This window comes from Fundidesulfovibrio putealis DSM 16056, assembly GCF_000429325.1.
GTDB classification, from domain to species: domain Bacteria; phylum Desulfobacterota; class Desulfovibrionia; order Desulfovibrionales; family Desulfovibrionaceae; genus Fundidesulfovibrio; species Fundidesulfovibrio putealis.
Genome location: NZ_AUBQ01000012.1, coordinates 227,912 through 283,178, shown reverse-complemented (window position 1 = coordinate 283,178; position 55,267 = coordinate 227,912). Strand labels below are relative to the sequence as shown.

Below are 55,267 nucleotides of genomic sequence, written 5' to 3'. Positions count from 1 at the left end.
CGGAACCGGAAAGAGGCAGGAACCGGCTTTTCTGGATTATTGCTGGCTAGCACCAGCCCTGAATGCCGTCAAGAGTCGCACGATTGGGTCCGTGAGGGCGACATGCGTAGGGATATACAAATAAAGCCGCGCAGTGGCGGCTGTATGGAGGACGCGATCTGTTCCGGCGAGGAGTCCGGACTGAATGGCTCAGGCGGACAACGAGCGCATTGACGAACTACGAAGATATTGCACGGGATGTTACCGGCAGGGTCGCGAGCCTGAACGAATATCCTGGGGCCAGTGCCAACCGGCCCATCGGCTGCCGGAGGCTGATGAACGACTGGTCAACGCCTGAATCATGACCGTCCTGTTTCATCTTCTTCAAAGCGGGACTTGTTGTTTTCTCTTACTCCCCGTCCGCACCTTTGCGCCGCTTGGTCAGAAGCCGCCTGTTCAGGGCCTGTCGCGTGATCCCAAGCATCTTGGCGGCGGCGCTCTGGCTGCCTCCGGCGCGTTTCAGCGCCTCCTGGATGATGCGCTCCTCGGCCTGCTTGAGGGTGGGGACTTCCTCGTCTCCGTGTTCGGACAGCACCGCCGGGAACAACCCAGGCCCCGCTCCCTGCCCGGCTTCGCCCCGCATCGATCCAACCCAGGCCCGGAAGGGCTCCACGGACACCGTGCGCCCCTCGCACAGGGCCACGGCGTTGAAGACCATGGCTTCAAGCTCCCGGATGTTGCCGGGGAAGGAGTGCGCGCGCAGAAGCTCCAGCACTTCTGGCGGAGCCTGCGGCACAGGCTTGCCCAGGCGCTCGGCGGCCTTCTCCAGAAAGTGCGACAGCAGGAGCGGCAGGTCGTCCATGCGCTCGCGCAGCGGCGGTATGGACACGCAGTGGGTGCGCAGCCGGAAAAAGAGATCGCGCCGGAACTTGTCCTGTTCGATGAGCTCTTCCAAGGGCTGGTTGGTGGCCACGATGATGCGCGCGTCCATGGGTTTGAGCGTATCCGAGCCCAGAGGATAATACTCCCGCTCCTGGATCAGGCGCAAAAGCTTCAGCTGCGAGGCCTTGGCCAGGTCGCCGATCTCGTCCAGGAACAGGCTGCCCCCGGAGGCTTCCTCTATCAGGCCCCGCCTGCCCAGGTTGGCGCCGGTGAAGGCTCCTTTCTTGTGGCCGAACAGGGTGTCCGAGAACATGGCGTCGTCCAGGCCCGCCACGTTCACGGCCACGAATTTTCCAGGCAGCCCGCTGGCGTCATGGATGGCGCGAGCCACCATCTCCTTGCCGACCCCCGTTTCGCCCGACACCAGCACCGGCTCGTCGGACGAAGCCACAGCCTGCACGTAGGCGGTCATGGCCTTCATGCGCGGATTGTCCGTGACGATCCTGGCCAGACCGCTTTGGGGCCTGTCCGCGTCGCTGCCCTGGCTCTGCGCGTCCTGCGTCGGCTTGTGGTCCAATTGGCGGGAGAGTTCCTGGCCAACCTCCAGGGCGTGGCGCACGGCGGAGAGCAGGTGCGCGCGGTCCACGGGCTTCACCAGGTAGTCGACGGACCCGGCCCGCATGCAGCGCACGGCGGATTCCACTTCGTTGTAGCCGGTGACGATGATCACCGGGATATGCGGGTACTCGGCCTTGATGAAGCTCAGGACGTCCTCGCCCTTCACTTCGGGCATGCACAGGTCCAGCATGACCAGCGACACCACCTGGCGGCGCAGGATGTTTTTCACCTCGCGCGGGTCTGAACAGCGTATGGTGTTGGTCAGGCCGGAGTAGCGCAGGTTCAGGTCGTAGCTTTGCAGGGCCTGTTCCTCGTCGTCCACCAGGAGGATGGGGTGCAGGGGGATTCGGGCGGCGGAACTCATTACAGCGGACCCTCATGCGGGGCTTGCGCGGCGGGAAGGGCCACGATGGCCGAGGTCCCCTGGCCGGGCGTGGATTCTATCAACAGCTGGCCCCCGTGCTCGCGGGCGATGGACAGCGAGATGGACAGGCCAAGGCCGGTGCCGCCCTGTTCGCGCTTGGTGGAGTAGAACGGTTCGGTGACGCGGGGCAGGTCATCCGGGCGGATGCCCACGCCCTCGTCGCGCACTGCAATGCGCACGCTGCCCGTGGCATCGTGATGGAAGGTCTCGATCTCGATGCCCTGGTGCGCGCCGGTGAGGGCGTGGCAGGCGTTCTGCACCAGGTTCACCACGATCTGCTCCAGGCGCTGCCTGCGCCCGCGCACCAGGGGCAGGCCCGCCCCGTAGCGTACGGAAAAACGGCTGGTGTGCAGGCCGATGGTCTTGCTCATGAGCAGCACCGCCGACTGCACCACGTCGTTGACCGGGAGCATCTCGAAGCCGCCTTCGATGTCCTGGCGGGCGAAATTCTTGAGCTCGCGCACGAAGTCCCGGATGCGCACCGAGCCCTCGATGATGCCTTGCAGGAGTTGCGGCACGTGCTGGGACACCTCGGCCAGGGGCAGCCCCCCGAAGGCGTCCGGGCCGACCTTCACGGCTTCTCCGGATTCCTGGGCGCGGGCCAGCGCCTCGACCCCCGGTGACACCCCCCGCCACAGGTCCAGCACCAGGGGGGCATTCAACATGATGAAGTTGTTGGGATTGCTTATCTCGTGGGCCACCTCGGACACCAGGGTGCCCAAAGACACCAGCCGGTCCGCGTGCATGAACTGGGACTCGGTGACCTTCTGTCCGGTGACGTCCAGCCCGGTGGCCTGGTAGTCGCGTATGTGTCCGGTCTTGTAGAAGAATCCCTGGATGATCCAGCGCATCCACAGGGGCGGGTCGTCCGGATCGCTGCTTGGAGCCTTGTATTCGAGTTCCGCCATGGGGTTGTCCAGGGTGATGCCGGTCACGGCCTGGGCGAAGCTCTCGCGCAGGGTGGGGTCGAGCATCCACAGGAAGTCCTCGCCCACGATGTCCTCGCGCGTGGTTCCGAAGAAGCGCGCGCTGGCGGTATTGGCGTAGGTGATGCTCCAATCGGGCAGGAAACAGCAGATGAGGTCCGGGCGGGTCTCCACGATGGACTGGTAGAGGTTCTTGCGGTTCAGCAGGCCCTCTATGGCCACCTTGTAGCGGGTGACGTTCTCCACCAGCAGTACGAAGCCGTCCTCGCCCCAGGGCAGGGCGGCCCTGTCCACTCGCACGCGCGTCCAGGCCAGGCCGCCGTCGGCCATGGCGATGGGCTTGTCCATGTCGTGCCAGATGCCGGGATGCGTCAGATAGTCGTCCAGGTTCTCGCAGGCGCCCAGGCAGAAGATGCTCAGAACGTCCTGGAAGTTCATCAGGGCCAGGTCGGCGGGGGAGCATTCGGTGAGCCTGAAGAATTCCCGGTTGGCGTAGCGGACGGCGTAATCCGGCCCAGCCAGGAGCACGGCCAGAGGGAGCGCGCCGTACAGGCTGTCCAGCGTGGCTGCGTGGGATGGGGGGAGGGGTTCGCGCATGGGGGCTGCCGTGTGTTGTCCGCAAGCTGCGCTTTCCCGGACCAAACCGGGGGCAGGTGCGGCTCTCTGGACGAAAATCCCGCCTGTGCGGGTATGGCCTGCTCCTATATCCTCGCAGGGCGCTTGGCAAGGCGCTATGCGGAGCGTGATTGCTTGCCAGTACAGGATAATTTTCTTACCAAGGCCGTTCTGATCGACAGCGCACCATGACAGGAGGCCACGCGTGAATCTCTCCCGACTGCTGACCAGCCTTACTGGCCGCAAATGCCTGCCCGGCCTCCTTGAGCACTACGACCCGGTCTCCAAGGGCGTCAAAGTCGTGGAGGCCGCCCTCAAGGAATATTCCGCAGGCGGGCACGGCCTGGCCTTCCAGACTCTGACCGTGGAGATCGACACCCTGGAGGGCCAGGCGGACAAGATCAAGCGGCGCATCAGGAACCATCTGCCGCGCGACATCTTCCTGGAGGTCGATAAGACCCTGTTCCTGAACTACACCCGCAGCCAGGACAACATCCTGGACGAGGCCCAGGAGGCGCTCAACTGGCTGGGCATGCGCCGCATGGACCTGCCAGCCTCCCTGTTCGTCTCGGCGCGCGCCGTCGGGCGGGAAGCCTGCCGCACGGTGGAGCTCCTGAAGCCCGCCCTGCAGGGGACCATGGACCTCATCTACGGCAAGACCAAGGACCGCTCCGCAGTCAAAGACAGTTACCACGAAGTGCGCGTGCAGCATCACAAGGCGTCCAAGGCGGCACGCAAGCTCATCAAGGATGCCTTCGAGACCGAGGGCGAGTGCCGCGACATCTACCAGTTCGTGACCTTCGTCGAGCACCTGCACGACATGGGGCACAACGCCGAGGGCTCGGCCGACGTCCTGCGGGCCATGATCGCGCGCTAGCGTTGTTTCTTCATGAGTCGTTCATACTTTTAAGAACTTAGCCAAAGAGAACCAGTAGTATTGTTTTGAAAAGCATGAGTGAAATGCAAAATTCGCAGTAGGAGAACGCCTCCGCAGGCCTTAGGGCTGCGCCCTTTGGAATCCGCAATTATCCATCATGCTGCCCCCTCGTACTTTTGCTCGGGTTGCAGCTGCGATGAACTTTGCAAGAAACTCACGTTTTTCAAAATTACGACCCTGTCGTTGCGTTATTAAGAGCCGTATCATGATGAAAGTATTCAGGTTGGCTGCCCAGACGGCCTTGTTGTGGGGCATTTACTGGGTCTGCAACCGGTTTGTGCAGGCGACGGGGCTGCCGATTCCCGGAAACGTGATCGGCGTGGCGGTGCTGTTTTCGCTGCTGTGCTTCGGCGTGGTGAAGCTCGAACACGTGCAGGAGGCGGCGGATTTCCTGCTCAAGCACCTGGTGTTCTTTTTCATCCCCATCGCCGTGGGCCTCATGGATTGGGGGCCGGTCTTCTATGATTACGGGCTGGTGCTGCTGGCGGCCATCGTGGCCAGCTCCCTGATTCCGTTCTGGGCCGTGGGCTTCATAACCCAGCGGCTGCACCGCAAGGAGAAGCCGTGTACTCCCTGACGGTCACCTTCACCATCGTCATCACCGTGTGCGCCTACGTGGCCTGCCGCGCCCTGTACCTGCGCTACGGGCACCCGCTTTTGAACATCGTGGTGCTGAGCGCCGGGGTGGTCATCGCCATCCTGGCCCTGTGCCGCATGCCGTATGCGACCTATGTTCCGGGCCGCGACATCATGACCTTGCTGCTGGGCCCGGCCACAGTGGGGCTGGCTGTGCCGCTCTACCGCAACCGGCATCTGCTGCGAAAGTACGCCCTGGCCATCGTGCTGAGCGTCGCTGCAGGCGCGTTCTCGGCCATGGTGACGGCGGGGCTCATCGCCAGATTCGGCGGGCTTCCGCAGGAAGTGGTGATGTCCATCGTGCCCAAGGGGGTGTCCATACCCTTCGCCATCGAGATAGCCCGGCTCTACGACGGCATCCCGGCCCTGGCGGCGGCCTTCGTGGTGGCCACGGGCACGCTTGGCTCGCTCATGGGGGCCACGTTCCTGACGCGCCTTGGCATCACCAACCCAGTGGCGCGCGGGCTGGCCCTGGGCACAGTGTCGCACGCCCAGGGGACCGCCGCCGCGCTGATGGAAGGGCAGGAGCAGGGCTCCATGGCCGGGCTGGCCATGATCCTGGCGGGAATCCTGACGGCGCTGTTCGCGCCCATGGTGATGCTGCTCCTGAACTGACCGCTGTGCCTAGGCGCAGCCGCGATGCCCAAGCCGTCGACAATCAGCCGGACATCCCGGCTGCCGCACATCACCGCGCCATGAGCGCGAACACACCCCATCCAAGGTATTCCCGCGTGTACGCGGCATAGCGTTTTGGTTCCGCAGTCAGTCTGGCTCTGACATCCGTCGCGATGTCGTCGTCGGGATTCGCTTCGAGCCATCGGCGCATGGTAAGCCACTTGGCCGCTTCGTACCTATCCCAGCCTTCCTGGTCAGCCAGGACCATTTCCACGACGTCGTAGCCGAGGTCGCCGAAGGACTCGAGAAGCTCCGGAAGCATGAGAAAGTCGGAGATGGAATTGGCAAGGCATCCCTTGGCGACGTCTTGCGTGGGCGGCAACTGCCGCCAGTAGGGCTCGCCGATGAGGATCATTCCTCCGGAGCGGAGGCTTTTCGCCAGAAGCTCGATGGTGCCGGTGACTCCTCCACCGATCCACGTGGCGCCGAGACAGGCTGCCACGCTGACTTTTTCGTCGGCGACGAAGCCGGCAGCGTCGCCATGAATGAACTCGACCCGATCGGCGACTCCGAGCTCTTCAGCGCGGAGTATCGCCTGCGCGGAGAACAACCGGCTCATGTCGATGCCGACGCCGGTGATTCCGAAATCGCGTGCCCAGGTGCACAGCATCTCGCCCGAACCGCTGCCGAGGTCGAGCACACGGGCCCCTGATTCCAGGCGCAAGGCTGCGCCGAGAGTGGCGAGCTTTTCTGGTGTAAACGGATTATGGATGCGGTGAGCGCTTTCTGTGATGTTGAAAATACGTGGAATGTCCAATGCAATACCTCCTTTTACTCAGTTGTGTGACAACTTGAGTATGCCCATGGTGACGGTTGTCCCTGGTTTTTTAATGCCACGCCGCAGCCACAAAGTTCTGAGTTATTGCTTGGTGTTTCGTTCACGCACTGCAACCAGGCAGCCTGTTGCGTCCTTCCCGGCAGCCAAGTCGCCTTCTGTTCCTCTCCCTCGATCATCACCTGACGCTGCCGACAACCCCTTCGATGATCTCCGCATGCCGCGCGGCCACGCTCTCCAGCGAGTGCTCTTCAACAGCGATGCGCCGTCCTTCCTCGCCGAAACGCTGGCGCAGCTCCGGGTTCTCCAGCAGGTGCGCCAACGCATCGGCCAGCGCGTCCGGACTTTTGCTCGGCACAACGAACCCGGTACGTCCGTGCCTGATGACCTCGGGCACGCCACCCACGGCGGTCCCCACGCAGGGCAGCCCCATGGCCATGGCCTCCAGGAACACGTTGGGCATGCCCTCGTTGGCGGAGCTCAGCACGGCGATGCTGGCGCGGGCGAACTCCCCGGCGGGGTCGCCGGTTCCGGGAAGAAGCTCCATGCGCTCGCGGGCGGGGCTTGCGGCCATGCGCCGGGAAAGCTGGTCGCGCAGCTCGCCGTCGCCCACCAGCCGCAGGCGCGCCCTGGGATGAACGGCGTGCGCCAGCTCGAAGGCCCGGATAAGCGTCTCGTGGTCCTTGATGGCGGCCAGACGGGCAAGGCACAGGATCACCGGATCCTCTTCGCGCAGCTCGGGCCGGGGTGTGAAGTGTGCGGTGTCCACGCCGGTCGGGATCACGTCGATGCGGCTTTCCGGAAGCCCGTAGCGCTCCATGAGCGAATTCCTGAGGGCTCTTGCGTTGCAGATGTGATGGTGGGCCAGATTCTTGAGCACGGCCTCGTGCTGGCGGTGCAGGTCGTCGCCGCCCCGGCAGTTGGCGATGATGGCCGGAACGCGGGCCAGCCTGCCAAGTACCCGGCCCCAGATGTTGGGGACCACGGTCAGGGCCAGCAGGGCGTCCGGGCGCGTCTGGCCCAGCGCCCGCCACAGTCCCCAGAGCCCGGCGGGACCCACGGCGGGGCCGGTCGCCAGTTGGCGCACGCTCAGGCCGTAGTCGCGGGCCGTGGGCAGGAAGTCGTCCCCGCCCATGAGGGTCCAGACCTGGGCGTCGAAGCGCGCGGGGTCAAGGCGTTTGGCCAGCTCCAGCGCGTGGCGCTGGGTGCCTCCCAGGAGCAAATCCTGGAGCAGAAGGACGGTCTTGATGCGGGGCATGATTGTATGAAATGACTCCGGTTTGCGGCAGACCCGCAGGATAGGGAAATTCCGTCCGGCTTTCCATGAAAAACACATGAGCACGCAGCACTCCATATTCCGCAAGTTCGCCCACCTGGTCACGGCCCAGTGGGTGCGAGACGGCCTGCACACGGCGCTGATCGTGGTGCTGGCGCGCGCCAGCGCGTCCACCTACGGCGAGTTCGTGCTGGCCTTCTCGTTGGCGCAGTTTATTCTCTTCCTGGGGGAATTCGGCTTGAATCAGCCCATGGTGGTGGCCTTGAGCCGCACCTGGGGCGACAAGGGGCAGGTGCTTGCCCAGTACGGGCTCATCAAGGCCGCGCTTTTGGGAGCGGGGATGCTTGGGGTCACGGGGTTCTGCCTGATCCAGGGCTACTCGGGCGGGCTCTTGTGGATGTCCTTGGGCATCTGCGCAGGATGCGGGCTGGAGCCGCTGGCCGGATCCTTCTTCGTGGCGCTTCGGGTGCGCCACCGCCAGGATCTTGAGGCCTACGTGCGCTCTGGTTCGGCCATGCTGGGCTACGGGTACGCCCTGACGGCGGTGTACCTGGGCTGGCCAGCGTGGAGCTTCGGCCTGTTCAAGGTGGTGGAGAACCTGTGCAACCTGTGCGGCAGCGCCTGGCTGTGCCTGCGTGACGACGGCGAGGGCGCGACCCGCCTGACGCTTGGCAGGCGGGGGCTGGAGCGGGCCTGGAGGACCGCCGTGGGCGGGCTTCTTTTCGTGGTCATGGCCCTGGCCGCCATCGGCTACAACAAGGCCAACGTCTTTTTCCTGCAACAACACGGCGGCTCTGAAGCCGTGGGCGCGTATGGCGTGGCCTGGGAGTTGGTGGACGGGGCTTCCAATCTTGTGGCCTCGATTCTGCTCTCCGGGGTCATTTATCCGCTGCTGGTGAAGCTTTGGCGCACGGACAAGGCCGCGTTCGCGACGCTGGGACGAAACTCCGCGCGCTCGCTCACGGCGGTCAGCCTGCCGGTGATGGCCGCCATCGCCATGGAGGCCGACCGCATCCTGCCGCTGATCTTCGGGGAGGCCTACGCGCCGCACGCCTGGGTGGCGGCATGGCTTGCGCCCTCCATCCTCATCGCCTTCCTGCACAACCTGGCTGCGTACATGATGCTGGCCCTGGGGCGCGAGCGCCTGCTGCTGTGGATCTACGTCGGCGGGCTGTGCGCGGGCCTCATTCTCTGTCAGCTGCTCATTCCCGGCGCGCCGCTGTGGGGAGCGGCCCTGACCATCGTTTTGACCAAGGCCCTGGTGGCGGTGTGCACGGTGGGCTATTGCCAGAGGCGGGTGGGGCTGTTGGGATTTAAGCAGCTGGCGCTGTGCGCGGGAAGCGTGGCGATGGCCGGTGTTCTCTGGCTGGGGCTCGGACGCGTGGCCCCGCGTGAGGTTGCCGAAGCCGCCGCCCTCATGCCGCTTTTGTGGCTCTTGTGGCGCTGGAGGCCCAGAAAGAACGCCTGATGATTTGATTTTCAATCATCTTTGCGTAGCCAGCGGACGCATCACTCCAGAGTTGAGATCAGTTTCGTGTGTCGCGAGACGCATGTCGCGCTTCGATTCATAAAAATATGGGCAAATTAGGCTCTATCCCGACAGGAAAGGGCCCTCGCAGGGCCCTTTCCGTTAAGTCATCGTGGAATCACAGCAGACGACAGTGCTGTTATGCGGCCTTGCGGCGACGGACCATGACCAGGCCAGCCAGCCCCACGCCGAGAAGCGCCATGGTTGCAGGTTCCGGAGTGGCAACCGGAACAGCTTGCTCCTGCACGAAGGTCTGGAATCTCATGTCGAGGCCGTATCTGCCAACACCCTGGAAGGTCGCGGTGGTGCCAACAATTTTCCAAAGGTCGCCGCCCGCGTAGTCAGGCGTTTGATACGAAAAGGATACGCCGAAGTTTGGTTCAGCCGCTCCCCCCGACGCGCCATTCCAATCCAAAACGAAGGCGTCCCCAGGGTTCACTGAAAGAGCCAAGGATGACAGGTCAATGGTGTTCGTGCCGACACCGAATACCAACACCTGATCATACAGCCATGGTCCGGATGTTTGGACCGCGTTGCCCATCTTGATGCGAATGTTGATTGTTCCTGCGGATGTATACAGGTCGATATGGTCAAGTATACCAGCTGTGCCGACGGTTATTTGCTGTTGGAAATGTGATGAACCAGTGACGGAAGAGTACGAATACAGATTGCTTTGGTCGAGAATGACCGCTGCAAAGCTCGTCTGCGGGAAGGAAAATGCTATGGCCAGTATTAGGGCGAGCCGCATCAAACGCATGGTTTCCTCCGGTTGTGTGTGTTTGTGGTTGAATGATCGTTCAGTACATTTGGACAATTGCTTAAGTTAGTTTGGAGTTGATGGTTGTCTGCGGTGTTGTCGGTAACGAATGGTTGTTTAGCAATGTTGATGCCATGTATGTGTAGTGGTGCACATTGTGTCGCAATGAGTATGCCGTCGGCAAAATAATCAGACCCAATGGGTATAAATTGTTGACTATATCCATCTAACCCAGTGGACTGGGTTTCTCTTTCCCCGGGGATCGGCAACTCGTGTTGGGGTGTGAACGTTCTGGTCTAATGCGCTGAAATTGCGAGATAAGTTGTAAGTCGCTTCTGCGCTTGGAGGACGAGCGGGTTGGGGCGAAAGTGTTTCGATCCTGTAAGTATTTGTAGAATTATTTACAGTTGTCGGATTGCTTTACAGATATTTTGCAAGACAAGGGCGACTGCCGCCACTCCGGCTGGACCGAGCCCGGCGCACCTTGATCCGCTTCCGGGCTTTTCAGTTCCGGGCCTTCCTGCTATGGAGCGCCTCACGTTGCGATTGCACGGCGACTCGGTTACGGAGCCGTGTCGCGGCGTTCGTATCAGGAGGCGCCACCATGCAGACCCAATCTTCCTTCACCCGTCTTCTGGTTCTTTTCATGGCCCTGCTGTTCGCTGCGGCGGTCTTCATCTTCTACAGCACCAGCAAGAAGGCCGGGGCCGAACTTGTCCAGGAGTTCGAGCAGCGCGAGGCCAGGACGCTTGAAGCCGTGAAATGGCTTGTGGCTGGCAAGGCTCCCTATGCCGGGGTTGAGCAGCTGCGCTCCCAGATCAAGGCCATCTCCACGCATTTCGACATCCGCGTCACCTATGTGGCCGCCGGGAAGGTGCTGGCCGAGTCCGACCTGACGCCCGAAGAGGCGGCCAAGATGGAAGACCATTCCACCCGCCCTGAGATCGTGGCGGCGCAGGCCGAGGGCTTCGGCAAGTCCACCCGTTACAGCAGCACGCTCCAGCGCGAGATGCTCTACATGGCCACCCGCGTGCAGGGGCTGGCCGGAATCCCCGACGGCGTGCTGCGCATAAGCGTTCCGTATTCCACCGTGCAGGGCATCCTGGAACAGTCGCGCTCCAACCTCATGGCCGTGACCGCCGCCATGGCGGTGTGCGCCGCGCTCCTGGCCATGCTGCTGCTGCGGCGCACCAAGGGCATGCTCCTCTCCTTCAGCCGCATCGTGGACGACCTGGGCAGCGGGATGGCTCCGGACAAGATCCGCGTCTGCCCCGGTTCCGAGTTCCGCCCTCTCATGGATTCCATCAACGTGCTGGCCAAGCGCGCCCGCAAGAGCATGCGCCACCTGCACGACACCAGCAGCCAGTTCGAGGCCGTGCTGGCCAAGATGACCGACGCCGTGGCCGTGCTGGACGACAAGGGGACCATCCTGGCTCACAACGCCGCGCTGGACGCCGTCCTGGGGGCCAGCGTGGCCTGTTCCGGGCGGCACGTGATGGAGGCGGGCCTTGGCCTGGAAGTGGACAAGGCCCTGGACGAAGCCCGCCAGAGCCGCGCGCACGAACCCCAGCGTTTTCAAGCCCGGCTGATAAACGGCGTACACGCCGACGTGGACCTGGTTCCCTATTTCACGTCCAAGGGCAAGCCGCGCTTCATCCTGGTGCTGCACGACGTGAGCGCCATGAAGAACGCGGAGACCCTGCTGCGCGAGTTCGTGATCAACGCCTCGCACCAGCTGCGCACGCCCCTCACCAGTATCCAGGGCTACGCGTCCACGCTCCTGGAGAGCCCTCCCTCCGACCAGGCTCAGGCTCAGGCCATGCTGGGCACCATTCTCAAGAAAAGCCAGGACATGAGCGCGGTGGTCACCGACCTCCTGCACACGGCCTCTCCCCAGGCCGACAGGTCCGCCGATTCCAACTCATAGACAAAAAGAACCGCAAGGAGCCCGCATGGGATTCAGCCTCTTCCCGAAGGAAGTAAAATTCTTTGAAATGTTCAAGGATCAGAACCGCAAACTCATCAAGGCGGTGACCATCCTCGACGAGCTGTTCCATTCCCTCGAGGACATGGAAGACCGCTGCACGCGCATCAACATCATCGAGGCCGAGGCCAACACCATCTCGCGCAGCATCTCCACGGAGCTGTCCTCGACCTTCATCACCCCCCTGGACCGCGAGGACATCCACCAGATCAACATCACCCAGGAGGCCCTGATCAACATCGTCAAGGCCACCGCCACCCGCATCGGGCTCCTGGAGTGCGGCGACGTGCTCTATCCCTCGCGCAGGCTGGTGCGCTCCCTGAAGGTGATGATCGAGGAGGCCGGGCTGGTCCTGGACAAGCTCTCCAAGAACAAGGACGCCAGGGAGCACGTGGAGATCATCAAGTCCCACAAGTACGAGTGCGAGATGCTGCTCCTGGTGGGCCTCGGGGAACTCTACGACACCAAGGACCAGGTGCCCGGCGGGCAGCAGCTCATGCACATCATCAAGTGGAACCACATCTACGGGCGCATCGAGCAGGCCGTCGACCGCGCCGAACGCCTGAGCGACGTGCTCGAAGGGGTTCTGCTCAAACATGCTTGAGATACCCCTGCTGCTCATCTTCATCGTGGTCATCGCCTTGGTGTTCGATTTCACCAACGGCGCGCACGACTCGGCCAACGCCATCGCCACCATCGTCTCCACGAAGGTGCTCTCGCCGCGCACCGCCGTCATCATGGCGGCGTCGCTGAATCTCTTCGGGGCCTTCCTGGGCACCGAGGTGGCCCAGACCGTGGGCAGCGGCATCGTGGGGCCGGAAATGGTCACCGGATGCAAAATCCTGGTGCTGGCCGCGCTTTTCGGGGCCATCTTCTGGAACCTGCTGACCTGGTACCTGGGCATCCCTTCGTCTTCCTCGCACGCCCTGATCGGTGGCCTCATCGGCGCAGCCATAGCCTTCAAGGGCTGGGACGCCCCCAACTACGCCTCCATCGGCAAGAAGGTGCTCATCCCCTTGCTGCTTTCTCCCCTGGCGGGTTTTCTGGTGGGCTACCTGATCATGGTGGCGCTCACCTGGATGTTCGTGAAGGCACACCCGCGCACCGTGAACACCGCCTTCAAGAAGCTCCAAATACTCTCCTCGGCCTTCATGGCCACCAGCCACGGCCTGAACGACGCCCAGAAGACCATGGGCATCATCACCCTGGCCCTGGTCATCTTCCAGATGCAGCCCGACGTGAGCATCCCCTTCTGGGTGAAGCTCAGCTGCGCGCTGGCCATGGGGCTGGGAACCGCCATGGGCGGCTGGAAGATCGTGAAGACCATGGGGCACAAGATCTTCAAGCTGGAGCCGGTGCACGGCTTCGCCGCCGAGACGGCCGCCGCAGCGGTCATCATGGGGGCGTCGTCCATGGGCGCGCCCATCAGCACCACGCACACCATTTCCACCGCCGTCATCGGCGTGGGGGCGTCCAAACGCTTCTCCGCCGTGCGCTGGGGCGTGGCCGGAAATCTGGTGGTGGCCTGGGTGCTGACCATCCCGGCCTCGGGGGCCGTGGCGGCGCTGTGCTTCTACGCGCTCGACTTCATCGGGTTGCAGTAGAGGCGGGCCTTTGCCTGCGCCGGGAGCGCGGCTGCGGGCTGGATGGATTCATAGATCGATACGTCGGAAAGAAAAGAGCGCGGGCCGCATTCGCATGCGCCCGCGCTTCTGTTTTCGGAGGGAGAATAGCTTAAGCGTTGCTGGAGTTTTCGATCAGGTCGAAGAAGGTCCGCGCGTTGCGGGCGGTGTCGTAGTACTCCACCACCAGTTTCTTGCCGTTGTCGGCCATGCGCACGGCGTTCTCGCGGTCGTTGGCCAGGGTCTGGATGGCGTCGGCCATGGCCTTGGGATTGCGTTGCTGGATGAGCAGGCCGGTTTCGCCGTCGCGGATCACTTCGCGGATGCCGCCCACGTCGGTGGCCACCACGGGGACGCGTCCCAGCAGGGCTTCCATGATGACCGTGGGAAGGCCGTCGCGGTCGCCGGTGGTTCCGATCTTGCTCGGCATCACGAAGATGTCGTGGGCGCGGATGAGCTCCGGGACGTCCTTGTGCAGGATGAAGCCGGGAAAGGAAACCTTGTCGGCGATGCCCAAGGCCTGGGCCTGCGCCCGCAGCTGCTTTTCGATACGTCCCGATCCGGCCAGGGTGAGCCTGAAATCCACGCCGCGCTCCTTCAGGATTGCGCAGGCGTCCAGCAGCACGTCCAGCCCCTTGGTCTTGACGAAGCGGGCGATGGCCAGCAGCCGGTAGGGAGCCAGCATGGGCACCTCGCCCGGTTCAGGCACGGCCCAGGAGAGCATGTTGCGCACCAGATGCACCCGGTCCTTGCGGTCCCAGGTGAACTGGCGGAGATATTCCAGGTTGAAGGCCGCGTCGCAGCGCACGAACGCGGCGGCGGCGATCTTTTCCTCCAGCGCGCCGTCGGGCGGATAGATGTCGCCCGCGCGCCCCGTGAAGCTGAAGGGGATGCCCGTCAGCTGGGAGGCGGTCCACGCGGCGGTGGCGGGGCCGTTGGCCCATCCGGCGTGGATGTGGGTGATGCCGTCCTCCCGGAACTTCCTCGCCAGCAGGCAGCCGGTCAGGAAGGCCCAGGAGTTCTCGCCGGTCTGTTCGAGGTCCCTCCAGAAGCGGCCAAGCACGGTTCGTGCGGTCTTCCTGAAGAGCGCCGGGTGGTTCTTCCACCACCATGCGGCGGCTGCCAGGCAGGCCGGAATGCTGCGGGTGCCCAGGCGTTCCACCTGGGGGCACCTGGCCTCCATACACTTGCCGATGTGTCGGGAGAGCTTGCCGTACAAGGTGTACACCGTTACGGGCATTCCGAGATCGCGCAGCGCCGCAACCTCCCCGACCACGAAGGTTTCGGAGGGTTTGGGATACCAAAGGGTGACGTATGCAGTGCGTATCATTACTTATGGGGGAAAAGATGATCCGGGGGGTGTTTCCGACCGGAGGCATCTGGTAGCATCACAAATGATTCTGCTCAATACTCTTCTTTAGCCCTGGAGGGCTTGGATGACTCGAACAAGACGTTTTTTGGGAGCCCATGAGTCCGTGGCAGGGGGCCTGCACACCGCCTTCGAGCGCATCAGGCAGGTGGGCGGGACCGCCTTGCAGATATTTACACGCAACCAGCGCCAGTGGGAGGCCCCGCCCGTAAGCCCGGACGAAGCGCGGGAATTCGCCGCCGCCTGGGCGGCCTGGGGAGACTATCCCGTGGCCAGCCACGCCTCCTACCTGGTGAACCCGGCCTCGCCGGACGACGCCCTGTGGCGGCGCTCCATCGCCGCCCTGGCCCAGGAGCTGGAGCGCTGCCGAAGTCTTCGCATCCCCTGGGTGGTGCTCCATCCCGGGGCGCGCACCGGCTCGGGGCTGGAGGAAGCCCTGGCCCGCGCGGCGGCCTGCGTGGACGCTGCCCTGGACATGGCGGACGGCCAGGGAGAACTCCCCTTGATCCTGCTGGAGAACACGGCAGGGCAGGGCACCGCGCTGGGCGGCGCGTTGGAGCACCTCTCGGGGATCGTGGCCCTGTCCCGCCATCCCGACCGCCTGGGGCTGTGCCTGGACACCTGCCACGCCTTCGTGGCCGGGTACGACCTGCGCACGCCAGCTGGCCTGGAAGCAACGCTTGACGGGATGGATCTTGCGCGCCTGAAGCTCGTGCACGTAAACGACACGAAAGGGGGGCTGGGGTCGCATCTGGACCGGCACGAGCACATCGGGCAGGGGAGCATCGGCCTGGAGGGGTTCCGGGCGGTCCTGAACCATCCCGCGCTGGCCGGGCTGCCCATGGTGCTGGAGACGCACAAGGAGAAGGACCTCAAGGAAGACCTGGAGAATCTGGCGACGCTTCGCACTCTGTTGGAGGACTCGTGTCGCGATTTTGAAAAACATGAATATGTTTTTCAAAATTTAATAAACGGATTTTGAGGACGCAACGCTAGATCATCGTTTCCGGGAGCGTAGCGCCTGGAGGAGCAGGTTCTGTTCCGGGCAGCGCAGCCCGGCCTGCACGACGACGTAGACCGCGCCCGCAGCCCCGGCGGACAGGGCCAGCAGCGCGAGCCTCCAGGCGAAGCCGTGTCCGGGCATGGCGTCCACGAGCCAGGGCTTCGCCCACCAGCACAGCGCCCCCATCAGGCCCCCGGCCAGCACCGTCCTCCACAGCGCGGAGAGGAGCGCGCCGGGCTCCCCGCCGGACAGGCGCGGGCGAAGGGCCAGAAAGAGCGCCACGCAATGTACGGCCGCCGTCAGGGAGAAACCCAGGCTGATGCCCGGCGCACCCATCACCCGGCTGAGCCCGATATCCAGGAGGATGTTCAGGGGGATGATGACGGCGGCGACCTTCAGGATGAGCCCCGGAGCCTTGAGGGCGAAGCAGGCGTCCACCAGGAGGTTTCGCGCGCACACCGCGAAGAGCCCCCAGGCGTAGGCGGCCAGGGTCAGGCTGGTGCCGGTTACGGCGGCCTCGTCGAAGGCTCCCCACCCCAAAAACAGCCGGACGATCTCCCGGCTGAACACGGCGATGTACACCCCCATCGGAAACATGAGGTACAGGCTCAGGCGCATGGCTGCTGAGAGCTTGGCGCTCATGGCCCCGTGCTCGCCCCGGCTGGCGTCTCGCGCCAGATAGGGAAAGAGGATGGCCGAGAAGGCCAGCATGAATACCTGCTCCGGCAGGCCGAACAGCCTGAAGGCGTAACTCAGGTAGGAGATGGCTCCGGTGGAGACCTCCGAAGCCAGGTGCAGTTCCACCAGGGGGACCACGTTGCCCAGGGCGAAGGTGGCCAGGATGGGCAGGATAAGCGACCCCATGCGCCCAAGGCCGGGAGCCGAGGGGTCCAGCGCCGGGATGGTCATGGCGGCGGAGCCGCGCAGGGCGGCAAGCAGCATGGCCGCCTGGATGACCGACGCCGCCACGAGCCCCCAGGCCAGGGCCTCCACGCCGTGGCTGCGGCCCAGGGTGAGCACGGAGGCGATGACGCACACGTTCAGCACCACGGGCAGGCTGGCCGGGGCCAGGAAGCTGCGGCGCGCGTGCAGGAGGCTCCGGCACAATCCCGTCAATCCGCCGATGAGGACCATGGGCGCCAGGAGCCGGGCGATGTGCACGGCCAGGGTGTTGCCTGCCTGATCGAGCCCGGGAGCCACCAGACCTATGATCTGCGGGGCGAAGACCCAGTAGGCGCAGGCTATGGCGGCCAGGGCGGCCAGCACGGCACCGGAGGTGGCGCGGGTGAAGCGGCGCGCGCCGTCTTCGCCCCTGGCGTTCATGGTCTCGTAGAACACCGGGATGAAGGTGTTGGCGATAAGCACGCCGAGCAGACTGTTGAAAAGCACGTCGGGCATGCGCCATGCCGCGAAGAAGGCGTCGGTGGTCTTTTCCGCGCCGAAGGCTCCCGCCACCAGGGCCTCGCGCGCCATGCCGAGTATCTTGCTGAGCAGGTTGATGCCGACCACGAAGGCGGTGGTCCGAAAGATGGAGTGGGTGGATTCTTTATGTTCCATAAGCTGGACAGCGCGCGGATACGCTAGTTGTAAACGGGCTACGGAATGCCGGTGGGGAAGTCAATGCGGCATAATCTTGTCCCTGAGGGTCTTTTGCTGGAGGGAGGGCGGGTGCAGTGCGGCGCCCTCGCGCCGTATTTTGAAATGCAACCTCACGGCGCAACGGGCGGATGCGGCATGCATGTGACGAAATCTGTTTCGTAACAATCGCACACGATGAGAACGCGCGGGAGCGTTTCCGGCACGGATGACGTGAAACCCGCAAGTGGTATCACGCTGCGCCCGAAGGCGACGGCGCAAACATGAAGCCTGTTTTCCGGGCTTGCCGAGATGAAATAGGCATGAAATCAAACCTGGAAAGCTGCAATATGCGCGCACGCTGTTGACTCTTTCTGGCCTCGCAAGTACTTTGACTGCAATTGTGCACGTGCAGGGTCGCTTCGTCGGGTTTCGGAAAATACCGGTCCAGATGTATGCAACGGACGCGGCACTGCTAGGGGACTGTGTATTATGAATCCCGATAGACATGCGCTTGCCCGGCGTGCGCTGCTGATGGCGCTGGCCGTGGCGCTTTTTGCCGTGGCCGGTTGCGCCAAGCCCGCCAGGCAGTCGGCTGAGATGGGCGCGGAGCCAGTGGACCCGGTTGTCATCAACGCGGGCGACGTGCTGGAAATCCGTTTCGCCTACGCCACCCAGTTCAACGAATCCCAGGCCGTGCGCTTCGACGGCAAGCTCGACCTGCCCATGATCGGCGAGGTCCAGGCCGAGGGCAAGAGTCTCTCCGCCCTGCGCAAGGAATTGCAGGAAGCCTACTCCGGACAGCTCAACTACCCTGAGCTGACGGTCATCATGCGCTCCCAGGCCAACTCCCAGGTCTACGTGGGGGGCGAGGTCCGCTCTCCGGGCCTCATCCGCGTGCGCAACCGCATGACCGCCCTGGAGGCCGTCATGCGAGCGGGCGGCTTCGATCCCAAGACTGCGGCCATGTCCAGCATCATCGTTGTGCGCCACAAGGGCGACGAGCGCTACGGCTGCAAGGTGGACCTCACCGCCGACCTGGACGGCAAGGCGGGCAAGGTGTTCTGGCTCCAGCCCGGAGACATCATCTGGGTTCCCAGGACAGTCATCACCCAGGTCAACGACTTCGTGGATCAGTACATCAACAAGATGGTCCCCAAAACCGGCCTGCAAGGCGCAATCACCGAAACCGGCGGAGTCACCTCCCGCGCGATCGGCGTGCAGACGAACTTCTAGAAGTATGAATTTCACATCCATCGGCTCCCCCATCACGCACTCGGTCCTGGGATCCAAGATCGCCCCCAAGACCATGCGCGATGTCTATCACGTGCTTTTCCGGCATCAGGCCAACGTCCTTTTGTTCTTCGGTTCGGTCATGCTGGCCGTGCTGGTGGGCAGTTTCCTGGCCCCGAGAATCTACAAATCAGAGGCGGAGCTGCTCATCAGGCTGGGGCGCTCGTCCGGAGTCGACGCCACGGTGGCGGCCGCCGGACAGGTGGTCAACGTCCAGCAGAACTGGGAGACCGAGGTCAACTCGGAGATGATCATCCTGCAAAGCCGCGAGATGGCCGAACGGGTGGTGACCACCCTCGGAGCCGAGCGCGTGCTGGAGAAGGATTTCTGGGCGCGCAAGGTCCTCACAGGCGAGGCGCTCCTTCAGGAGACCATGCGCGAGCGCGACACCGCCGTGCGCGCCGTGATGCAGGCCACCAAGATCGAGACGCTGCCCCGCTCCAGCATTATCGCCCTGTCTTACGAATCCCAGGACCCGAGGCTGGCCCAGCAGGTGCTGCGCACCCTGATCGACGCCTACCAGGACAAGCACGTCGCGGCTCACTGGAACCCCGGCTCCTACGACTTCTTCCTGCAACAGACGGAAGAGGTCCGCACGGCCCTGCTGCGCACGGAAACCCAGCTCCTGGAGCTCAAGAACCGGCTGGGAATCTCCTCCGTGGAAGACCAGCAGCGCACCCTGCGCGACCAGTACGGCTACCTGCGCCAGCAGGTGGAAGGCAACGACTCCTCGCTGGCCGCTTCCAAGGCCAAGGTGGAGGCCGTGCGCCAGCAGCTGAACAGGTTCCCCGAAACCATGACCCGCGAGGTCCAGCGCAACGTGGCCAACCTGGCCTGGGACTACATGCGCCAGGATCTCTTCCGCCTTCAGCTCAAGCAGCAGGAGGTCCTCTCCATCTACAAGCCCGACACCGCCCAGGCCAAGGAAATCGCCCGGCAGGTGGCCGAGGCCGAGAAGATGATCAAGGAGCAGGCCAACAGCCGCACCCAGACCATCGTGGGTTCCAACCCGATCTTCATGGAGCTCACCAGTTCCCTGGTGGCCGAGGAGACCGTCCATTCCTCCCTGCTGGCCAAGAAGACCGTGCTGGACCGGCAGATGGAACAGCTCATGGACGATTTCCGCAAGCTGAACGAATTCGAATACGCCATCAGGAACCTTGACCGCGAGAAGGACGTCCTGGCCGGCAACTACACCAAATACAAGAAGAGCCTGGAAGAGGCCCGCATCGATGAGGCCCTCAAGATCCAGCGCATCTCCGGCATCAGCATCGTCCAGGAGCCGTCGCTTCCGGTGCGCCACGTGAAGCCCAGGATGCTGCGCAACCTGGCCGCCGGATTCGCCCTGGCCCTGGTGGGCTCGCTGGCCCTGGCTTTCGTGCTGGAATACCTGGACCACACCGTGAACCGCCCTGAGGACATCGAATACTCGGTGATGCTGCCCGTGCTGCTCGATGTGCCCGCACGGTTTTTCAGGCCGGAGGAGAGGAAGGGCAGGGCCGCGCGTCAGGACAAAGGCGAGCCATCCGCCGAGGCCGGCATCGGGGCCAAGGCCAGGAGTGCCGCCTCCCGGCTGGGTGATGCGTTCAAGGAGCAGATGAACGGGGAGCAGAGTTCTCCCGACACGCCCGAATCGCGGGCCTTTTCCCGCGCCCAGACCGAGCGCTATTACGACAACATCTGGGACCGGCTGTTCCTGAAACGCTCCGAACTCTCCCGCCCCCCGCGCACCATCGCGGTAACGGCCAGCTACGACGGAGAGGGAAGCAGCACCGTGGCAGCCAACCTGGCCATTTCCCTTGCCAAGAACAGCCGCGAGAAGGTCCTCTTGATCGACGCCAACCTGGGCAACCCCTGCATGCGCGACATGTTCTGCTCGCTGGGGGACTGCCGGGGCCTCTCGGATCTCCTGGCTGGCCGCGCCGACTACGTTGAGCCGGTGCAGGCCCCTGACTATTCCCGCCTGATGCTTCTTCCCGTCGGGGACGCTCCAGGCGACGAGGCCGACGGCATCGACCCCAAGCTCATGGAGGCCGTGCTGGCCAAGTACCGCGACGAATTCGGCTACATTGTCATCGATTGCCCGGCTGTCTGGCGCTCCAACGTCCCCACGCGCATCGCCACTGTCGCCGAGGGCGTCATCCTGGTGGTGGAGGCCGAGCGCGTTCGGGTTCAGATCGTGGAGCGCACCAAGGAACGCCTGGAAGAGGTCAACGCCCGCATCCTGGGTGTTGTGCTCAACAAGAGGCGTTTCTACATCCCGAGCTGGCTCTACCGTCAGATCTGATTTCGATCCCGTCGTCCAAACGGCCTCAAGAGAACGCACATGCATATCCCAAGCCTCTGGGAACGTTATAGAAGTTACAAGGTTTGGGACTTGGTGGCCGTGTCCCTGGCCATGACGGCAAGCCTCTGGCTGGCCGGTACGGTCCATCTTATCGACCGCCCGGATTCCCTTCGCGAGGCGCTGGATTACCGCGTGCGCGTTGGCAGCGTGCTGATGGTGGCCGGGTCGCTCGGGATGTGGAGGCTTCTGTTCTGGGGCTACGGCCTGTACGACCCCTGGCGGCGCGGCAAGTGGCGCATCAAGGCCCAGCGGCTGCTGGCGGCCTGCCTCACCGGGGCGGCCATCATGGGGCTCATGGGCGTGATTACCGGCAGGCCGGTGCGTCCGGGCTATCTCGCGGTGTTGTGCCCGTGCGTGTTCTGCTTCGTGGCCGCAGTACGGTTCAGCGTCAGTCGTATCATGGGGCGCGACTGGCGCTTCGGGGCCTTCACGCCGCAGGTGATTCTGGTGGGTTCCGGGCAGCGCATGGCCGATTTCGTCCTGGAACACCAGGAAAAGCGCCACAGCGGCCAGTTGCGCGTGGTCGGCTTCGTGGACGACGACTGGTCCGGCTCCAAGGCGCTGCTTGATCTCTCCATCCCGCATCTCGGCCCCATCTCGCAACTTCCAGCCATCATGGACAAGACCATCGTGGACGCCCTGGTGATCGGGCTGCCCGTGCGCAAGTTCTACGAGGAAACCGAGTGGATCCTCGACCTCGCGGCAACGCGCGGCGTGGACATCAAGCTCATGCTCTCCACGGATCGGTTGCGCTCGCGGCGTTTCTGGCTGGAGGGCGAGGGCGCGAAGTTTCTGTCCGCCGGGCAGGACGGCATGAGCGGCTTCCAGGGCTTCCTGAAGCGCATGCTGGATATCGTCGGGGCTCTGTCCGCGATTCTCGTCTTCTCGCCGTTCTTCGTGGCCTCGGCCCTGGCCGTGAAGCTCTCCTCGCCTGGCCCTGTGATCTTCTCCCAGTGGCGCGCGGGCCTTGGCATGCGTCCGTTTCGCATGCTCAAGTTCCGCTCCATGGTGGCCGACGCCGAGGAGCGTCTGAAGGACGTGGCCGCGCTGAATTACGAATCCGGACCGGCCTTCAAGATCAAGAACGATCCGCGCGTCACGCGGGTTGGGGCCTTCCTGCGCCGCTACAGCATCGATGAGCTGCCACAGTTCTTCAACGTGCTGCGCGGCGAGATGAGCCTTGTGGGGCCGCGCCCCCTGTTCGCCTACGAGATCGACCGCATCGAGGACCCCACCGTGAAGCGGCGCTTTTCGGTAAAGCCGGGAATCACCGGCCTGTGGCAGATCGGCGACCGGGGCAACGTGACCTTCGAGGAGCGTCTGCGCCTGGACATGGAGTACATCGACTCCTGGAGCCTGTTGCTGGACATCAAGATACTCCTGAAGACGCCGCTGGCCGTCCTCGGGGCCAGGACGAGCTGAACGCATGGACCCCGTCCTCACCGTAGTCATCGTGAGCTATAACTGCCGCGACGTCCTGCTGGGTTGCCTGGAATCCATCCGCTCCTCGCGCCAGGACGTCTCCTACGAGGTGCATCTGGTGGACAACGCCTCCACTGACGGCACCCCAGGAGCGGTGCGCGAGCTGCATCCCTGGGTGACGCTTACGGCAAGCCCGGAGAACCTGGGGTTCTCCAAGGGCAACAACCTCGTCTTGCGGCAGACCACAAGCCCCTTCGTGCTGCTTCTCAACCCCGACACGCTCGTCTCCGACCACGCCTTCGACTGTTCCCTGGCCTCGCTCGCCAATAACCCCGGTGCGGGCATGGTCAGCTGCCGCCTGGTCACCGCAGACGGCTCCCTGGACCTGGCCTGTCGGCGCAGCTTCCCCACGGCCTGGGACGGCTTCTGCCGGGCCAGCGGCCTGTCCAGCCTGTTTCCCCGCAACTCGCTGCTGGCCCGCTACAACATGACCTACCTCGATGAATTCCGCCCTGCGAAGGTGGACGCCGTGAACGGGGCCTACATGATGGTCACCCGCCGCGCCCTGGACACTGTCGGTCTTTTGGATGAGGACTACTTCATGTACATGGAAGACATGGACTGGTGCTGGCGTTTCGCCAAGGCCGGGTTCGAGGTCCTCTACGACCCCGGCTGCACCATCGTGCACCTCAAGGGGCAGAGCTCGCGCACCCGCAGCACCCGGATGATCCATGCGTTTTTCGATTCCATGGAACTCTTCTGCATCAAGAACACCCACCCCAGGCCCGGATTCGGCCGCTTTGCCACCCTGGCCGGGATCAGGGCCTGGAAATGGCTGACGCTCATGCGCAACTTCCTGCGCAGCGACAAGAGGGTGCGCCCCTAGCCGGGCGGGAACGACATGCGCGGCCAGCCAGACAATTGTTCTGAGAATTCTTCCGGTCAGGGAGGGCGTCCGATACTCTCGCGGCTGTTCACCACCCAGGCGGTGGTGATCGGAGTCGGCCTTCTGTTGGGCGGGGTGGTCGCCGCCATGGGTGCGGGCATCGGCATCGCGGCGTTTGGAGCCCTCTTTTTCCTTTTGCTCTCGCTTCGCAGCATCCGTCCTGCTTTGCTCATGTCGGTGGGCATCATGATGGTATTCGGGCGTGAGGAGCTCTACAAGTACGACATCCCCTTCGCCGGGGGTGGCCTGAAGGCCTCCGACCTGCTGCTGGCGGTGGTGCTCGGAGCCTGGCTCGTCCGGGTGCTGGTCCTGAACCGCACAGTGCTTCAGCTTCCGAAATTCTTCTGCGCCGCCGTGCTTCTGTTCCTGGTCCTGGCCGGGATCTCGGCAGCGGGCGCAATTTCCGGGGGGATCTACTTCAAGGACGCCCTGCTGGAGTTGCGTCCCCTGCTGCAATACCTGCTGGTCTTCCCGCTGATGGCCGAATTCGACGTCCAGACGCTGAAAAAGAGCATCTGGATACTGCTTGGCGTGTCCGTGTTCTCTTCCCTGCGCATCCTCACCAACTACGCCCTGGGCGTGGGAGAGGTGCTGCTCTACGGCGAGGGCATCCGCGTGGTGCTCCTGGAGCTTGGCGCGTATCTGCCGCCGGTCATCCTGGGTTTCGTCTTCGCCATGTACGGCGTGCGGCCCAGGCTCGCCCTGGGGATCGGACTGCTGAACCTGTGCGCCCTGGCGGTCACGTTTTTCCGAAGCGCCTACCTGGGGCTTGGCGCGGGTCTGGCCTTCATGTTCGTGGTGGGGGAGCCGCTGGTCAGGCGGACCCTGGTCAAGCTCGCGCTGATGGTGTTTCTTGGCGGCATCATCCTGGGCATCGCGCATACCGTGATAAGCCCCAAGGCGATCAACCCCATCGAGTCCGTGGTGTCGCGTTTCCTTTCCCTGCGCGAATACAAGGACGACATATCCTCCATACACCGGTTGCGCGAATGGGACGCGGCGTCGTTTCTCATCAGCAAGAATCCCGTGTGGGGCAACGGCCTGGGGACGCGCGTGGTGTTCGAAAGCCCGCAGTACGACCAGGAATCAAAGAAACTCGGATATCTGAGCAATGAAATCTACGTGCACAACAGCTACATGTGGCTTCTGGTGAAGCTTGGAGCCGTAGGGTTGTTCAGTTTCCTGCTGCTCCCGCTCACCGCGCTGTATACAGCCGTGCGCTCGCTCAAATGGATGGCCGATCCGTCGTCGCGCGCGGTGCAGCTGGGCATGTCCGGCATCATCGCAGGCAACATGTTCATTTCCATCTTCGGCCCCATGTTCAACATCGACAACATGACGCCCATCAACGCCTTCGTCTTCGGCAGCGTCTTCGTCATGGCCCGCGAGGCCCAAAACCCTTGGGAAAACGAAATATGAGAGTTCTAGTCACCGGCGGCCTGGGGTTCATCGGCTCGCACTTAAGCGACGCCCTCATCGGAATGGGGCTGGACGTGGTGGTTCTGGACAATCTGGAGTTCCAGGTCCACCGGGGGAGCTATCCCGCCTACGCCAACCCCAAGGCGGTCACCATCGTGGGCGACGTGCGCAACCAGAGCCTGCTGGCCCAGGCCCTGGAGGACGTGGAGGTGGTGTTCCACCAGGCGGCGCGGGTGGGGGTGGGGCAGTCCATGTACGAGCCCGTGCGCTATGTGGAGTCCAACTGCCTGGGCACTGCCGCGATTCTGGACCACCTGGCCAACCGCAAGCACTCGGTACGCAAGCTCGTGGTGGCCAGCTCCATGAGTTGCTACGGCGAGGGCAGCTATTCCTGTCCGGCCTGCGGCAGTTCCGCCGTGAGGGTGCGCACCGCCGAACAGGTGGAGGCCAAGAACTACGAGATGATCTGCGACGCCTGCGGCCATGCGGCCCTGCCCGTGCCCACGCGCGAGAGCCACCCCATGCGCCCGGATTCTGTCTACGCCGTCACCAAGCGCGATCAGGAGGAGCTTTGCCTGAGCTTCGGGCGCCATTCCCCCGTGCCCTCCGTGGCGCTTCGCTATTTCAACGGCTACGGCACGCGACAGTCGCTCTCCAACCCCTACACCGGGGTCTGCGCAATCTTCTGCTCGCGCCTGAAAAACAACCAGCCGCCTCTCATCTTCGAAGACGGCCTGCAAATGCGCGACTTCGTCCACGTGTCGGACATCGTCCAGGCCAACATCCTGGCCATGGAGAATCCCCGGATGGACAATAGGGCCTTCAACGTGGGCTCCGGCACGCCCATCACCGTGCTGGACCTGGCCCGCACCATACAGCGCGTGATCGGATCGGACGTGGAACCGCAGATCACCGGGCAGTTCCGGGCCGGGGACATCCGCCACTGCTTCGGTGACTGCTCGGCCATCATGGAGATGGGCTACCGGCCGGGCGTCACCCTGGAGCAGGGGCTTGACCAGCTCATCCACTGGGCCGAGGGCCAGGAAGCCAGCGACATGGTGGACAAGGCCTGGGACGAGCTGCGCAAGCACAGGCTGGTGTCGTGATGCACCTGCCGTCAGTGGCCATCGTCCTGGTGAACTGGAACAACCTCCAGGACACCCTGGATTGCCTGGAATCGCTCGCAGGCATGGAGTACCGCGAGTACGGGGTCATCCTGGTGGACAACGGCTCCACGGACGGCTCCCTGGAGGTCTTCCGCGCCCGCGCGGACGTGGACTTCATCGAGAACGGCGAGAATCTGGGGATCGCCCGCGCCAACAACGTGGGCATCGCCCGCGCCAAAGAACGCGGCTTTCAATGCATCATGCTCCTGAACAACGACACCGTGGTGGCTCCGGACATGCTGACCCACCTGGTGGACGTGCTGGAATCCGACCCGCGCGTGGGCGTGGTTGGCCCCAAGATGCTGTACCACTCCGAGCCGGACGTCATCTGGTATGCGGGCGGCATCCTCAAGCCCTGGCGCGGCGATGCGGCGCATGTGGGCTACGAGGAGAAGGACCGGGGGCAGTACGACGAACAGTGCGAGACCGACTACATCACCAGCTGCTGCATGCTGGCCCGCACCGCGCTCTACGACGAGCTTGGCGGCATCGACCCCTACTATTTCATCTACTTCGACGAGACTGACTTCTGCGTGCGTGCGGCCAGGGCAGGCTACCGCGTGGTCTACGTGCCCAGGGCCAGGCTCTGGCACAAGGTCAGCCGTTCCATGGGAGGAGTGGGCAGCGCCCGCTACTGGCACCACTACATGCGAAGCCGCGCCTATTTCCTGGGCAAGTTCTACCCCTGGCCCAACCGGGGCGTGGCCTATCTGTGGATTTTCCTGCACGACCTGCCCCGGTGCATGCTGCGTTTCGTGCGCAAGGGCGTGTTCGACCGCATCCCCGCCTATCTTGGCGGGCTTTATCGCGGGCTGACGGGGCGCTGAGGCCGATGCGGCTCCTGGTCGTCTCCCCTAACTGCCCCTGGCCGCCCGACGAGGGCGGCAACATCCGCATCGTGGGGCTTTTGCGTGAACTGGCCAGGACACATGAGGTCACGCTGGTCACTGCGGTTCGCAAACCGGAAGACCGCGAGGGCGTCAGGCAGCTGCGCGGCATGCTGCACCGCGTGGTGGCCCCGGAGATCATGCGCGAACCCTGGCGCAAGTGTCTGGACATGGCGGCGTCCTACCTGACGCTTACGCCTTATCTCGGCGTCATCGCGGACGCGCCCGCGCTGCGCCTGGCCGTGGCAGAGGCCGCTCCCGGCCAGGACGCGGCCCAGGGCGAGTTCGTCACCGGGGCGCGGCTCATCGCCGGGCTCTCCTGCTTCAAGGTGATGGACGCCCACAACGTGGAGGCGGACATCCTGCTGGGCAACGCCCGCCGGGCGCGCGGGCCGCTTCGCAAGCTGCACCATTTTCTCCAGGCCCTGTTCATGCGCCGTTTCGAGGAACGCGAGGCCGCGCGCATGGACGCAATCCTGACCTGCTCCGACGCCGACCGCGAGCATTTCCTGCGCCGCAACCCCACGGTGCTGACCGTGCCCAACGCCGTGGAGGCCGTGCACGACCGGGAAGCTCCGGATGGCAAGGACGTGGTGTTCGTGGGCCTCATGAGCTATTTGGCCAACGTCGAGGGCATCTGCTGGTTTCACGAGACCATATGGCCGCTGGTGAAGGCGCGAGAGCCCGAGGCCCGGCTCTGGATAGTGGGCAAGAATCCCAGGCCCGAGGTTTCCCGGCTGGCCTGCGCGGACGTGATGGTCACGGGGAGCGTGCCGGACGTGGCGGGATACTATCGCCAGGCCAGGGTGTTCGTCTGCCCGCTGCGGGTGGGCAGCGGCACGCGCCTCAAGATCCTGGAGGCGTTCTCCTGGGGCGTCCCGGTGGTGAGCACGCCGCTTGGCTGCTCCGGCATCGAGGCCCGCCCCGGCGAGCATATGCTGGTGGCCGGGTCCCCGGAAGATTTCGCCCAGGCCGTGGTGTCGGTGCTTGATGACGACGCGCTGGCGCAGCGGCTGGGCCGGGCCGGGCGCGACCTGGTTGGCGCGCGCTATACCTGGGCGCGCGTGGCGCAGACCTTAAACGAGAAGGTGTACAAGACATGCGCGTAAGCCTCATCGTCACGGTGAAGAACGAGGCGGCAACCATCGGCGCGTTTCTCGATTCCGTGGCAGCGCAGACCTGCCGCCCGGACGAGGTGGTTATCGTGGACGGCGGTTCCACGGACGCGACCCTGTCCATCGCGCGCTCGCATTCGCTGCATGCGGTGGTGGAATCCTATCCCTGCAACATCGCAGCCGGACGAAACCGGGCCATCTCCCTGGCCACGGGCGAGCTGATCGCGGTCACGGACGCCGGGTGCGTGCTTGACCCGCAGTGGCTCGCGCGCATAACCGACCTGAAGGGGGCGGACGTGGTGGTCGGCGGCTACGCCCCCATCGTGCAGAGCCTCTTCGACGCCTGTCAGTACAGCCTGCACAATATTTTCCGCTCTTCGGACAGCCTGGACCGCTACGCCATCTCCAGCCGCTCCATAGCCTTCAGGAAGGTCGTCTGGCAGGAGCTGGGAGGCTACCCGGAGTGGCTGGATTTCTCCGAGGACACCTGGCTCCACGACAAGATGCGGGCCAGCCGCTTCACCATGCGCATGGAGCCGGGAGCCGTGGTGTACTGGAGGCTGCGGCCTGACCTCAAGTCCATGTGCCGTCAGTTTTTCCTGTACATGGAGGGCGACGGCAAGGCGCGCCAGCACACCAAACGGCACATCCTGCGGCTCATGGCGTACGGCGCAGGAATCCTCATGCTGCTCATGAGCCTCGAAAGGCCCTTGTGGCTTGTGCCGCTGGCGCTGGGAGCCGGTGTGTACCTGTGGCAGCCCGTACGGAATTTCCGCAGGCTCGGGGCCTACCCCTTAAGCGCCAAAGCACTGCTGCTTATGGCCGTGATGCTGGTTGTCGTGGATTTCGGGAAGATATTCGGCTATTTGTCCGGCCTGAGAAGTTCGCAAGCGTCCACTGAGGACACAACCCGGCAAAGCAAATGATGAAAACCGCCCTTCTGATCCTGTCCGTCCTGTTGTTTCAGGCGGCGCCAGCCCAGGCCCTGGAACTCGGCCTGCACATGGACATGGCTTTTTCCGACGACCAGGGCGTGAACGCGCGCGCCGTCACCCTGGCCAAAACCGTCCATGCCAGGGTCTCGCGAAACAGCTTCCTGTGGCACAGGGTGGAGGCGCAACGCGGCCAGCGTGACTGGGCCTCCATGGACCAGGTTGTGTCCATGCTGGAACAGGCGCACATCGAGCCGCTCATGTGCGTGTACGGGTCGCCCACCTGGGCCAACGGCACCCAGGGAAACGAAGAACAGTACTGGCTTTACGTGCCCGTGGACCAGGCCAGGTTCGACGCATGGCTCGGACAGTACAAGGATTTCATGCGCGAGGCCGCCACGCGCTACAAAGGAAAGGTCCGCAAGTGGGAACTCTGGAACGAGCAGAACCTCGGCGAAGCCTGGAGGCCGCGCGTCCACCCGGAACATTACGCGGCCTGGTACACGGCCATGCACGAGGTCATCCGCTCCGTGGACCCGGAGGCCGAAATCTCCCTGGGGGGCCTTGGCAACCTGACCTTTGTGGGCGAGGGGAGCATGCCGGGGTATCAGTTCCTCCAGAAGATCTATGACATGAAGATCTATCCGGAGATCGTGTCCATCCACCCCTACACCAAGATCGGTCCGGACCAGTTCACCCAGTGGGACAACAACTTCGACGACGTGAGCCTCATCCGGCGCATCATGGAGAGCCATGGACAGGCCAACCGTCCCTTGTGGATAACCGAGTGGGGCTGGTCCTCGGCGGATGTGGGCGAGCAGCGCCAGGCCTTGTACCTCAAGAAATCTCTGGACATGCTCCAGACCAGGTTCCGTTATGTGACGCTGGCGATATACTTCCTGGATTGGGACAGGCCACCGCAGTATTATTTCGGCCTGTACACTTCGGAATTCATCTCTAAACCGGCCGCGTTCGTATTTGCAGAGCAGGCCAAGGCCATGGGCCAGGGCAGGTAAGCATGGCTGATCGCAAGAATCCGCTCTTTCTGCGGATAATGATTGTCGTAGTGGCGTTGCTGCTGGGCTTTTCGCTGAACATGTTCCAGTTCCGCAATCCGTTCCGCAGTCTTGACACGGACTCGGCCAGCAACGCGCAATTTCCGGACAAGTCACGGTTCCCGTCCCGGCAGGAGACGACTCTGCCCGTGTCGCCGGTGGCCAAACCGCCGCAGCCTGAGGCCGCTGCGGTGAAAGAGGACAAGCCCGAGCTGCCGCAGACAGTCGCGAAGGCCGAACCGAAGAAGGACGTGGCGCCCGCGCCCGCTCCTGCTGATCCTCCGGTCCCGGCTCCGCAGCCCGTTGCCGAAGCGACGGCGGAGAAGCAGGGCGCGCCGGTATCCATCACGGTGGAGCACGAGAGCCCCTCGCTTGGGCTTCCCAAGGTGACCAGCGACGCGGCCAAGGCCAAGGCGGCCAAGATCGGACGTCAGGTTGCGACCGGCGTGGCCGAGAGCAAGCCCGAACCGAAGGCCGTAGCCGACGCGTCCGCGCCCGCCCCCGCCGCTCCGCCCGTGCCCTCCAAGGACGACAAGGCCGCAAACGCGCCTACCGCCGGAAAAGCCGAACAGCAGGAGTCCGGCAAGACAGCGCTGCAGGAGCAGGCCATACCTGAGTCTGGAACCTCGACTGAAAAGACCGATACGGCCAAACCGGCGCAGCTGGCCGAGCAGGGCGCGCAAACCGCCCCGGCGACCGCTGAACCCGTCAAGTCCGCTCCGGCTCCCTCTCCCTCGCCTGCGGAAACCGGGACTCCGGCGGCTCCGACATCACAGACGGCGCAGGCTCCCAAGGCCCCCTCCGGGGAGAAGGCGGCTGCACAGGCCTCGCAAAAATCCACATCCGGCCCGGACGGACCGGCAGCCGTGCAAACGTCCCAGGCATCACAGCCGGGCCTGGACGTGAACGCTGTACCCGGCAAGTCCTCAAAGGCGCAGGCGTCAAAACCGGCGCAAAGCGATCAGCCTGCGGCAAAGACCCCGCAGCCCCTTGCTGGCGTATCCCCGGCGGCATCTTCCGGCGCATCGACGCCTTCGGAAAAGGCCCTGCCCGACGAGAAGCCCGCAGCGGCCAAGGGAACCCGCATCCTGGAGATCAAAACCCAGGACAAGCCGGGCGAGTTCGTGCTGACCATCGTCACCGACGGTCCTGTGGAGAAGGTGACTTCCTTCCACGCCAAGGGGCCTGCCCGCTTGGCGGTTGATTTGCAGGGCAGCTGGCAGTCGGCCCTGGGGGCTTCCACCCCTGTGGAGGGCGAGCTGTTCGAGCGGATCCGCCTGGGCGCGCACCCGGACAAGCTGCGTCTGGTCATCGACTACCGGGACAAGGAGCTCTCGGCGTTTTCGGAACAGATAGTGGAAAAGCAGCCCAAGGGCGTGGTGGTGCGCATCCCCAAGGCCAAGCCTAAACCCTGATCTTCTCCAACTTACGCAGTTACAAAGCCCCCCATGACATCAGGTCATGGGGGGCTTTCGTCTTGCAGCATCAACCGCACATCACAAAAATAACAAAGAGTGCCAGCAATTATTGGGGATTCCAAAGGGACTTGTCCCTTTGGCCGCCGGAGGCTGACCCCGTCCCAGCTTACAGCACATCCCGTCAGGATGCATTAACGTCGCCACGCCAACGAGCACAGTGTCTGCCAGGTGAGACTGCCGGAGGCTGACCCCAACCCGTAGAGTTCAGCACGTCGCGGCAAGCGGCTGTCGTCGTATCGCGCCAGCCGCGATCCCGGCTAAATCTTGGTGGAAACCTTGCCGGAAAGTTTTGCCGCACCGCCGGTGCCGCCGCCCGCCGCAGCCTTGGAGGCGTCGGCCATCAGCTGCGAGAGTTGCTGGTTGAGCGCGGCGAGCTCGGTCTCCAATCCCTTGACCACGCCCTGCTTGGTCTGGTCCGGGACTGAACTCTGCTCCACCTGGGCGATCTTCTTCTCCAGTTCCTCGATCTTCTTCTTGATGCGCTCGATGGGATCGCTGCTCTCTTCCTCGTCGGGGACGGCCTCGCCTTTCCCCTTCGCCAGGATCTTGCTCAGCTCCTGCGCGGCGGTGGAAAGGGAAACGGTGTCCTTGCCGGACGATGATGTGGCGGTGGAGGATGTCGCTGTCGTCGTGCGAGCCTGGTCCACGGACTGGGCGGCGTAGGTCGAGGCGGTGGCGGATGCGCCGATTGAGGAAATGTCCATGTGCGGTCTCCTGCGAAGATAGTGGGCAGAAAATTCTCCCCATGGAAAAGTTGCAGGGACCGTTCCAAAAAATTGGGGCCGCTGCCTTGCGGCAGCGGCCCCACAAGAGGCGCAATAGCGCCGGGATGCTACTTGGAGAACACCTTGAGCCCCATGACTCCGGCAGCGATCAGGGCGATGCAGGAAAGCCGGGCGAGGCTGGCGGACTCGCCATAGAGGATGATGCCGAACAGGGCGGTGCCCAACGCGCCGATGCCGGTCCAGACGGCATAAGCCGTGCCGATGGGCAACTGCTTGGTGGCGATCCCCAGAAGACCCATGCTGACGACCATGCAGGCGACCACCCACAAGGTCGGCCAGATGCGGGTGAACCCTTCGGTGGATTTAAGCCCCACGGCCCAGGCGGTTTCGAAAAGCGCGGCGAGGAAGAGAACGGCCCATGCCATAAAGAACGCTCCTTGTGGCTTGCGGGGTCGTCCCCGGTGAGGAAGGGCGGGGCGCGGCGGGTCGTCCCGCCGAACCGTTCATCAATCGAAATTGTCCCGCATTGTGAAGGGACGCGTGGCTCGCGCTCAACCATGAAAAAGGCCGGGTCGAAACCCGGCCTTGCGATCGCGCTGAGAGCCTGCTGGACTGTTACTCGCTGAGAGCGGCGTCCTGGGCTTCGTAGGCCACCGGTTCCTGCTGGGTTTCGGGCTTTGCGGCAGCCTCGCCCTTGGGACGCCGGGGGACGATGATCACCCGCTTCATGGGGCCGTCGCCCTTGCTGCGGGTCTGTATGGTGTCGTCCTCCTGCAAGGTCAGGTGGATCACCCGGCGATGGTAGGAGCTGAGCGGTTTGGTGCTCTGCGGACGGCCCAGGTTCTTGGCCTTGTCGGCCAGGTACAGCGCCATCTTGCGCAGGCTGTCGTCCTGCTTCTCGCGGTACTCGCCGGTGTTTATCTGCACGCGCACCGGGGATTCCCAGCGCCGGGCCATGATGCGGTTGGCCAGATACTGAAGGGCGGCCAGGGTCTGGCCCTCGCGCCCGATCAGCAGGCCGGAGTGCTCCTCGTCCTGGATGCACACGTTCACGCGGCTGGCCGTGCCCTCGATCTCCATCTTGGGCTCCTGCTCAAGGATGGGGGGCAGCAGGCGCTGCATGATCTCGGTGGCCAGGGCGATGAGCTCCGGGGAAGCGGGGGAGGTGTCCTGGCCTTCGGGCAGGTCGTCATCCAGGGACGACGAGCGCTGCCTGGGTTCGGACTTGGGACGCGGCGGCTTGGCCTGGGCCTCGCGTCGGGGGCGCTGGGGCCTTTGCTCGCGCGGCTCCCTGGGCTCCCTGGGTTCGCGGGCCTGGTTGCCGTTCTCGCTCCCTTCGTTTCTTTCACGCGGTTCGCGCTGCCGCTGGGGCCGTTCGCGCCGCCTGGGACCGCGCTCACGCTCTCGCGCTGGCTGGCCGCCCTGCGGCTGCGCATCGGACGCCGTGGCGGCTGGCGCCTCCCCGGAATCAGGGCGGGGCGCTTCGGCAGTGCCGACGTCGTCCCGGGACGTTTCGGCTACGCTCTGGCGGGCTTCGCGCGAGGCCGCCTGGGCCTGGCGCTCTTCCTCGCGCATCATGGCGGCGACTGCCGGGTCGACCCGGCGGCGCGCCTTGATCTGCGCCTTCTTCTTGCCCACCAGCCCGAAGATGCCGGTGGAGCCGCCGGAGATGATCTCGATCTCCAGCCTTTCACGATCGCTTGAGAAGAAACGGCAGGCCTCGCCGATGGCGTCGTCAACCGTTTTTCCCGTGAAGGTGTTGAAGTCGCTCATGAGCTTCTCCTTATGCCTTCTTGGGGGCCGGAGCGGCGCTTCCCTTCATGAGCAGGCCCTGCTGGGCGATGGAGAGCACGTTGTTCACCAGCCAGTAGATGACCAGGCCGGAGGGGAAGTTCAGGAACATGAAGGTGAAGATCACCGGCATGAACAGCATGACCTTGGCCTGGGTGGGGTCTCCCGGCGGGGGGGACATCTTCTGCTGGATGAACATGGTCGCGCCCATGATGAGCGGCGTGATGTAGAAGGGGTCCTTGGAGGCCAGGTCGGCCAGCCATGTGATGTCTGTGAAGGGCAGGTGGGCGATGAACGGCGCGTGGCGCAGTTCGATGGAGTTCAGGAGGGCCTGGTAGAGGCCGAAGAACACCGGGATCTGCACCAGGATGGGCAGGCAGCCGCCCGCCGGGTTCACCTTGTAGGTCTTGTAGAGCTGCATCAGCTCTTCGTTCATCTTGGTGCGGTCCTCGCCGTGCTTTTCGCGGATGGCGGCCATCATGGGCTGGAGCTTGCGCATCTTCTCCATGGACTGGTAGCTCTTCTGGGACAAGGGCCAGAAAGCCAGCTTGATGATCACGGTCAGCAGGATGATGGCCACGCCGTAGTTGCCCACGTAGCCGTAGAGGAAATGCAGAAGCCACAGACAGCCTTCAGCCAGGATATGGAACCAGCCGTAGTCCAGGGCGGCCTTGAGGTTGCCGGGCGCGTCGGCCAGGGTGGCGCGCTCCTTGGGGCCGAGATAGTAGGCGCTGTCGATCTTGACAGGCTGTCCGGCGGCCAGGGAGATGCCGTCCTTCTCGGCGGCCAGACGGGTGACGCCGTCGGTGTGCTGGAGCTTCAGTACGCCGCCGCCTGCGGGGATGACCGCCGAGATGAAGTAGTTGCTTTGGACGGCGGCCCACTTGCCGTCGGCGTCCACAACCTTGCCGTCCTTCAGCTTGTCCAGGTCGGTGAGTTCTTCCAGGCTCTTGGCCAGGAAGGCTGCACGGGTGGGGTTGTAGTTGTCCTCGCCGCCGGTCAGGCTCGCGGCCGCCAGGGTGAAGGTCACGCGGGCAACCTGGGGGGTGTTGGAGACCAGGGTGACGGCCTCGTCGATCTCGTACTTGTCGGCGTGGAAGGTCAGTTCGCGCTTGATGGTCAGGCCGCCGAGCACGCCGGTGAAGGTCAGGGTGGCGGACTTGCCCGCCGCGATGGTGGTGTCCTTGGCGTCGGTGGTCCAGGTGGCGTCGCGCCAGGTGGCCTTGCCGTCCACGATAAGACCCATGGGGGCGCGGGTGGCCGCCTTGTCGGACACCAGGTCCATGTTGGGGGAGTCCTTGGCGATGGACAGCTTGTACTTGCCGAGGGTGAAATGCTGGAGCACGCCGCCCGAGGTGAGCAGGGTGGCCTTGTAAAGGGGCGTGGAAACAACGACGGGAGTCCCGGCCAGGGGTTCGGCAGCTGCCATTGAAGCGTCGGGCTTGGAGGCGGACTTGGCGCTTAAGTCGGCGGCGGGCTGGTCCTTCTGGGCCTGCTGCTGGGGCGGGGCCTTCTGGATCAGGGAATTCTGCGGAAAGAAATACTGCCAGCCGATGAGGATGCCCAGGCACAAGACGATGGCAATCAATACACGCTTGTTGTTTTCCATGGGAAACGTCCTATTTTGCGGAAAGCCGCGTGCGGCGTCGCGGTGTAAGCGCGTGCCAGCTCAGGGTTGTGGGGACAGGGTCGTAGCCGGGAGCGCAAAGGGGTTGGCAGCGCAGGAGCCGCCAGATGGTCAGCAGGGAGCCACGAAGGACGCCGAAGCGTATGACAGCTTCGCGCGCGTACTCCGAACAGGAGGGAATGAACCGACAATGCCCTGGAATCAAAGGGGAAAGGCAGTATCGGTACAGGGCGATAATCCCAAGAAGCAGCCTTTGCATAGTATCCCGAACCGGACCTTGCGGCCAGGAGTGAGGGTCTGTGAGGACCCGTACGGCAGGCTTCCCGTGAGTCGGCGAGGAGGCGACGGGCATTGCTGCCTGGCCGTTAATTCTCCCCGCTGGCAGGGAGACGGCGCTCGTCGGCGTTCGTCGCCGATGTTGCCGGGCGGAGGGTGAGTCCGTGCCGGCAGGCCGGTCCGCAAAGGCGCGTGAGCACTTTACGGCGCGCGGCGCGAGGCTCTACCCGAGGTCAGGGACGGTTCTGGATGGCCTGAATTTTCGTAAGCACCGGCTCGAGATCCCGCGTGAGCGCATCGAGCGTCAGGCCGACAGGGTCCAGATGTTTTTTCGGAACCGCCACAATGTCCAAACCTTCGGGAATCGCCTGGCCGTGAAGCCTGAAGAATTCCCTCAAGAGCCGTTTCACCCGGTTGCGGACCACAGAGTTTCCCGTTTTCTTGCTCACAGCCAGCCCGACTCTCCAATGTGAGGCCGGGTCTGGCTGGTTGAGCACGAAAAGGAGAAAGCCCTTTGAGTGGTAGCGCCGCCCATGCTCGTAACAAGCAAGGAACTGCGGGCGCTTGACCAGATGAAAGGCTTTGGGGAAGCCTAGATGCCCAGGCGTTTGCGGCCCTTGGCCCGGCGGCGGCGGATGATCGCCCTGCCGTTTTTGGTGCTGGAGCGCACCAGGAATCCGTGAGTGCGTTTGCGCCGGGTGTTGGACGGCTGGTAAGTTCTCTTGCTCATTGCTCATCTCCATATCTTGGTGAAAAAAGGAACTCGGCTTTGTAGCCATTCCGAGGGGCTTCGTCAAGAGGGGAATCGCTCCGGCCAACTCTGGACTTGCCAACCGCTTAGACGTTACTAGCCCGTGAGTCCTAAAACCCGCTTAACCTTCTGTCAACAAGGACAAGCCATGCATCCGAAACTTGCCGAACATTATTTTGCCCGGCTGGATCAGGCCGCCAAGGCCCTGCGCAAGAACAATTTCGCCGCCCATGTGGTCGAAACGGCCCAGGACGCGAAGAAACTCATACTTGAGACCCTCATTCCCGAGTTCAAACCCCAGTCCATCGCCCTGGGCGGCTCCATGACCATCACCGAGTGCGGCCTGTACGACGACATCAAGAAGCTCGACAGCATCTCCCTGTTTGACACCTACAATTACTCGCTGCCCCCCGCCGAGATGATCGAACTGCGTCGTCAGGCCCTCTTGTGCGACCTGTTCATCACCAGCACCAACGCCGTCACCGAGCAGGGCGCGCTGGTCAACCTGGACGGCACCGGCAACCGCGTCGCTTCTTTAGCGTTCGGCCCCAAGAAGGTTATCGTGCTGGCTGGGCGCAACAAGCTCTGTCCGGACGAGTTCTCCGCCATGGAGCGCATTAAAGACGTCGCTGCGCCGGTCAACGCCGCGCGCCTGAGCAAAAAGACCCCCTGTGTGGCCACCCACCGCTGCGAGGACTGCCCCTCGCCCGAGCGCATCTGCAACAGCTGGGGGATCACCGTGAAGTCCGCCCCCAAGGAGCGCATCACGGTCGTGCTGGTCAACGAGGACATGGGCTTCTAAATTATCGCACAGCGCCGGGTTGGCAGCTCCCGCTTCACGCAGGACGCCGCCCGGCGTTTGCGTGCGCTTTTGCCGAGCATCTCGCGGCATCCACGACGGCCCCGCAAGGGGCCGTCGTCGTTTAGTGCATGTTGAACCGTTTTTTTGAGTTTTTCTGCATGGGCAGGATGCCCGCAGCATCACTCCCAAAGGAGCCATTTCATGAAAGTTCTGGCCATTAACGGCAGCGCCCGCAAGGACGGCAACACCGCCATCATGGTGCGGACCCTCTTCGCGGAACTTGAGAAAGAGGGCATCGAGACGCACATGGAGCAGCTTCATGGCGTGAAGCTTACGGGGTGCATCGCCTGCTACGAGTGCTTCAAGCGCAAGGACAGGCGCTGCGCGGTCACCAAGGACAAGGTGAACGGCTACATCGAGATGATGCTCGAAGCCGACGGCATCGTCCTGGCTTCGCCCACCTACTTCGCGGACGTGACCGCCGGGCTGCGCGCTGTCATCGAGCGCGCGGGCATGGTGGCCCGTGCCTGCGACGACATGTTCGCCCGCAAGGTGGGCGCGGCCGTGGTGACCCTGCGGCGCGGCGGCGGCATGCAGACTTTCAACTCGCTGAATGCGTTTTTCTTTATCGGCCAGATGGTCGTCCCCGGCTCCAGCTACTGGAACATGGGCTTTGGGCGCGAAGTGGGGCAGGTGGAAGGCGATGAAGAAGGCTTGAAGACCATGGCCGACCTGGGCCGCAACATGGCCTGGCTCATGAAGAAGCTGAACGCGTAGCGTTGGGTTCTCGGCAGGAGGGGGGCTGGGATTCAGGCTCTGGCAGCGCCTTGTCGTAAAGGCTCTCTCAGGGGGTCTTTCCCTGGTTCGCGTGAACCTGGCGCTTTGATTTCAATCCTGGTGCAAATATGTCCATCTCGACTGATGAAAGTGTAAAATTCCCCGACGTATGTTGTAAAATTTGTTTTATGGGGTGGTCTGTCAATGTAGCAATGACTATTGTTATCGGTAATTTGAGGGCTGCACAATAATTGCAAGGCATTGGAAAACACACAAGTTGAGGTGCCAAATGAAAAGGCTGTCCCCATCCTTACTCTTGTTTGTGTTCAGCATGTTGCTGGGTTCCACTGCCAAGGCAAATCTTTATACGCTTGCCGATTGGACAAGTGGGGCGTACAATTTTACTGATGTGTACTACTCAACAGAAACAAATCTTATATGGTATTCGAAGTCTCCGTACGTACACTCAGGTGGCAACGGTTCCAGCGTGATGGATGAGTGGTATTATGATGGGATTACGTATGGCGCAGTCCCGTGGGCGAATGCCTTGACACTGTCGAGCGGCAATATTGTGTTGGATGACTGGAGACTCCCAGAAGTTACTGTTACGACGAACGCTGATGGGACAAAGTCTTTTGCAGGAGAAATTGAATCCATGCTGTCCGGAATAGGTGGAGTCAGCAATGTCGATAAATATTTCCAGCGGGTATACACTGATGGTAATTGGCCTCAAAACATATGGACAAGTACACCAGTTGATCCGCAGAACAGCATCAATGTGTGGGCGTTTAACGTGACTGGTCCTGGTCAATACATCCAGGCAAGCACAACTCTTGGTGTGTATCAGGCTTATATGACCACATTCGTAGTGATGTCCGCCGATGGCATAAACGGGGGACCCGCCGTTCCAGAGCCTGGCACCATGCTCCTCATGGGGATTGGTGCTGCTGGCGTTGTCTTCATGCGCCGCCGCACTTTAAAGAATGCTGCATAGACCCGATCTGACCTGATTCCTGACTTGCAAAGCCCCGCTGGCATTCGCTGGCGGGGCCTTCTTTTGCCGTTGTCTTCCGCTGTCCCCAAACACATGATCGATCTGTATACAGCCCATAATCCGAACCACTGCTCATATTGTTTGCCCGGTGGTGAGCCGAACGGAACCGAGCGCAACTGAACGGGATGTGGGAATATGAATGGGGTGTTGGATGGGCAGGCTGACTATCCAGTAGTCACTGCGATGACAAGCAGGCAGCTGAGACAATAGGCTGAACAGGTTACTCCAAGCGAGACTGCAAAACTAAGAATCTCTCGTTGAGTCAGCATTCCACTTGCCCCCACTTCCGATTGGTTTGTGAGAGCTATCCTGACAGGTGTCAGGAGGCAAACCCATCTCGATCGTGAGGCTATTCGAGGTCAGAGCCCAAAAGGCACCCACTTTTAAGAGAACCTTCCGCCTCTGGTCCACAAAGTAAACGTGCGTTCCCTCTGTGAATGCCGCCTCATCCCCCCGATCGCGCGGCCCGCCGCTCCATGGCGGAGAGAATCTTCCCCTCCACTTCGGCGGTAGGGCAGGGCTTGAGCAGGTAGTCCGAACCGCCCCGGCTCATGATCTCGGCGGCGATGTCCACCGAAGCGTGCCCGGTGAGGATGATCACCTCAAGCTCCGGGTCGCGCTTCTTGAGCTCCGTCAGCAGGTCCACGCCGGAAATCCCCGGCATCTTCACGTCCACCAGGGCCACGTCGAACGCGCCCGGCGAGAACTTCTCCAGGGCCTCCTCTCCGCTCAGGGCCACGCTCACCTGCATGTTTCTGAGGGAAAGAAGCCGCGCCAGGGTGGACACGAAACGCTCCTCGTCGTCCACGGCAAGAAGGCGGATGGGAGTGGTCATGGGGTCTTCTCCGTTATGGGCAGGGTGATGGTGAAGCACGCGCCGCGTCCGGGCAGGTTGGCGGCGCTTATGAAGCCGCCCAGCCTGTCCACGATGCGCTGGGTGATGGCAAGACCAAGGCCGGTGCCTTTGCCGGGGGCCTTGGTGGTGAAAAAGGGATCGAACACGCGGCCCAGGTTCTCGGGCGCGATGCCAGGCCCGGTGTCGGCCACGCGGGTGAAGGCCTTGCCGTCCGGGGTGATTCCGGTGGAGACCGTCACCGTGCCGCCGGGGCCGACCGCCTGCATGGCGTTCACCAGCAGGTTGAGCACCGCCTGACGGTACAGCGGCGGGTCCAGCGGGACCTTGGGCAGGTCCGTCGCGAATTCGCGCGCCAGGGTGATGTTGTTGGGGCGGGCTTCGCGTTCCACCAGCCGGGCCATGTCCTCCACGCAGCGGTTGAGGTCGGCGGGCTGGCGGATGGGCTTCCAGGTGCGGGCCAGATTGAGCAGGTTGTGGGTGATGTCCGCGCAGCGGCTCACCTGCCCCTGGATGGTGGCCAGGCTCTGGCGGGCGTCGTCGATGGGCGGCTCAGGCTGGCCGAGCAGGTGGGCCATCCACTCGGCCTCCTGGGTGATGACCGCCAGGGGGTTGTTGATCTCGTGTGCGATGCCCGAGGCTATCTCGCCGATGGCCGCCAGCTTCTGCGACTGGAAGAGCTGTTCGTCCAGGGCGCACTTCTGCGACTCCGAACGCATGAGGCAGCTCTTGAACTGCCTGAAGATTGTCCAGCCAAGCCACAGGGCCAGCGCTGCCGGGGCCAGCGACCAGGGTGCGGGGACAAGCGCCGCCAGGACCACAAGCCCGGCGGCCAAAGCGGCGAGGCAACCCGGTTCAGGCATGCGCGGAGCCCAGGAGCTTTCGCTCGTAGGCCTGGGCGATGGCTCCGAGCAGTTCCTCGAAGTCCACGGGTTTTATGAGGTAGGCGTTGGCCCCGATGGACATGCCCTGCACGCCCGATTCCACCGAGGCGTGCCCGGTGAGCAGGATGACCTCCATGCCGGGGTAGCGTTTCTTTACCTCGCGCAGCACCTCGATGCCGTCCATGCCGGGCATCATGATGTCCAAAAGCGCCACGTCGAACTCCTGGCGAGCCAGCACCCCAAGCGCCTCGGGGCCGCTCAGGGCGGTTTCGGCAACGAAACCGCGCCGTTTCAGGCGCTTGACGATGGTTTCGTTGAAATCCTTTTCGTCGTCCACGACCAGAACCCTGGCTTGATCCATGCTGTCCCCCGCCTCAGGCTGCCGGAATGAAGACCGTGAAGGTCGTGCCTTGGCCTACGATGCTGCTTACGGTGATGCGGCCGCCGAGCTTTTCGATGATCCCGAATGCGATGGACAGGCCAAGGCCAGTTCCTTCTCCGGGTTTCTTGGTAGTGAAGAACGGGTCGAAAATCTTTTCCAGAGTTTCCTGCGGGATGCCGCAGCCCGTGTCCACGAAGGATATTGCCAGCATGTTGGAGTGCTGGTCGTAGCGCGTGGAGAGGTTCAGCTGGCCGTTCTTGCCGATGGCGTCGATGGCGTTGTCGATCAGGTTCAGGAACACCTGCTGCAACTGGGTGGGGTCGGAGTCGGTTGGGGGCAGGTTCTCGGCCAGCTCCTGGCGGATGTCGATGTTTCGCAGCAGAGCCTCGGTTTTCAGGAACTGTACGGTTTCCGTAAGCAGCTTGTTCACGTTCACGGACTGCTTCACCGGCTCCATGCGCCGGGCGAACCCCAGCATGCGGTGGGTGACGTTCTTGGCCCGCTCCACATGGTGCTCGATGCGGTGCACCGAGTCGGCGATCTCCTGGTACTGCGGGATGGCCTTGACCTCGTCCTCTTCCATGAGGTCCTTGATCCAGCCAGCCTGTTCCCGGATGATGGCCAGGGGGTTGTTGATCTCATGGGCCACGCCCGCCGCCATCTTGCCCAGGGCCGCCATCTTGCCGGACTGGGTGAGGTTCGCGTCCAGGCTGGCCTTCTCGCGCTCGGCGTTTTCCAGCCTGCGGACCATGGAGTTGGTCACCAGCACGGTTCCCGCGATGATTATCGCCACGCCCGCAGCCAGAAGTACCCAGGTGAGGTGTTCGGTCTCGAACAGGGGGCGCAGCGCCTCCTCGGGGTCTTCGCGGATCACCAGGAGCCAGTCCTTGTTCTCAAGCCAGGTCCAGCCGTAGAGGTACTGGCGGTGGTTGACCTGGAGCTCCTGGATGCGAAGCCCCGGGAAGCGGGCGTCCATCTTGAAGGGCAGGTCCATCTCTTCCATGACGTGTCCGCCGAAGCGCGGGTTGGTCTGGAGGAGGTGCTTGTCGCTCATCAGGAAGGCGTCGCCCTTGCGGCCCATCTGCACGCGCTTGACGAAGGACTCGAACACGTCCGAGTCGATGGTGGCCCGCATGATCCAGGCCTTGCCGCCCTCGCGGCGCAACACGGCGATGATGATGTGCGGATACTGCCGAAATCCCATGAAAACGTCCGAGATGTAGACGCCCTTGGCCATGACCTTGGCAAACCACTCTTCGTTCTTATAATTCTTGCCTGTCAGGCTGTACGGCCCGGCGTAGGCTAGGTGGTTGCCGTCGGAATCGATGACGCCGAGGTCGATGTAGTAGCGGGAGGTGGTCTGGAGCAGGGTGAAGATGCGCTCCAGGTTGGCCTGGTCGGCGGCCTCATCCAGGGTGATCGCGCTGGACAACGTGGACACCTGGGCCACGCGTTCGGTCAGGAACAGGTCGATGGCGTTGCGCTTGCTCTCCACCAGGGTGCGCAGGCTGCCCTGCAGGACGTCCTGATAGGCGGTGGAGAAGCGGCTTTTCACCCCGATGCCGAGCACCAGGAGCGGCAGGAGCGAGAAGCCCAGCGTGAACAGGATTATGGTCAGGCGAAGGCGTTTGAAGTCCAGTGTTTTCATGCTTCTACCGTGTTGAGGTTGCTGTACCCGCCCGACTGCGATCCACCCTAACCCCATGGACAGTGGCGGGCAAGTCTGTCAATGCTTGCCCGGCCTGATATCCGAGGTTTTTTCATGACGATTCTGGGATTTCGGGGAGTTCATCCCCTCGCGCTGCTCTTCATCCCTTGCGCCCTGGCCGCGCTGGCCGGAGGTTTCTGGCTTCTGCGCAAGTACAGCGCCCGCATTTCAAGCCGGGTACGCTGCGCTTATCTATGGACCTACGGGCTAGCCTTCGTCGGCTTCATCGCCCTTGTCTCGCAGATGGAGGCGCGCGACAAATACCGCCTCATGACCATCATCTGCGCGATCGTCGTATTTTCTCTGTTGAACCTGATCCTGGCCGGTGTCACGGTCTTTGGGACGCCAGCCAGACAGCGCGTTCACGCCAGTTCCAGACGGCGGCTGCTTTTCGGCGGAGCCGTCGCCGCAGCCGGAAGCGTGGTGTCGCTTGCGGGCGTGGCTGCGGCCACCAGCCAGGAAGGCACGGTGACGGAGCGGCGCATCGAGCTTGTACGCTCCCCCAAGGCCGGACCGGGCCGCCCTCTGCGCATAAGCCTCGTCACTGACCTGCACGCGGGCTTTTTCCTCCCCGACGGACACCTGACCGAGGCCGTCCGCATCGTGTCGGCCTTCAAGCCTGACGTCATCCTCTTCGGCGGCGATCTGGTGGAGCGCGAACTGGAGCATCTGGATCAGGCCAGGACCTTCTTCCGTGACCTTGCCGGTCTGGCCCCGGTCTATGCGGTGCTCGGCAATCACGACTGCTACGTGGACCCGCACGCCGTGGCCGGGTTTCTGACCCGAAACGGAGTGCGCCCCCTGCGCGGCGAGTCCGTGGAGCTTGCCGGGCCTTGGGGCCGGTTCAGCCTGTGCGGCCTGCGGGACTGGTACGAAGGCCCCGTCAGCTTCGACTGCCTGCGCGGCAAGGACCCGGCCTCCACCATCATCCTGGCGCACAATCCCCATCTGGGCCTGCGCCTTCCAGCCGAACTCGTCCCCTGGATGACCCTGTGCGGCCACACCCACGGCGGGCAGATGCGCCTGCCCCTGATCGGCGCGCCCGTCAATCAGGCGGACCGGCGCATCCTGGCCGGGGAGAACAACATCGACGATAGGCGCATCATCGTCTCGGCTGGCCTGGGCTATTCCGGCCTGCCGGTGCGGCTCATGTGTCCGCCGGACGTCACCAACATCGTGGCCGCATGACCAGCACCTCCATCCATGCTATCGAGCCCTCGGCCTCGGTTGCTCCATCCTTGCCGTCCGGGCGGACCATCGCCTGGGACGGCCTGAGCCTCGTCGTTCCCTCCCACTGGGAACCCGCCCGTCTGGGCCTTGGGTTCCTCATGCTGGAGGATGCGTCCGGACCGCGCCTCAGCCTGCGCTGGCAGCGCATCAAGGGCGTGTTCGACCCCGAAAAAGTTCTCAAGCGCCTGGCGCGCCGCAAGCTCCTGAAGCCTTCTCGCAGGCCGGACGGCGCGGTATCGGCCATGCTCTCGTCGCTTTCACCCGAGTACCAAGCGCTGCCCTGCGCGGGCACGGCGGGCGGCGGCGCGGACGGGCTGCTGTTCACCATCCCTGGCAGCGACCTTGCCGTGCTGGCCGCTCCTCATGCCCGCCCGGACGAGAAGGCCTCCCCGTGGGTTGGGGCCGCGACCTCCCTGGCCGCGTCAGATCCTGCGATTTTCAGCCTCTTCGACGTGGCCGGACAAGCCCCTCCTGGGTTCCGGCTCGCGGTCTTCAGCGTGCAGCTCGGGCATTTTCATTTCCAGTTCCGCAAACGGGCCAGCACCCTGGACTACTACCGCTTCGCCCCCGCCGAAGTCATCCTGCGCGCCAAGTCGCTGGACGGCTGGGCTTGCGAAGTCTTCGCCCAGGCTTTGAACAGGCCCCGCGTCTTCGCACCCGGCTACTTCTACAGCGCGCCCGCCTGCCGTTTCGAGGATTCCCGGCGTCCCGGCGTGTCGGGATCCGCGCGCGCCCAGATCTGCCGCCTATTCCCGTCGTTCCGCTTCGCGCGGGCCATGGCCTGGCGGCCCGACGACTCCAAGATTCTGGCCGTGATCGCCCGCCACCGGGGGGAGTTGTCCCCCGAGTCCTTCGAGGAGGTCTGCCGACGTTATGCTGTTCAAGCGCTCTAAGCCCCAGCCGCCAGCTCCCCAAAAGCAACTGAGCCGCGAGCACAGCCTCTCCATGCGGCCCGCGCGCAGCAAGCTGGTCAAGGAAGACGTGGTGGACGGCGGATTCACGCGCCTCACCTATCTCTCCGCCTACAAGCCCTGGTTCGCCGGGCTCGCCAGGCGCGTGGGCGCGTGGGACGGCAGGCCGCTGGAGCGCAAGCTGGAACTCGACGAACTCGGCAGCTTCTGCTGGGACCTCATCGACGGAGACCGCACCGTGCACGAGATGGCCCGCATTCTGGCGGAGCGTTTCGGCTTGCCCGCGCGTGAGGCCGAGCTCGCCGTGGCCGCGTTCCTGCGTGAGCTTGGCAAGCGGGGGATCATCGGCGTGCGGGAGAGTTAGATATTTATGAGGCAGATGCCTCCGGCGGCCAGAGAGGAAACTTTTTGGAAAAAAGTTTCCTCTCTGGACTCTCCTTCAAAAACTTTTAGTGGGCTTCGCATTCTAGCTCGAGAGAGTGTAGTTTTGGCCGGAGCAGTCCCGTCCGCGCCATGCGGGGCGGGAGACGAATCGTCTCGATTTCTTTCAGTGGCCTTGCAGCTGAGCGCGGCAGTACGAAGTTTCGGCGGCGGGGGGGTGCTGTCACGGTCGGGTTCTGGCGGGCGGGCGACGAATCGTCTTCAAATCGGTTCTAGCCCGCCCGCCAGGACACGGACGAGACAGCACCCAGCCGCCGCGCGCGTGCTCGAAGCCAAACGCGAAATGTCGCGCAGAGCCTGTTGCGACAGGCTGGCCACCTGAGTACGCGAAGCAAACTGAGGGTCCAGGGGGATCATCCCCCTGGCGGGTGCAGGGCAGAGCCCTGCTGGGGTGTGGGGCGAAGCCCCACCAAAGGTCGAGGTAACAATGCGCATACGCGGTCACGGTTCGTCATCTACCGGCTTCGGCGGCCAGCGGCAGGACTCCGAGCGCTCGGAGCGCTTCCGCAAGGCGCACCGTGTGGGGCAGAAAGTGCGCGGCATGGTGCAGGAGTGGCAGTCGCCGGGTCTGGCGTGGGTGGAGATCGACGGGCAGCGTCTGCTGGCCCAGGTGAGCCAGGACGCGTTGCTTGGGCGCGAGCGGCTGTTTCTGGTGATGAAGCTGTCGCCGGAGATCGTTCTGCGGGAATTGTCCGGCAAACCCACCGGGCTCGACGTGGTTGTGTGAACGGCAAAGGCCGGTCCAGATGAACCGGCCTTTCGCGTTTCTGCTGAACGCGGCTCATGAAGCCACGATTATCATCCACGATACTCCAAAACGGTCGGCGAGCATGCCGAAGCTCGAAGCAAAGAAGGTCTTGCCCAGCGGCATCTGAACCTGCCCGCCTTGACCCAGGGCGGTGAACAGCCGCTCGGCCTCGGCATCGCTCGACGCGGAGAGCGAGAGCGAAAAGCCCTGGAAGCCCGGTTGGCCCTTGCAAAGGCCGTCTGACACCATCATCACCGAATCCCCGACGCGCAGGTTGGCGTGCATCACCTTGTCTTCGGAGCCAGGCGGAATCGTGTTCGGATCTGGACTGTCCTTGTAGTGAAACAGCGCCGTCACTTCGGCTCCAAGGGTATTGCGGTAGAACTCGATCGCCTCTTCGCACCGGCCTTCAAAGAACAGGTAGGGTTGAACCTGCATGACGAATCCCCCTCCGGATGTGTTGCCTGTAATGGGTTCCACGCCGAGCCCGCCCGGTCGTCCTGTCAGCTATTTCTTCTTGGCGCTCTTCAGTTTGATCAGCACTCCCTCGGCGGAGGCGGTCAGCTCCAGTCCCTTGGTTTTGGAGCGCAGCCTGATTTCCACGCCTTTGGTGTTCTTGAGCCAGATTTCGCCTTTGCCGTCCGTGCCGGTGACGCCGGTCTTTAACTGCACATAGGCTCCGTTAAAATCCTCAAGCTGGGTGAGGTTGTACACTTCGCCCACGCAGGTGGCCTTGGAGCCGCCAAGTTGCCCCAGACCGATCCCACCGAGTTCGAAGGGGTGCCGCTTGTTCTTGAAGACCAGGGTGCCGCTGCCTGCGGAGGCGCTCAGGAGCAGTCCTCCTTGTCCCATGGTCAGGGTCACCGTGCCGGAAGGCTTACTTGGCGAGGCCTTGCTGGATGCTTCGTCTTGAGCCTGAGCAACCGGAGGCGCCAGAAGGGCCGCCGTGAAGAGGCAGGCCAGCAGAATGCGCGGAATGTTCAACAGGAAATTGTTACGCATGGCATTGCTCCTTTGAAAGTGTGCGAATCTCATTCTCCGTAGCATACTTGGGCGGATGAGCAAAAACATTTAAGGCTTTACTTTGCCGGATCGCCGAAAGCTGTTATCCGGGGACAAACATCGGTTCCTTGGAGGCCACATGAGTTGGCGGTTCTTCGTGTTTCCGCGCCCTGGCCGTTTCCCTGGAGTGCTCGGGCTGGGGCTCCTGCCCCTGGTGTCGCTCCTGTTGACCGCCCTGGCGTCGCCGCTATGCGCCAGGACGAATCTTGATGAGATCAAGCTGCCGGAGGGATTCACGATCGAGCTTTACGCCGACGTGCCCGACGCGCGATCCTTGGCGCTGGGCGCGAAGGGCACGGTATTCGTGGGCAACCGCGAGGGCGGCTCGGTCTACGCCATCGAGGACCGGGGGGCAGGGCAGGGCAGGACAGTGCACCTCATCGCGCGGGGTCTGAACATGCCAAACGGAGTGGCCTTCCGGGACGGCGACCTCTATGTGGCCGAAGTCAGCCGCGTGCTGCGCTTCCCCGGCATCGAGACCCGGCTGGCAAACCCGCCACGGTCTGAAGTGGTGGCGGACGGATTCCCTTCGGACAGGCACCACGGGTGGAAGTACATCGCCTTCGGCCCCGACGGCTGGCTCTATGTGCCGGTCGGCGCGCCGTGCAACGTCTGTGAACGCCCGGACCCCTATTCCACGATCATGCGCCTGGACGTGCGCAGCGGAAAGCGAGATGTCTATGCGCGGGGCATCCGAAACACGGTGGGTTTCGCCTGGCAGCCGGGCACGGGCGCGCTCTGGTTCACCAACAACGGCCGCGACTGGATGGGCGACGACGCCCCGCCGGACAGCCTGCACCGCGCGCCAACCCCTGGCCTGGATTTCGGGTTTCCTTACTGCCATCCAGGACTGCCTGACCCAAAACTCGGCCTCGGCAAGGACTGCGCTTCGTTCGCCCCGCCAGCCTTGACGCTGCCCGCGCACGTGGCCGCCCTGGGCATGGCCTTCTACACCGGCCAGATGTTCCCGAAGGCCTACCAGGGCCAGATATTCATAGCCGAGCACGGTTCCTGGAACCGCTCCACCAAGGTCGGGTACCGCGTTTCCCTGGTCCGCTTCCAGGAAGATGGTTCACTTCAATACGAGACCTTCGCTTCCGGCTGGCTGAAGAACCGCGACGCCTGGGGGAGGCCTGTGGACGTGCTGGTCATGCCGGACGGGGCGCTGCTGGTGAGCGACGACCGGGCCGGAGCGGTCTACCGGATAGCCTACAAGCCGAAGTAACGAGGCAAACGGGCCGGGTGCGTCTCTTGCCGATGCTCCCCGCACGGCAGTCCAGCCGTCATGGTTTCCTTCGCTTACCGTCCGTTATTGCTTTTTGGTGGCGTGCCCTTTTGGTTCCCCCATCAAGGATTTGAAAATGGCGGTGACATAGGCGAAATAGTCGTCCACATTCTCTTCTTCCTTGGCCAGTTTCATGGCCTCTTTCCATTTGTCCTCGGCTTCCTCGATGGACATGCCGTGTTCCTTGGCCAGCTTCTTCACGTATTCGGTAGGCATCTTTCGCTCCGTTCCCGGTATGCGGGGAAGGTTGCGGCAGGACGCCCGGCTTACCCCGGAAATGCCTGCTCCAGGCGGCGGTCGCACCACAACTGGGACGCCGTGCGATCCATCACGGCGCCCCGTCATGCTCTTAGGGCTGCTACCGGTTCCGGTCCTGATGCTTGGGTTTAGAGAAGAGAGCGTCGTGGAGGGATGCGGCGAATTCATCGACCTGCCTACCCGCCTCTTCCTTGGAAACGCCGTACGTCTCCTGAATCTTGCCCATCAGTTGTTCGCGTTTCCCGGCGGTTTCGGAGATATGGTCATCCGTCAGCTTGCCCCACTCCTCCAGGACGTTGCCCTTCAACTGTTTCCAGTTTCCCGCGATGAGATCCCAATTCAGAGGTGCTCTGTTTTGAACCTCGGCGTCTGGTAGAACCAACAGCTCGTGTCGCGTCTGTGAAAAACATGAACATATAGTTCACGAATAGAATCATTATTTAATGTGTATATCCTCAAAATGGTGTGCATTGATTTTGAGGACGCCACACTAACGGCCCAGGCAGCCTCTGCGTATGACGTCGCAATTGCTGACGCAGTTTGGACGGTCGTATTTCTGTCTGGAGGATATCCCGTTGCACCCTGACATGCAGGATTGCCATTGGCTCTCGCACGATTCCCTGCTCCATGCCGGAGCTGCAGGCGCGTAACCTTCGGTCTGGCGCGAGATGATAACCGAATCCATGGCTCTTCCAGGACGGATTTCCTCAAGAAAGTGGATACCGCCGGACGAATCCCGATAATAGAGCCTTTGAGACTGGTCGATGGAGTAGGCCCTGTCGTCGTCCTCGATGTAATACAGTCCGCCCATGGCTCCGGGGGCTTCGATCACCCGGCGGGTGACAAGGTGCAACGCGCCCTTGCTGTCTACGTAGTAGTCCTGCCCGCCCGCGTCATGGATGAACCGCTGGCCCTGGTATGATTGCGAGGACGGCGCAGGCTGAACCTGGATGACCTGGCGTTTGGCCAAAGCGGGAGCGCCCATTGCGACAAATAAGCCGACAAACATAAACACAAATAACGTGGTGCTTTTTCTGATGAACATGGCAAGCCTCCGTGCCGGACAAAAGAGTGATTACCCATTCTTGCATCATTTACGGGCGAGGAGTCAAATGAAACCAATATTACAAAAGAGATGATACGTCGGTCATTGTGTCATTGCCTAGCGTATTCAAATACATGGTCGTATGAATCCTGTTTCATAAAGATGTCGTGGGCTGTCCGTGCGGACTGAGCGCGGGAGAAGCGCGTGGGGACCGTACCCCCTTCCCTGGCGCTGCGGCTGGCGGTATCAATCCGGTTCGTAGAAAAAAAGCCCAGCATGCTGTGCGCATGCCGGGCTTTATCTGGCCAGATTCTCTAGAGATGTTTTCTAGAAAGGCACGTCGTCCATGCCGGAGGCTTCGGACGGGAAGGCCGGTCCCTGGTTGTCATCGTAGGACTGCTGCGGGCGGTTGTTCTGCTGGCGCGGCTGTTGCTGCTGGGCCGGGGCCGGGCGGCGCTGGTCGCCGCCGTAGTTGCCGGGAGCCGCTTCCACGCCGCCGCCCTTGGAATCCATGAACTGTACCGTGTGCTGCGGGCCGGAGACCACGATTTCGGTAATGTAGCGTTTCTGGCCCTGCTGGTCGTCCCAGGTGCGGGTGCGGATGCTGCCTTCAATGTACACCAGACGGCCCTTGGACAGGTAGTTCGAGCAGAACTCGGCGGCCTTGTTGAACACCTTGATGCGGTGCCATTCAGTGCGCTCTTCCTTCTGGCCCTCGCGGTTCTTGAAGGACTCGTCCGTGGCCAGAGTGAACTCCGCAACGGGCGCGCCGGAGGGAAGATAGGTCAGCTTGGGGTCTTGACCCAACCTGCCGATGAGAATGACTTTATTGATGCTGCCCGCCATGCCGAACCTCCAGATATTTTTCGTCTCGCGTTCCTGGGCCTCTGCAACCCGGAGCGCGCATGCTGTGCAATCGGTATTTGCGTCTCGAATCTCTACCGGTATCCGGCCCTGTCTTCAAGCTCGTCCAGGGCGTCCTCGATTTTTTCCGTAAGCTGCTGCGCCTTCTCCGCCTGCCAGGAGGCGAGGGCGTCCTCGAGCTGGTGCGACAGCAGCTCCGCCTTCTCCAGCCAGGGCTTCAGCTTGTCGGCCACGCCCTGCGGGATTTCCCCGGCAGTAAGGCGCGCGCGCAACGTGTCGATAAGCTCGAGCACTCCGCGTTTTGCCGGGGCGTAGTCGTGCCCGGGGGGGTAGGCCAAATGGCTCAAAATGGGCCAGGTCGAGTCGACTTTGCCGGGATCAAGCGTGGTGGCGCTGACGCGCACCTGCAAGAGCTTGCCCATGGAGACTCTCCTTTCCAGGGCTCTGCCCTGGACCCGTCGGGCTCTGCCCGAACCCGGCAGGGCTCCGCCCTGCACCCGCAAGGGCTCTGCCCTTGACCCGCCAGGAGAGATGCCTCCCCTGGACCCGGCTTTCCGCTTCGCGTCGTGCGCGGGCGGATTGCGGCGGGGCGGTGAAGCGGGGTATCCGCCGGGAACGCCCAAAGCGGCTTATTCCGGCGGCCAGCCATCGCCGAAGACGGCGATTCCAGGAATTCAAACCAGGAAGCGCGGCTTTGCGCGCTTCCTGGTCATCGAAATACGACTGAACTAGCCTGACACTACGCGAAGCTGAGAGGGTGTCCAGAGGGCGAAGCCCTTTGGCCGCCGGAGGCATCTTCGCCTTCTCTTCGCCTTAATTCTGCACGACGCGGAGAACCAGTGATATCTTGCGTTAGTCGCGCTCTTCCCAGTCGGACTGCACCCTGTTGACCACGTCGCGGATGACGCCCATCTGGCTTTCCGGGCAGACGCTGATGAGCGGCTGTCCGGCGTCCACGTTCATGTCGTGGGAGAAGTAGACCGCGTAGATGATGCCTTCAGGCCCCATGTAGGTCAGGGGCTTTTCGCGCTTCATGCGCGAGACGATGAACAGCTCCATGCCGTCCTTGATCTTGACGGACTGGCAGCCGGAAACTTTCACCTTCTTGTCGGTCTCCGGGGTGAAGTAGTACTTGGCGCGCTCCGGGGCGGGGAAGAGGAACAGCACCTTCTTCAGTATCTGCTGGGTGACCTCGTCCTTGGTGAAAAAGTGCCTGAGCACCATGAGCGGGGTCCCGGCTTCGACGAACTTGCCGTTCAGGTGGGCATGCACCTTCTGCACCACGCCCTTGCGGCCGCAGGTGATGGGGCGGGGGTTGCGTTCGCGCTCCAGGGTGGCCAGGAGCGTGCCGGGCTTTTCCTTCCAGGTTCCGCTGGGGGCGAGCACTTTTGTTCCCTCGCCTGAAACCTTGAATTCCACCACTCCGCAATGCGGGGCGAGCACCTCGACCTCCTCATAGGGGGAGGCCTTGATCTGTTCGAGTATGGCTTTCACGTCCTGCACGGCTGACCCCTTAGCGGTAGTAGAGGTTGCGGCCGCCGATGATCTGGAAGGCCTGCACCAAGTTGTTTCTGATCTCGCGGCGGTCCCAGATACCCTGGATATGGCCGCGCGCCAGGGCGTTGTAGGCCATGTGGTAGTCCGGGGGGATGTCCGTGCCGGTGGTCTCCTTGATGACGCCGGGGCCGGCGAAGCCGATGTTGGCCGAGCGCACGGAGAACTGATAGGGCGAACAGCCCAGGAAGCTGGCCACGGGACCCGCGTAGGAATTGGTGTCGTAGAGCACCAGGTACAGCCCGCCCGCTTCGATGTAGCGGCGCACGGCCATGGTGGCGCGCGGCATCTGGATGACGCCGTTGGTGCCCTCCTGGATGCGGATGCCCGCCGTGCCGTGCACGTAGGCCAGGAATGGATAGTGCTTCTTGCGGGCGCGGGACAGGGCGCGGATGAACTTCTCGCCCTCGGCCGCGCCTACGGTGCCGCCCCGGAAGGGAGCCACCAGCATGCCCACCACGACCTTGATGCCCTCGATGGAGGTCTCGAAGGTGACGCAGGAGCTTTTCAGCTTGTTTTTCTTCTTGGCTTCCTCAAGCTTCTGGTCGAAGCCGGGGTAGTCCAGGGGGTTGCCCGCTTCCACATCCTGGGCGAACTCCATCACGGAGTTCTTGTCCAGCACGTTGTGCATGAACCACTGGTACTCCATGGGGAAGTGGTGCCCGCAGTACTGGCAGACGCCAGCGAAGTCGCCGAACAGGTCCGGTGCCCAGAGATCCAGGCAGCCGTGGGTGGCGGCGTTGGGGCAGGTGACGGACTTGTCCTCGCGGCCCTTGGGGCTCAGGTAGAAGCTCTCGCCTTCGCCGTCCAGGCAGATGCCGTCCTCGGCGCAGGAGAGTTCTGTGAGCTTCTGGATGGTCTGGGTGTCCACCTTCTTGGCGCCGGAGCGCTTGAAGGGGCGCAGCACCCTCTCGGCCACCACGCGCACTTCGGCCTCGGCCTCTTCCATCAGGTGCTTCACCTTCTGGCCGTAGGTGCGCAGGAACTCGTAACGCAGGTAGGAGTAGGTGGACCAGGACATCTGCTGGAGCGAGTCGGCCATGCGGCGCGAGGCAGGCGTCTTGTCCACGCAGGCGTTCTTGGCCATGTTGCGAAACTTGCTGTAGCGCTTCCACACCAGCCGGTCGGCGGCGCGCTCATCCAGGGACCAGCGCACGAAGAAGGACTCGGCGTCGGCCAGGGCGGCCTGCTTGCGGCGCTTGATGGCCTTGGCGCGGATGAAGTTCATGCCCTTCACGGAGAGCATGGCCTCGTCGGTGGCCATCATCATTTCCTGGCGCAGGCGTTTGAAGAAATCGTAGTGGTAGGGGCGTGCGCCCAGGGGCGGCTCCTGCACCACGCGGTCGATGTAGCCCATGCGCAGGTTGTCCTCGGCGGTGATCTTGAGGCGCGTGGCGCAGGCGTCGATAAGCTCGGCCGGGGCGCGCTGGCCCTGGCGGATGCCCGATTCGATGGCGCCCGCTCCCTCGGGGGAGATGACCGAGTAGTAGCCGTGCGACAGCATGAGGCGCGTGTCGGCCAGGGCGATGGCTTCTGCGCCGCCGGAGCCGCCCTCGGAGAAGCAGGCGATCACGGGGACGCGTAGCGCTGCCATCTCGTAGAGGTTGCGTGCGATCTGCTGGGCCGCGCCGGGGTAGTCCTCCACGGGGAACGCGCCGGGCGTGAACACGTAGGTGTGGATGGGGATGTTCTCGGTTTCGGCGACCTTCATGTACTGAAGGGCCTTGGCGTTGCCCCAGGGCTTCACGGAGCCGCCGTTGCGGAACTCCTGCCCGTGGCCCTTTTCCTGGCCGATGACCATCACGGGCTGGTTGTGGACCTTGTCGCCCTGCCTGCGGGTGATGTAGGCGCGCGCGATCAGCATGGAGGGGTCGATGGAGTACTCGTCCTGCCCGCCGATCTCGGTGTAGTTGTCGTAGCAGAACTCCAGAATGTCCTTGAGCGTGATGCGCTGCGGGTGGCGGACGATGCGCACCTTGTCCATGGGGGTGAGCTCGGGGTCGAGCTTCTTCTCCACGAACACGAAGAGGTCCTCCAACTGGGAGAGCATCTTCACCTTGTCGGCCATGCCCGCGCCGGTTTCGCGCGCGCGGAATTCTGCCAGCTTGGAGGAGAGCAGGGCCACGTCCTCGTGCTTGCTGGCGCCGAAGATGTCCTGGATGTACTGGAGCCTGTCGGCCAGCTCCTGAATGCTTTTTTCTATATCCATAGGGGTGGTTGGCTTCGCGTGTCGGGCGTCCGGTTAGAAAACCAGGATGTCCGCGGTCTTTTCGCGCAGAAACGCGATGTTGGACTTCATGGGATTGCCTTCCTGGTCCTGGCCTTCCAGCACCAGCTTGTCCAGGTACTCCACGCCGCGCGCCTTGGCCTCGGCCAGGTCCTTGCCCCAGATGATGCCCAGGGCCAGGTTCGGGTCGAACTCCGTGGGGATGTCGTACGGTTTGTCCTGGGGAATCTGCGAGTGCAGCGACGCCCAGGGGACCTGCGGCGGATTGAAGCGGTCGATGCGACCCACCCAGGGGGTGAACCGGTTGGCGGGGTCCTCGGCGATGATGCGGTATTCGATGCCGATGCCCTCGAAGGTGATGTCGTCCTGGG

The 55,267-nt window shown here is 63.3% G+C and carries 54 protein-coding genes and 1 pseudogene (1 of these 55 only partly in view); 27 read left to right on the top strand and 28 right to left on the bottom strand.

Going from position 1 to position 55,267, the window contains the following annotated elements; all coding sequences use genetic code 11:
- Positions 1-388: 388 nt before the first annotated feature.
- Both G453_RS0110100 and G453_RS26240 read right to left on the bottom strand, forming a co-directional pair.
- Complete coding sequence (locus G453_RS0110100; protein WP_027190978.1) at positions 389-1,843, bottom strand: sigma-54-dependent transcriptional regulator; 1,455 nt, start codon at positions 1,841-1,843, stop codon at positions 389-391.
- On the bottom strand, positions 1,843-3,426 hold the full coding sequence (locus G453_RS26240) for a PAS domain-containing sensor histidine kinase (protein WP_051272234.1): 1,584 nt from the start codon (positions 3,424-3,426) through the stop codon (positions 1,843-1,845). The genes G453_RS0110100 and G453_RS26240 overlap by 1 nt, the downstream gene beginning before the upstream one ends.
- A 223-nt stretch (positions 3,427-3,649) precedes the next feature.
- On the opposite strand from G453_RS26240, the gene G453_RS0110090 reads away from it, so the two are divergent.
- The 3 genes from G453_RS0110090 (at position 3,650) to G453_RS0110080 (ending at position 5,632) form a co-directional block, all read left to right on the top strand.
- On the top strand, positions 3,650-4,321 hold the full coding sequence (locus G453_RS0110090; protein WP_051272231.1) for a DUF47 domain-containing protein: 672 nt from the start codon (positions 3,650-3,652) through the stop codon (positions 4,319-4,321).
- A gap of 265 nt (positions 4,322-4,586) precedes the next feature.
- The gene (locus G453_RS0110085) at positions 4,587-4,958 is read left to right on the top strand and encodes a CidA/LrgA family protein (protein ID WP_027190976.1); all 372 of its coding nucleotides are present in this window, start codon (positions 4,587-4,589) and stop codon (positions 4,956-4,958) included.
- Positions 4,946-5,632 carry an LrgB family protein gene (locus G453_RS0110080; RefSeq protein ID WP_027190975.1) on the top strand — a complete coding sequence of 229 codons (687 nt, stop codon included), beginning with the start codon at positions 4,946-4,948 and terminating at the stop codon, positions 5,630-5,632. Before G453_RS0110085 ends, G453_RS0110080 begins: the two co-directional genes overlap by 13 nt.
- 70 nt (positions 5,633-5,702) lie before the next feature.
- Here the strand turns inward: G453_RS0110080 and G453_RS0110075 are convergent, their stop codons facing one another.
- On the bottom strand, positions 5,703-6,449 hold the full coding sequence (locus G453_RS0110075) for an SAM-dependent methyltransferase (RefSeq protein WP_027190974.1): 747 nt from the start codon (positions 6,447-6,449) through the stop codon (positions 5,703-5,705).
- A 196-nt stretch (positions 6,450-6,645) separates the two neighbouring features.
- A complete protein-coding gene (locus G453_RS23330) occupies positions 6,646-7,725 on the bottom strand; it encodes a glycosyltransferase (RefSeq protein WP_043645300.1) in 1,080 nt (359 codons plus the stop codon).
- 76 nt (positions 7,726-7,801) lie between these two features.
- Here G453_RS23330 and G453_RS0110065 point away from each other — a divergent pair, with 76 nt between their 5' ends.
- A complete protein-coding gene (locus G453_RS0110065) occupies positions 7,802-9,211 on the top strand; it encodes a lipopolysaccharide biosynthesis protein (protein WP_027190973.1) in 1,410 nt (469 codons plus the stop codon).
- 199 nt (positions 9,212-9,410) lie between these two features.
- Here G453_RS0110065 and G453_RS0110060 read toward each other — a convergent pair whose 3' ends face one another.
- On the bottom strand, positions 9,411-10,028 hold the full coding sequence (locus G453_RS0110060; RefSeq protein WP_027190972.1) for a PEP-CTERM sorting domain-containing protein: 618 nt from the start codon (positions 10,026-10,028) through the stop codon (positions 9,411-9,413).
- A 604-nt stretch (positions 10,029-10,632) separates the two neighbouring features.
- On the opposite strand from G453_RS0110060, the gene G453_RS0110055 reads away from it, so the two are divergent.
- The 3 genes from G453_RS0110055 to G453_RS0110045 are packed head-to-tail and all read left to right on the top strand — an operon-like array spanning position 10,633 to position 13,616.
- Positions 10,633-11,955 carry a histidine kinase dimerization/phospho-acceptor domain-containing protein gene (locus tag G453_RS0110055; protein ID WP_027190971.1) on the top strand — a complete coding sequence of 441 codons (1,323 nt, stop codon included), beginning with the start codon at positions 10,633-10,635 and terminating at the stop codon, positions 11,953-11,955.
- 25 nt (positions 11,956-11,980) lie between these two features.
- A complete protein-coding gene (locus tag G453_RS0110050) occupies positions 11,981-12,616 on the top strand; it encodes a DUF47 domain-containing protein (protein WP_027190970.1) in 636 nt (211 codons plus the stop codon).
- A complete protein-coding gene (locus tag G453_RS0110045) occupies positions 12,609-13,616 on the top strand; it encodes an inorganic phosphate transporter (RefSeq protein WP_027190969.1) in 1,008 nt (335 codons plus the stop codon). The genes G453_RS0110050 and G453_RS0110045 overlap by 8 nt, the downstream gene beginning before the upstream one ends.
- 130 nt (positions 13,617-13,746) lie before the next feature.
- Here the strand turns inward: G453_RS0110045 and G453_RS23325 are convergent, their stop codons facing one another.
- On the bottom strand, positions 13,747-14,964 hold the full coding sequence (locus G453_RS23325; protein ID WP_043645297.1) for a glycosyltransferase family 4 protein: 1,218 nt from the start codon (positions 14,962-14,964) through the stop codon (positions 13,747-13,749).
- 106 nt (positions 14,965-15,070) lie between these two features.
- On the opposite strand from G453_RS23325, the gene G453_RS23320 reads away from it, so the two are divergent.
- Positions 15,071-15,985 carry a deoxyribonuclease IV gene (locus G453_RS23320; RefSeq protein ID WP_051272228.1) on the top strand — a complete coding sequence of 305 codons (915 nt, stop codon included), beginning with the start codon at positions 15,071-15,073 and terminating at the stop codon, positions 15,983-15,985.
- 15 nt (positions 15,986-16,000) lie between these two features.
- On the opposite strand, the gene murJ is transcribed toward G453_RS23320, so the two are convergent.
- Positions 16,001-17,563, bottom strand: coding sequence for a murein biosynthesis integral membrane protein MurJ (gene murJ, locus G453_RS0110030; RefSeq protein ID WP_027190968.1), 1,563 nt, complete (start codon positions 17,561-17,563; stop codon positions 16,001-16,003).
- Positions 17,564-18,073: 510 nt separating this feature from the next.
- Here murJ and G453_RS0110025 point away from each other — a divergent pair.
- From G453_RS0110025 to G453_RS0109975, 11 genes are read left to right on the top strand one after another with little or no spacing between them, the layout of a single operon-like run.
- A complete protein-coding gene (locus G453_RS0110025; RefSeq protein WP_084502223.1) occupies positions 18,074-18,817 on the top strand; it encodes a polysaccharide biosynthesis/export family protein in 744 nt (247 codons plus the stop codon).
- Between the two features lie 4 nt (positions 18,818-18,821).
- The gene (locus tag G453_RS0110020; protein WP_027190966.1) at positions 18,822-21,161 is read left to right on the top strand and encodes a GumC family protein; all 2,340 of its coding nucleotides are present in this window, start codon (positions 18,822-18,824) and stop codon (positions 21,159-21,161) included.
- A 39-nt stretch (positions 21,162-21,200) separates the two neighbouring features.
- Positions 21,201-22,643 (top strand): sugar transferase, encoded by a 1,443-nt coding sequence (locus G453_RS23315; protein ID WP_084502222.1) that lies wholly within the window; start codon positions 21,201-21,203, stop codon positions 22,641-22,643.
- 4 nt (positions 22,644-22,647) lie between these two features.
- Entirely contained in the window at positions 22,648-23,529 is an 882-nt protein-coding gene (locus G453_RS0110010; RefSeq protein WP_027190965.1) for a glycosyltransferase family 2 protein, read from the top strand.
- A gap of 15 nt (positions 23,530-23,544) precedes the next feature.
- The gene (locus G453_RS0110005) at positions 23,545-25,008 is read left to right on the top strand and encodes an O-antigen ligase family protein (protein WP_027190964.1); all 1,464 of its coding nucleotides are present in this window, start codon (positions 23,545-23,547) and stop codon (positions 25,006-25,008) included.
- Positions 25,005-26,114: an NAD-dependent epimerase/dehydratase family protein gene (locus G453_RS0110000; RefSeq protein ID WP_043645294.1), complete on the top strand. Its 1,110-nt coding sequence runs from the start codon at positions 25,005-25,007 to the stop codon at positions 26,112-26,114. The genes G453_RS0110005 and G453_RS0110000 overlap by 4 nt, the downstream gene beginning before the upstream one ends.
- Entirely contained in the window at positions 26,114-27,001 is an 888-nt protein-coding gene (locus G453_RS23310) for a glycosyltransferase family 2 protein (protein WP_051272222.1), read from the top strand. The genes G453_RS0110000 and G453_RS23310 overlap by 1 nt, the downstream gene beginning before the upstream one ends.
- A 5-nt stretch (positions 27,002-27,006) precedes the next feature.
- Positions 27,007-28,170 (top strand): glycosyltransferase family 4 protein, encoded by a 1,164-nt coding sequence (locus G453_RS26235; RefSeq protein WP_051272220.1) that lies wholly within the window; start codon positions 27,007-27,009, stop codon positions 28,168-28,170.
- Positions 28,161-29,102 (top strand): glycosyltransferase, encoded by a 942-nt coding sequence (locus G453_RS23300; RefSeq protein WP_051272217.1) that lies wholly within the window; start codon positions 28,161-28,163, stop codon positions 29,100-29,102. Before G453_RS26235 ends, G453_RS23300 begins: the two co-directional genes overlap by 10 nt.
- The gene (locus G453_RS0109980) at positions 29,099-30,124 is read left to right on the top strand and encodes a GH39 family glycosyl hydrolase (protein WP_027190962.1); all 1,026 of its coding nucleotides are present in this window, start codon (positions 29,099-29,101) and stop codon (positions 30,122-30,124) included. Before G453_RS23300 ends, G453_RS0109980 begins: the two co-directional genes overlap by 4 nt.
- 2 nt (positions 30,125-30,126) lie before the next feature.
- Complete coding sequence (locus G453_RS0109975) at positions 30,127-31,578, top strand: AMIN domain-containing protein (RefSeq protein WP_043645291.1); 1,452 nt, start codon at positions 30,127-30,129, stop codon at positions 31,576-31,578.
- A 320-nt stretch (positions 31,579-31,898) separates the two neighbouring features.
- On the opposite strand, the gene G453_RS0109970 is transcribed toward G453_RS0109975, so the two are convergent.
- The 7 genes and pseudogenes from G453_RS0109970 to rpmH all read right to left on the bottom strand — a co-directional run bounded on the left by G453_RS0109970 (position 31,899) and on the right by rpmH (position 36,790).
- Positions 31,899-32,345: a hypothetical protein gene (locus G453_RS0109970; RefSeq protein WP_027190960.1), complete on the bottom strand. Its 447-nt coding sequence runs from the start codon at positions 32,343-32,345 to the stop codon at positions 31,899-31,901.
- A 128-nt stretch (positions 32,346-32,473) separates the two neighbouring features.
- Positions 32,474-32,791: a quaternary ammonium compound efflux SMR transporter SugE gene (gene sugE / locus G453_RS0109965; protein WP_027190959.1), complete on the bottom strand. Its 318-nt coding sequence runs from the start codon at positions 32,789-32,791 to the stop codon at positions 32,474-32,476.
- 190 nt (positions 32,792-32,981) lie between these two features.
- Positions 32,982-34,139 (bottom strand): Jag family protein, encoded by a 1,158-nt coding sequence (locus G453_RS23295; RefSeq protein ID WP_051272213.1) that lies wholly within the window; start codon positions 34,137-34,139, stop codon positions 32,982-32,984.
- Between the two features lie 10 nt (positions 34,140-34,149).
- Positions 34,150-35,766, bottom strand: coding sequence for a membrane protein insertase YidC (gene yidC, locus G453_RS0109955; protein WP_027190958.1), 1,617 nt, complete (start codon positions 35,764-35,766; stop codon positions 34,150-34,152).
- 10 nt (positions 35,767-35,776) lie between these two features.
- A complete protein-coding gene (gene yidD, locus G453_RS27175; protein ID WP_084502221.1) occupies positions 35,777-36,043 on the bottom strand; it encodes a membrane protein insertion efficiency factor YidD in 267 nt (88 codons plus the stop codon).
- A gap of 250 nt (positions 36,044-36,293) precedes the next feature.
- Positions 36,294-36,638 (bottom strand): annotated as a pseudogene (gene rnpA / locus G453_RS28775) (ribonuclease P protein component); the annotation flags it as partial.
- 14 nt (positions 36,639-36,652) lie between these two features.
- On the bottom strand, positions 36,653-36,790 hold the full coding sequence (gene rpmH / locus G453_RS0109945) for a 50S ribosomal protein L34 (RefSeq protein ID WP_027190956.1): 138 nt from the start codon (positions 36,788-36,790) through the stop codon (positions 36,653-36,655).
- A gap of 169 nt (positions 36,791-36,959) precedes the next feature.
- Between rpmH and G453_RS0109940 the strand changes: the two genes are divergently transcribed.
- The 3 genes from G453_RS0109940 (at position 36,960) to G453_RS27165 (ending at position 39,384) form a co-directional block, all read left to right on the top strand.
- Complete coding sequence (locus G453_RS0109940; RefSeq protein ID WP_027190955.1) at positions 36,960-37,613, top strand: lactate utilization protein; 654 nt, start codon at positions 36,960-36,962, stop codon at positions 37,611-37,613.
- Between the two features lie 201 nt (positions 37,614-37,814).
- Entirely contained in the window at positions 37,815-38,390 is a 576-nt protein-coding gene (locus tag G453_RS0109935; protein ID WP_027190954.1) for a flavodoxin family protein, read from the top strand.
- Positions 38,391-38,679: 289 nt separating this feature from the next.
- A complete protein-coding gene (locus G453_RS27165; protein ID WP_084502220.1) occupies positions 38,680-39,384 on the top strand; it encodes a PEP-CTERM sorting domain-containing protein in 705 nt (234 codons plus the stop codon).
- A 505-nt stretch (positions 39,385-39,889) separates the two neighbouring features.
- Here the strand turns inward: G453_RS27165 and G453_RS0109930 are convergent.
- From G453_RS0109930 to G453_RS0109915, 4 genes are read right to left on the bottom strand one after another with little or no spacing between them, the layout of a single operon-like run.
- Positions 39,890-40,279 (bottom strand): response regulator, encoded by a 390-nt coding sequence (locus G453_RS0109930; RefSeq protein ID WP_027190953.1) that lies wholly within the window; start codon positions 40,277-40,279, stop codon positions 39,890-39,892.
- Entirely contained in the window at positions 40,276-41,160 is an 885-nt protein-coding gene (locus G453_RS23290) for a sensor histidine kinase (protein ID WP_051272207.1), read from the bottom strand. Before G453_RS23290 ends, G453_RS0109930 begins: the two co-directional genes overlap by 4 nt.
- Positions 41,153-41,542, bottom strand: a complete 390-nt coding sequence (locus tag G453_RS0109920) for a response regulator (protein WP_027190952.1) — start codon at positions 41,540-41,542, stop codon at positions 41,153-41,155. Before G453_RS0109920 ends, G453_RS23290 begins: the two co-directional genes overlap by 8 nt.
- 13 nt (positions 41,543-41,555) lie before the next feature.
- Positions 41,556-43,211 carry an ATP-binding protein gene (locus G453_RS0109915; protein WP_027190951.1) on the bottom strand — a complete coding sequence of 552 codons (1,656 nt, stop codon included), beginning with the start codon at positions 43,209-43,211 and terminating at the stop codon, positions 41,556-41,558.
- Positions 43,212-43,325: 114 nt separating this feature from the next.
- On the opposite strand from G453_RS0109915, the gene G453_RS0109910 reads away from it, so the two are divergent.
- The 4 genes from G453_RS0109910 to G453_RS0109895 all read left to right on the top strand — a co-directional run bounded on the left by G453_RS0109910 (position 43,326) and on the right by G453_RS0109895 (position 46,580).
- Positions 43,326-44,459, top strand: a complete 1,134-nt coding sequence (locus G453_RS0109910; protein ID WP_043645288.1) for a metallophosphoesterase — start codon at positions 43,326-43,328, stop codon at positions 44,457-44,459.
- On the top strand, positions 44,456-45,394 hold the full coding sequence (locus G453_RS0109905) for a hypothetical protein (RefSeq protein ID WP_027190949.1): 939 nt from the start codon (positions 44,456-44,458) through the stop codon (positions 45,392-45,394). The genes G453_RS0109910 and G453_RS0109905 overlap by 4 nt, the downstream gene beginning before the upstream one ends.
- Positions 45,375-45,776 (top strand): PqqD family protein, encoded by a 402-nt coding sequence (locus G453_RS0109900; RefSeq protein ID WP_051272204.1) that lies wholly within the window; start codon positions 45,375-45,377, stop codon positions 45,774-45,776. The genes G453_RS0109905 and G453_RS0109900 overlap by 20 nt, the downstream gene beginning before the upstream one ends.
- A 504-nt stretch (positions 45,777-46,280) precedes the next feature.
- Positions 46,281-46,580 (top strand): hypothetical protein, encoded by a 300-nt coding sequence (locus G453_RS0109895; RefSeq protein WP_027190947.1) that lies wholly within the window; start codon positions 46,281-46,283, stop codon positions 46,578-46,580.
- A 54-nt stretch (positions 46,581-46,634) separates the two neighbouring features.
- Here the strand turns inward: G453_RS0109895 and G453_RS0109890 are convergent, their stop codons facing one another.
- Both G453_RS0109890 and G453_RS0109885 read right to left on the bottom strand, forming a co-directional pair.
- Complete coding sequence (locus G453_RS0109890) at positions 46,635-47,039, bottom strand: VOC family protein (RefSeq protein WP_027190946.1); 405 nt, start codon at positions 47,037-47,039, stop codon at positions 46,635-46,637.
- A 69-nt stretch (positions 47,040-47,108) separates the two neighbouring features.
- Entirely contained in the window at positions 47,109-47,603 is a 495-nt protein-coding gene (locus G453_RS0109885) for a hypothetical protein (RefSeq protein WP_027190945.1), read from the bottom strand.
- Positions 47,604-47,742: 139 nt separating this feature from the next.
- On the opposite strand from G453_RS0109885, the gene G453_RS0109880 reads away from it, so the two are divergent.
- Positions 47,743-48,888: a PQQ-dependent sugar dehydrogenase gene (locus tag G453_RS0109880; RefSeq protein WP_051272202.1), complete on the top strand. Its 1,146-nt coding sequence runs from the start codon at positions 47,743-47,745 to the stop codon at positions 48,886-48,888.
- Positions 48,889-48,972: 84 nt separating this feature from the next.
- Here the strand turns inward: G453_RS0109880 and G453_RS0109875 are convergent, their stop codons facing one another.
- The 8 genes from G453_RS0109875 to G453_RS0109840 form a co-directional block, all read right to left on the bottom strand.
- A complete protein-coding gene (locus tag G453_RS0109875) occupies positions 48,973-49,164 on the bottom strand; it encodes a hypothetical protein (RefSeq protein ID WP_027190943.1) in 192 nt (63 codons plus the stop codon).
- Positions 49,165-49,306: 142 nt separating this feature from the next.
- Positions 49,307-49,588, bottom strand: coding sequence for a CsbD family protein (locus G453_RS0109870; RefSeq protein ID WP_456071260.1), 282 nt, complete (start codon positions 49,586-49,588; stop codon positions 49,307-49,309).
- 108 nt (positions 49,589-49,696) lie between these two features.
- Positions 49,697-50,251: a hypothetical protein gene (locus G453_RS0109865; RefSeq protein WP_027190941.1), complete on the bottom strand. Its 555-nt coding sequence runs from the start codon at positions 50,249-50,251 to the stop codon at positions 49,697-49,699.
- Positions 50,252-50,578: 327 nt separating this feature from the next.
- Positions 50,579-51,097 (bottom strand): single-stranded DNA-binding protein, encoded by a 519-nt coding sequence (locus G453_RS0109860; protein WP_027190940.1) that lies wholly within the window; start codon positions 51,095-51,097, stop codon positions 50,579-50,581.
- A 92-nt stretch (positions 51,098-51,189) separates the two neighbouring features.
- Positions 51,190-51,537 carry a hypothetical protein gene (locus G453_RS0109855; protein WP_027190939.1) on the bottom strand — a complete coding sequence of 116 codons (348 nt, stop codon included), beginning with the start codon at positions 51,535-51,537 and terminating at the stop codon, positions 51,190-51,192.
- A gap of 430 nt (positions 51,538-51,967) precedes the next feature.
- A complete protein-coding gene (locus G453_RS0109850) occupies positions 51,968-52,618 on the bottom strand; it encodes a biotin attachment protein (RefSeq protein WP_027190938.1) in 651 nt (216 codons plus the stop codon).
- A gap of 10 nt (positions 52,619-52,628) precedes the next feature.
- Complete coding sequence (locus G453_RS0109845; RefSeq protein ID WP_027190937.1) at positions 52,629-54,878, bottom strand: acetyl-CoA carboxylase; 2,250 nt, start codon at positions 54,876-54,878, stop codon at positions 52,629-52,631.
- Positions 54,879-54,911: 33 nt separating this feature from the next.
- A protein-coding gene (locus G453_RS0109840) for an ATP-binding protein (protein ID WP_051272199.1) crosses the window boundary here: on the bottom strand, positions 54,912-55,267 show its 3' end. It continues 1,003 nt past the right edge of the window; only the last 356 of its 1,359 coding nucleotides appear in the window; its start codon lies beyond the right edge, outside the window; it ends in the stop codon at positions 54,912-54,914.

Excerpts from the sequence above, each read along its gene's own strand:
- G453_RS0109860 (WP_027190940.1), bottom strand. The coding sequence starts at position 51,097 with ATGGCGGGCAGCATCAATAAAGTCATTCTCATCGGCAGGTTGGGTCAA.
- G453_RS0109890 (WP_027190946.1), bottom strand. The coding sequence starts at position 47,039 with ATGCAGGTTCAACCCTACCTGTTCTTTGAAGGCCGGTGCGAAGAGGCG.
- murJ (WP_027190968.1), bottom strand. The coding sequence starts at position 17,563 with ATGGAACATAAAGAATCCACCCACTCCATCTTTCGGACCACCGCCTTC.
- G453_RS0109940 (WP_027190955.1), top strand. The coding sequence starts at position 36,960 with ATGCATCCGAAACTTGCCGAACATTATTTTGCCCGGCTGGATCAGGCC.
- G453_RS0109865 (WP_027190941.1), bottom strand. The coding sequence starts at position 50,251 with ATGTTCATCAGAAAAAGCACCACGTTATTTGTGTTTATGTTTGTCGGC.
- G453_RS23295 (WP_051272213.1), bottom strand. The coding sequence starts at position 34,139 with ATGAGCGACTTCAACACCTTCACGGGAAAAACGGTTGACGACGCCATC.
- G453_RS0110025 (WP_084502223.1), top strand. The coding sequence starts at position 18,074 with ATGAATCCCGATAGACATGCGCTTGCCCGGCGTGCGCTGCTGATGGCG.
- G453_RS0110085 (WP_027190976.1), top strand. The coding sequence starts at position 4,587 with ATGATGAAAGTATTCAGGTTGGCTGCCCAGACGGCCTTGTTGTGGGGC.
- yidC (WP_027190958.1), bottom strand. The coding sequence starts at position 35,766 with ATGGAAAACAACAAGCGTGTATTGATTGCCATCGTCTTGTGCCTGGGC.
- G453_RS23320 (WP_051272228.1), top strand. The coding sequence starts at position 15,071 with ATGACTCGAACAAGACGTTTTTTGGGAGCCCATGAGTCCGTGGCAGGG.
- G453_RS0110045 (WP_027190969.1), top strand. The coding sequence starts at position 12,609 with ATGCTTGAGATACCCCTGCTGCTCATCTTCATCGTGGTCATCGCCTTG.
- rpmH (WP_027190956.1), bottom strand. The coding sequence starts at position 36,790 with ATGAGCAAGAGAACTTACCAGCCGTCCAACACCCGGCGCAAACGCACT.
- G453_RS0109930 (WP_027190953.1), bottom strand. The coding sequence starts at position 40,279 with ATGACCACTCCCATCCGCCTTCTTGCCGTGGACGACGAGGAGCGTTTC.
- G453_RS23300 (WP_051272217.1), top strand. The coding sequence starts at position 28,161 with ATGCGCGTAAGCCTCATCGTCACGGTGAAGAACGAGGCGGCAACCATC.
- G453_RS0109895 (WP_027190947.1), top strand. The coding sequence starts at position 46,281 with ATGCGCATACGCGGTCACGGTTCGTCATCTACCGGCTTCGGCGGCCAG.
- G453_RS26240 (WP_051272234.1), bottom strand. The coding sequence starts at position 3,426 with ATGCGCGAACCCCTCCCCCCATCCCACGCAGCCACGCTGGACAGCCTG.
- G453_RS27165 (WP_084502220.1), top strand. The coding sequence starts at position 38,680 with ATGAAAAGGCTGTCCCCATCCTTACTCTTGTTTGTGTTCAGCATGTTG.
- yidD (WP_084502221.1), bottom strand. The coding sequence starts at position 36,043 with ATGCAAAGGCTGCTTCTTGGGATTATCGCCCTGTACCGATACTGCCTT.
- G453_RS23330 (WP_043645300.1), bottom strand. The coding sequence starts at position 7,725 with ATGCCCCGCATCAAGACCGTCCTTCTGCTCCAGGATTTGCTCCTGGGA.
- G453_RS0109885 (WP_027190945.1), bottom strand. The coding sequence starts at position 47,603 with ATGCGTAACAATTTCCTGTTGAACATTCCGCGCATTCTGCTGGCCTGC.
- G453_RS23290 (WP_051272207.1), bottom strand. The coding sequence starts at position 41,160 with ATGCCTGAACCGGGTTGCCTCGCCGCTTTGGCCGCCGGGCTTGTGGTC.
- G453_RS0110100 (WP_027190978.1), bottom strand. The coding sequence starts at position 1,843 with ATGAGTTCCGCCGCCCGAATCCCCCTGCACCCCATCCTCCTGGTGGAC.
- G453_RS0109855 (WP_027190939.1), bottom strand. The coding sequence starts at position 51,537 with ATGGGCAAGCTCTTGCAGGTGCGCGTCAGCGCCACCACGCTTGATCCC.
- G453_RS0109905 (WP_027190949.1), top strand. The coding sequence starts at position 44,456 with ATGACCAGCACCTCCATCCATGCTATCGAGCCCTCGGCCTCGGTTGCT.
- G453_RS0109915 (WP_027190951.1), bottom strand. The coding sequence starts at position 43,211 with ATGAAAACACTGGACTTCAAACGCCTTCGCCTGACCATAATCCTGTTC.
- sugE (WP_027190959.1), bottom strand. The coding sequence starts at position 32,791 with ATGGCATGGGCCGTTCTCTTCCTCGCCGCGCTTTTCGAAACCGCCTGG.
- G453_RS0110010 (WP_027190965.1), top strand. The coding sequence starts at position 22,648 with ATGGACCCCGTCCTCACCGTAGTCATCGTGAGCTATAACTGCCGCGAC.
- G453_RS0109970 (WP_027190960.1), bottom strand. The coding sequence starts at position 32,345 with ATGGACATTTCCTCAATCGGCGCATCCGCCACCGCCTCGACCTACGCC.
- G453_RS0109975 (WP_043645291.1), top strand. The coding sequence starts at position 30,127 with ATGGCTGATCGCAAGAATCCGCTCTTTCTGCGGATAATGATTGTCGTA.
- G453_RS23310 (WP_051272222.1), top strand. The coding sequence starts at position 26,114 with ATGCACCTGCCGTCAGTGGCCATCGTCCTGGTGAACTGGAACAACCTC.
- G453_RS0109920 (WP_027190952.1), bottom strand. The coding sequence starts at position 41,542 with ATGGATCAAGCCAGGGTTCTGGTCGTGGACGACGAAAAGGATTTCAAC.
- G453_RS0110005 (WP_027190964.1), top strand. The coding sequence starts at position 23,545 with ATGCGCGGCCAGCCAGACAATTGTTCTGAGAATTCTTCCGGTCAGGGA.
- G453_RS0109900 (WP_051272204.1), top strand. The coding sequence starts at position 45,375 with ATGCTGTTCAAGCGCTCTAAGCCCCAGCCGCCAGCTCCCCAAAAGCAA.
- G453_RS0109935 (WP_027190954.1), top strand. The coding sequence starts at position 37,815 with ATGAAAGTTCTGGCCATTAACGGCAGCGCCCGCAAGGACGGCAACACC.
- G453_RS0110065 (WP_027190973.1), top strand. The coding sequence starts at position 7,802 with ATGAGCACGCAGCACTCCATATTCCGCAAGTTCGCCCACCTGGTCACG.
- G453_RS0109910 (WP_043645288.1), top strand. The coding sequence starts at position 43,326 with ATGACGATTCTGGGATTTCGGGGAGTTCATCCCCTCGCGCTGCTCTTC.
- G453_RS0109980 (WP_027190962.1), top strand. The coding sequence starts at position 29,099 with ATGATGAAAACCGCCCTTCTGATCCTGTCCGTCCTGTTGTTTCAGGCG.
- G453_RS0110055 (WP_027190971.1), top strand. The coding sequence starts at position 10,633 with ATGCAGACCCAATCTTCCTTCACCCGTCTTCTGGTTCTTTTCATGGCC.
- G453_RS26235 (WP_051272220.1), top strand. The coding sequence starts at position 27,007 with ATGCGGCTCCTGGTCGTCTCCCCTAACTGCCCCTGGCCGCCCGACGAG.
- G453_RS0109845 (WP_027190937.1), bottom strand. The coding sequence starts at position 54,878 with ATGGATATAGAAAAAAGCATTCAGGAGCTGGCCGACAGGCTCCAGTAC.
- G453_RS0110050 (WP_027190970.1), top strand. The coding sequence starts at position 11,981 with ATGGGATTCAGCCTCTTCCCGAAGGAAGTAAAATTCTTTGAAATGTTC.
- G453_RS23325 (WP_043645297.1), bottom strand. The coding sequence starts at position 14,964 with ATGATACGCACTGCATACGTCACCCTTTGGTATCCCAAACCCTCCGAA.
- G453_RS0110020 (WP_027190966.1), top strand. The coding sequence starts at position 18,822 with ATGAATTTCACATCCATCGGCTCCCCCATCACGCACTCGGTCCTGGGA.
- G453_RS0110000 (WP_043645294.1), top strand. The coding sequence starts at position 25,005 with ATGAGAGTTCTAGTCACCGGCGGCCTGGGGTTCATCGGCTCGCACTTA.
- G453_RS0109875 (WP_027190943.1), bottom strand. The coding sequence starts at position 49,164 with ATGCCTACCGAATACGTGAAGAAGCTGGCCAAGGAACACGGCATGTCC.
- G453_RS0109880 (WP_051272202.1), top strand. The coding sequence starts at position 47,743 with ATGAGTTGGCGGTTCTTCGTGTTTCCGCGCCCTGGCCGTTTCCCTGGA.
- G453_RS23315 (WP_084502222.1), top strand. The coding sequence starts at position 21,201 with ATGCATATCCCAAGCCTCTGGGAACGTTATAGAAGTTACAAGGTTTGG.
- G453_RS0110060 (WP_027190972.1), bottom strand. The coding sequence starts at position 10,028 with ATGCGTTTGATGCGGCTCGCCCTAATACTGGCCATAGCATTTTCCTTC.